Source organism: Nocardia niwae NBRC 108934 = DSM 45340, assembly GCF_001613465.1.
Classification (GTDB): Bacteria; Actinomycetota; Actinomycetes; order Mycobacteriales; family Mycobacteriaceae; genus Nocardia; species Nocardia niwae.
The window spans coordinates 1-56,049 of the sequence record NZ_BDCK01000027.1 but is presented as its reverse complement, the minus strand read 5'-3'; the positions used below and the strand labels follow the sequence as shown (position 1 = coordinate 56,049).

Sequence of the window (56,049 nt, the reverse complement as noted above, 5' to 3'; positions counted from 1 at the left end):
TCGAACCCCTGACCTTCTCGATGCGAACGAGACGCGCTACCAACTGCGCTATAGCCCCGTGCGGTTCCGGGGAACCGCGCTGTGACACTGTATCAGGCCAGCCCCTCAGACTCCGAATCGGTACCCTGAGCTGCGGAAACAGGCGGGTGCTATGCGCCGGCCGCGCGGCGAATGTCGCCACCGGCGCGGGTGCGCAGGGCACGGGCGGTGGCGGGGTCGAAGGGGTCGAGGTGGGCGAAGGCGGGGTCTTCGTCATCGGACTCGACCAGGGTGGAGCGGCGGCGCAGGGCGCGGGCGGTGTCGCGGTCCATGGTGCCGCGCGGGGCGCGGGTACGGCGGCCATGCGGCTCGGCTTCGCTCTGCTGGCCACGGTTGAGGCGGGCGGCGCGCCTGCGGCGGATCTCCTCCTCCATCCGCACCTGCTTGCGCAGGTACGCCAGGTAGGTCACCAGAACGGTGGCGGCGAGCCCGCAGGCCCACCACAGCAACGGGGTGAACACGAACGCGAGGGCGCCGGACAGGATGGCGCTGAGCATCAGGCCGAGCACCGCACGCTGACGGAAGGTGTAGCGGGCCGCGCGGGCGATGGCGTCGGCTTCGGGGTCGAAGCCGCCGCGGCCGCGGCGGTTCGGAACGAAATCCGGCTCGGCCGAGTGCATCTCGTCGTAGTCGTCGTAGTCGTCGTAGTCCACGACGGCGGGCACGGTGGAACGCGCAGGCGGGATTCTGGCCGCGATCGGCTCGGGGTGGTGTGCGCCCACGCCGTCATCATCGGTCTCCGCCTCGACCTTCGCAGCGACTTCGACAGCTTCGTCGGCGTCCGTTTCGTCCTCGTCCGGCGCGGCGGGCGAGTAGTCGTCGTCGACCTCGACGTCGTCCGTTTCGGCGTCAGCGATGTCGGATGCCGCGGCGTCGTCGGCCTCGGGCAGGTTCTCCTCGTCGGTCTCGGTGACGGGCTCGTCGGCCGGTGTCGTCATCCGGTCCTCCGCATCATCGCTGTGGGAATACTCTCTCGGTACGCGGCGTCCATCGTGTCGCCCACGGGGCCGCCAGTTCGGATCGGTTTCGTGCCCGGCGGCCGGGCCTTTCCTGAGACGCCGTTTGCCGCCGCCGCGATGCAGGACCCTGGTCGCCAGCGCGGCGTCGGTGGTCCGGCGGATTCTCGGGTGACGGTCGGCGAGGATAGGGAAAAGGACGAAGACCCAGAGCACGACCAGCCCGATCCACAGGATCGAATTCGGCATCGCGTCAGCACCTCCGTCCCGCCTGGATTTTGTCCGGCTCGGCCCGCGAGCGGTGCGTCACACGCCCCGCGCTCGGCCGGCCCCCGTCCGACGCAGCGGCGCGGACGCCGGTCCCCTCGCAGGCTCTGTGCCGATGACGCAAGACGCACCATCGACGTCCGTAGGCTAATTCCGGGTAGCACCAAGTTCCGGCAGGCGCGCCGTGCACATCCGCCACACCTGTCACATTTCCACCAATGTCACCGCGGCTCGGTGGCCGGTTCTACTGCAGGGTGGCGCGCCCCTCTCGCACCAGCCGGTCCACAACCGTCCCGGCCAGTTCCTCGACGGTCATGCCGACAAGCAAGTGATCCCGCCAGGCGCCGTCCACGTCGAGGTAGCGCCGCAGCAGCCCCTCCTCCCGGAAACCGACATTGCGCAGCACTGCCTGGCTGGCCAGATTCTCCGGCCGCACGGTCGCTTCGACCCGATGCAGACCGACCGGCCCGAAGCAGTGGTCCAGACCGAGCGCCAACGCCGCCGTCGCGACGCCTTGTCCGCTGAGATCCTTGGCCACCCAATAGCCGATCCAGGCCGAACGCAGGGCGCCGCGCACGATATTGCCGACGGTCAACTGCCCGCTGAACGCACCGTCGACCTCGATCACCAACGGGATCATCGCGCCGCGCCTGGCCTCCGCCTTGAGGCTCGACCACAGCGAGGGCCAGTTGGACGCGTGGTTTCGCGCCTCCCACGACCCGCGACCGGTCGGCTCCCACGGCTCGAGATGCGCTCTGTCCCGCAACCGGATACGGCTCCAGCTCGCCGCGTCACGCAACCGCACCGGTCGCAAGGTCACCTGACCGGCGGCCACCCGGACCGGGCCCAACCGCGCGGGCCATCCCGGATGCTGGGTTGCCCGGAAGACATTCATGGCTTCCACGTCTCAGCCACGCTGCGCGAGAAAGGCGACCCGGACTTCGTCGCCGGTGCGGATCTCGGTGTCGTCCGGGTCGATCACGATCAGGCTGTTCGCCTCGGCGAGCGTGGCGAGCAGGTGGGAGGACGAGTTGCCGTTACCGAGGGGCTGCACGAGGTATTCGCCGGTCGCTTCGTCCCGCATCAGCTGCGCGCGCAGGTAACCCTTGCGACCGTCCATGGAACTGATCGGCGTGATCGTCCGCGCGCTGATGATCCGGCGCATGGGGTGCCTGCGGCCCAACGCGATTCGGATCAAAGGCCGCACCATCACCTCGAACACCACCAGCGCGCTCACGGGGTTGGAGGGCAGCAGGAAAGTCGGCACCTCGTCGCGGCCGAGCCGGCCGAAGCCCTGCACGGAGCCGGGATGCATGGCCACCCGGGTGATTTCGAGCTCGCCGAGCCCTTCCAACGCCTCCTGGACCTGTTCGGAGGCCCATCCGCCGACCGCGCCTGCGATGACGACAACCTCGGAGCGCACCAGCTGTCCCTCCACCGCGTCGCGCAAGCGGCGCGGATCGGAACTGACGATGCCGACGCGGTTGACGTCCGCGCCGGCATCCCGCGCGGCCGCGGCCAGCGCGTAGGAGTTCACGTCGTAGACCTGGCCGGGGCCGGGTGTGCGATCGATATCGATCAGCTCACCGCCCAGCGAGAGCACCGATAGTCGCGGACGCGGATGCACCAGCACTTTGTCCTGACCGACGGCGGCGAGCAGACCCACCTGCGCCGCGCCGATGATGGTCCCCGCGCGCACCGCGACATCGCCCGGCTGAACGTCGTCCCCGACCCGCCGCACGTAGTCGCCGGAGCGCACCGGCTCGTACACCTTGATCCTGGCCCGCCCGCCGTCGGTGAAGTCCAAGGGGAGTACCGCGTCGGCGAGGGTCGGCATCGGCGCGCCGGTGTCCACCCGGACGGTCTGGCGCGGCTGTAAGCGGATCGGCTGACGCGAACCGGCGACCACCTCGCCGACCACCGGGAGGGTCAGGTCGACGAGATTTCCCTCTTCGTCCCGAATGTCGGCACCGGCCGAGGCCACGTCGACGCTGCGCACGGCGTAGCCATCGATGGCGGCCTGGTCGAAACCGGGCAACGGCCGCTCGGTGACGACGTCCTCGGCGCACAGCAGGCCCTGTGCCTCGGAGATCGCGACCCGGACCGGCCGGGGCGCGACCGCCGCGGCGGTCACCTTGATCTGCTGATCCTCAACCGAGCGCATCCAGCCCTTCCTGATCCTCTCCGCACTCATCCGACCGCGCCCGCACGGGCGCGCGATCCCGCCGCGGCGCAGGCGCATTCGCGCACGCACCGCGGTGAACCATCATTCGTACCCGACGGTCCACTCTCGGCGAAACCCCGGCCGGATCCGTCAGTCGCCGGTCGTCAGCTGCGGATCCCAGTCCGGACCGAGGCGGTGCTGCAGCCACTCCCGCAGGGCGGGACCGTATTCCTCCCGTTCCAGTGCGAAATCGACCGCAGCACGAAGATAACCGCCCGGGTTGCCCAAGTCGTGGCGCGACCCACGGTGCACCACGACATGAACCGGATGTCCCTCGGCGATCAGCAGTGCGATCGCGTCGGTGAGTTGCAGTTCGCCGCCCGCGCCGGGCTCGATGCGGCGCAGCGCGTCGAAGATCGCGCGATCCAGCAGGTACCGGCCCGCGGCCGCGAAGGTCGAAGGCGCGTCGGCGAGCGCGGGCTTCTCCACCATTCCCTTGACGCGCAGCACATTCGGGTTCACCGCGTCCGGCACCGGCGCGACGTCGAACACACCGTAGGCGCTGACCTCGTCCTTGGGGACGTCGATGGCGCACAGCACCGTTCCGCCGCGCTTGCGGCGCACCCGGCACATCACGTCGAGCACACCGCGGGGCAGCACGAGGTCGTCGGGCAGCAGGACGGCGATGACGTCCTCGTCGGCGTCGAGGGCCTGCTCGGCCTGTGCCACGGCATGCCCGAGCCCGAGCGGCTCCTCCTGCACCACCGAGGTGACATCGAGCAGCCCCGGCGCCTTGCGCACCTTCTCGAGCAGCTTGAACTTGCCGCGCTCGGCCAGCGTGCTCTCCAGCACCAGGTCCTCGACGAAGTGCGCGACCACGCCGTCCTTACCCGGAGACGTGACGATCACCAGCCGCTCGGCGCCGGATCCGGCCGCCTCGGCGGCGACCAGTTCGATGCCGGGGGTGTCCACCACCGGAAGAAGTTCTTTGGGCACGGTCTTGGTCGCGGGCAGGAACCGTGTCCCGAGCCCGGCCGCGGGGACCACGGCCGTGCGGAAGCACGAGTCCACCGCCGCGGCACCGGACTGTCCGGCCTTTGCTGTCATACGCATACCCTATCCATCCATCACGCCGCCGGGTCGGCGTCGCGCCGACCCGGTTCCGGGGTGAGCCTATGGTGATCACTGTGAAGATGCCCGGCGAGCGCGATAAACATGCATGGCGCATCGAACTGCTCGCCCGTCGGGCTGTGATGCCTGCCACGGAGCGCGAAATAGAAGCGTCCGCCCTGGCCACGGCGGTCGATGCGATGGGCGCTCGCGGGTGGGTCTGCGCGTATGTCCCGGTGGCCGGGGAGCCGGGATCAATGGCGATGCTGGACGCGCTGCGCGCCGGTGGCGCCCGGGTGCTGGTGCCGGTCACCGGGCCGCCGGGGCCGCTGAGCTGGGCCGAGTACACCGGTGCGGACGCCCTGCGCCGAGCCCGCTACGGGTTGCTGGAACCTGCCGGAGCCCCGCTGCCGCCGGAAGCCCTCGCCCGGGCCGATCTGATCCTGGTTCCTGCTCTCGCGGTGGACCTGCGCGGCGTGCGGCTGGGCCGCGGCGCCGGTTACTACGACCGCACATTGCCCGCCGCTCGGCCGGACGCCCGCCTGATCGCAGTGGTCCGGGACGACGAGCTGGTCGACCGGCTCCCCGAGGAACCGCACGACCTGCGCATGGGCTGGGCGCTCACGCCGCGCGGCGGACTGCGCCGGTTGGGCGACGTTTACCCTGGGGAATGAAACACCGATTGGCGGTGTTGGCACTGTCGGCTGTAGAGTGCCAGATCGACGAACACCGCGGAGGATCCTGTGCCTACTTACTCGTATGCGTGCACCCAGTGTGACAACCGCTTCGACATCGTTCAGTCCTTCACGGACGAGGCGCTGACCGTGTGCTCGGAGTGCTCCGGGAAGCTGCGCAAGCTGTTCAATTCGGTCGGCATCGTGTTCAAGGGCAGTGGCTTCTACCGCACCGACAGCCGCGGCGGTTCCACCACCGCCAGCGAGCCTGCCAAGTCCGAGAGCAGCAAGCCGGACAGCAGCTCGAGTTCGTCGTCGGATTCCGGCTCGTCGAGCGGCTCCACCGCCGCCGCGAGCACGGCCGTGGCCGGCTGATTCGACGGTTTTCCACAGCCGATCACCTATCCACAGCCCCCCGTGATCCGGGCCGGATGAGTGCACGTCCGGCCATAGGATCCGGCCATGACTCGCGCACTCTCCGACCTCGGCCGCGGCGGTTGGAATCCTTTGGGCCGGCAACGACCGCACTGGGCCGACGCCGTGCTCGCCCGGCGGCTGCTGGCCGTCGCTCTCGCCGCACTCGCGGCGTTCCTCTTCCTCCGTGGCGACCCGGACACCGAACGCACGACCGTCCTCGTGGCCGGTCGGGATCTGGCGCCGGGACGCCTGCTCGAGGCGGGTGATCTCCGCTCCGCACCCCGCGCAGCGGGCACGCTGCCCGCGGGCGCGGTCGCCGATCCCGCCGAACTCGTCGGCGCGACGCTGACCGGCGCCATGCGGCAGGGCGAGGTCTTCACCGATCTGCGCGTGGTCGGTCCCCGCCTGGCGGCCGCGGCGACCGGTGCGCGCGAGGCGCGCATCGTGCCCATCCGTCTCGCCGACACGGCGGTCGCCGATATCCTGCGCGCGGGCGATCGCGTCGACGTGATCGGCGCGGAGGACGCGAACGGAGCCGGTACCCGGCCTGCCCGCACCCTGGCCGCCGACGCCGCCGTCATCCTGGTGTCCCGTGCCGGGGAAGGGCGGCAACCCGCGGAACGCGTGGTCTTGGTCGCGATGGACGCCGAGTACGCCGCCGCCGTGGCCGGGGCTTCTCTGCGCACCGCGCTCACGGTCGTCTTCCACTGACCCGCCGATCAGGCTTCGCCGAATATCGGGCGACGGCTCATTAGCATCGGGGTCTACCGGCGCGCGGATACCGCCGAGCCTGACTGCTCAGCTCCACGGAAAAGAGGAGACACGGCCATGCTCAAAGAATTCAGAGATTTTCTGTTTCGCGGGAACGTGATCGACCTGGCGGTCGCCGTGGTCATCGGTACGGCGTTCGTCGCGATCGTCACCGCGTTCACCGACGGCATCATCAATCCGCTTCTCGCCGTCTTCGGCGGCCCCGGCGATATCGGCCTTGGTTTCCGCTTGGTCGCCGACAAGCCGGCGACGTTCGTCCAGGTCGGTCCCATCATCACGGCCGCGATCAATTTCCTGATCATCGCCGCTGTCCTGTTCTTCGTGGTCGTGCTGCCGGCCACACGGCTGAAGAAGCGTTTCCGCCCAGACAAAACCACACTCACCGATTCGGAGGTGCTGATCCAGATCCGGGACCTGCTCGCCGAGGGCCAGACCAGCGCGGGCGGGCGGCACGAATTCTGAGCCCATTCCGCACATGCGAAACGGGCCCGGCATCGACGGGCCCGTTCGCGTTGTGCGAGTGGTTGTCCGGCTCAGCCGAGGCTGAACGGCGATCCCCACAGCGTCACCCAGGTGATCACGTTATCGGTCTCGACCTCGACACTGATGAAAGCGCGCGCCTGGGCGTAACCCCCGCAGCCGTTCAGGCCGATGGTCTCGTCCGACCACGTCACCGAACCGCTCGTGCCCTTGAACGCGTTGCGGGTCTTATGCGTTTCATTACCGAAATCGTCGGCCTGCTCCAGATCCAGCACATAGAACGACTTCGCCTGCCCGGGACCGAGCGAAAGGTTGCCGCCGGAGTTGGCGCCCACACCACCGGTGACGTTCTGGCCGTCACTCCAGTCCACATTGCCGTCCACACCACCGGTAGCACCACCACCGGCGATGTTCACCTGGCAACCCACGGTGTAACCCGGGAAGATCTTCCCCCCGGCCGTGCCCGACAGTTCCACTTGCGCACTGCCGGACACCCACGCGTTGCGATGCAAGGGCGTCGCACCCATGGACGGACTGATCGTCGCCGACTCGCCGACCAGACGAATAGTCACAACAGTGCCGTCCGACAGCGTCTTGGTGAGCTCCCCGCCCGGCAGCGGAACGAACGTATCGGCATTCGCCGCACCGGTCGAGAACAAGCCCATGGCGATGGTCGCGGACGCGCACAGCCCGGCCGCGCGCGCCAGTTTCTTACGATCGAACATGATGGTAATTCCCCTAAAGAATCGAGTTCGCCTCGGCGAAAAGAGATTTGACAGATCCGGCCCGAGTCAGCCGATGCTGAACGGCATGCCGTAGAGGGTGGTCTTCGAGTAGTGATCGCCGATGATCTCGACGACCGTGTACGAACGCGCCTGCGCGTAACCCGCACACCCTTGGATCTGAATCTCGGCATCCTGATACTCCACCGAGTACACACCCGGCTTCAGAATGTCCTTGTAATCGATCTGAACGAACTTGACCTCGCCGGGGCCGAGGTTGACACCGATCGAACCACCCGCGCTCGCGCCGCTGAGGTTCACGCTGCCCGACACGCCCGCGGAAATGGCATCGTCGGCGATGCTGACTTGGCAGCCGACGATGTAACCGGTACTCAATTGCGACGCACCGTGCGTCGAGGAATTGTTGGTTCCAGGGTTTCCGGTCGGACCGTTGTTGGGGCCGATCTCACCTTCCGGCGTCACGGCGACATCGGCGATGGCGTTCCCCGATACCCACACGACACGGCCGGCACCGTTCGCTGCGAGGGACGGGGAGATCAGGGCGCGCTCACCGGTACGGGCGATGTTCACGCCGGGGCCTGCCTTGTGACCGTCCGGCAACGGCACGAAGACATCGGCATTGGCTGCACCGGTCGACAGCAGACCGGTGGCTACGGCCGCCACAGCGGCGGCGCCCGCGACGCGGACGCCCCGAGACAGACCGTTGATGCGGTACTTGCTCATGTTTTTCCTCATCAGGTTGCATCCGCCCGCCCCAGGGTGTCGAGGCGGGACGTGTCCCTCCAAAGCCGGCGGGGCGCGTGATGGAATGTGCTGTCCATCAAGTGATCCGCCGACCATCGCGTCATCGAGCGATCTCGGACGAAACAATGCTATTCGGTATCAACCAGACTTTTCCGGAAATTAGGGCAATTCGTCTCGGAAAGTAAGCGATCCGATTAAGATCGCATACCGCTTGTGCGGCAGTGGAATTCATGACGAAATGGACCCACCGCGATGCGAGGGGTCCATTTCATCCGCAGCTACGGGTTTTTCACCCGCAGTTCACTCAGCCGAGGCTGAAAGGCTGTCCCCACAACGTCACCCAGGTGATGACATTGTCGGTTTCGACTTCCACACTGATGAAAGCGCGCGCCTGGGCGTAGCCCGCGCAGCCGTTCAGGCCGATGGTCTCGTCCGACCACGTCACCGAACCGCTCGTGCCCTTGAACGCGTTGCGGGTCTTGTGCGATTCATTGCCGTAATCGTCGGCCTGCTCCAAATCCAGCACATAGAACGACTTCGCCTGGCCCGGTCCCAGAGACAAGTTGCCGCCGGAGTTGGCTCCCACACCACCGGTGACGTTCTGGCCGTCGCTCCAGTCCACATTGCCGTCCACGCCGCCCGTGGCACCGCCACCGGCGATGTTGACCTGGCAACCGACGGTGTAGCCCGGGAAGATCTTGCCGCCCGCCGCGCCGGAGAGTTCGACCTGCGCGCTACCGGAGACCCACGCGTTGCGGTGCAGCGGCGTCGCGCCCATCGACGGGCTGATGTTCGCCGACTCGCCGACCAGACGGATGGTCACGACGGTGCCGTCCGACAGCGTCTTGGTGAGCTCGCCGCCCGGCAGCGGAACGAACGTGTCGGCATTGGCCGCACCGGTCGAGAACAGGCCCATGGCGATGGTGGCAGCGGCGCCGAGGCCGGCCATCCGCGCCAGGTTCTTACGGTTGATCATGGTTGATATCCCTCGAGGGTTGAGTCCGCTTCAGCGGGAAGATGGTTCGTTGGATTCGACAGACGTCAGCCGATGCTGAACGGCATCCCGTAGAGGGTGGTCTTCGAGTAGTGATCGCCGATGATCTCGACGACCGTGTACGAACGCGCCTGCGCGTAACCCGCGCAGCCCTGGATCTGAATCTCGGCATCCTGGTACTCGACGGAGTACACACCCGGCTTGAGGATGTCCTTGTAATCGATCTGAACGAACTTCACTTCGCCGGGACCGAGGTTGACACCGATCGAACCGCCCGCGCTCGCGCCGCTGAGGTTCACGCTGCCCGACACACCCGCGGAGATCGCGTCGTCGGCGATGCTGATCTGGCAGCCGACGATGTAGCCGGTGCTCAGCTGCGACGCACCGTGCGTCGAGGAATTGTTGGTTCCGGGATTCCCGGACGGACCGTTGTTGGGGCCGATCTCACCTTCCGGCGTCACGGTGACATCGGCGACCGCGTTGCCCGATACCCAGACCACGCGACCGGCGCCGTTGGCAGCCAGCGACGGCGAGATCAGGGCCCGCTCTCCGTTCCGGGTGATCGTCACGCCGGCTCCCACCTTCTGGCCGTCCGGCAACGGCACGAAGGTATCGGCATTGGCGGCACCGGTCGAAAGCAGGCCCATGGCAACAGCCGCGGCAGCGCCGACGCCCGCGACGCGGGCACCGCGGCGCAGACCATTGGTGCGGTTCTCGCTCATACTTCCCCTCATCAGGTTCAAACAGTCAACCTCGACCATCGAGGCTGGACAGTGGTCCTCTCAGGCCCAGCTCAGTGTGTCGCCTATTTGTTGCCGACGTGTAACCGGCCGTTATTTCGGCGCAACGAACCAGCTGGCGACGGAACCGAGCCGAGTTCCGCCGTTTCGGTTTGGAGCGGGCCGGTGCCCGCGACTGCGGGCCCGATTGCGAGTGGCTCGATGGGGAGATTAAACGGTTTATAACGACGCCCGCAACGTAACGTTTCGTAAAGTTCAAGGTGAGCTATGTCACAGTTGCGAACATCTGAATATGGCGTGACGTGCATAAATACCGGATCGCTACAGCCGCCGAAAGGGGATCGGCCGAGCTGGCGGCACAGGAGCGCCAGGGATCGGGTACGAGACAGGGCCGTAGCGAAGGCGCCCGAATTACTTCCGCGCGGAATTGATCACGGGTGGATCTCGAACGCTGTGAGAATGATTACGTAGCTACTACGTAGATAACGGTCTAGCCGTGATGCGGGGGGACCTGCCCGCGCAACCAGTCGTCCGCGGACCGGGCGTCGTCGCGATCGTCGCGCTCGTCGGCGGTTGTGTCGGGCAGCGTGTCGCCGAAGATCTTCGCCAAGCGCGCGGCATCCCTCGCCCGGCGCTCGGCCGGGCGAGGGTTCTCAGCGGGGGTGGGCGGGGTGATTATTCGACCAATCCGGAGAGTTCACCGATCACTCGGCTGGCGAGCGGGCCGAGCGTCGCCATGCCGTCCCGGATGGCGGAACGGGTGCCGGGCAGGTTGACCACCAGGGTGCTGCCGGACACGCCTGCCACACCGCGGGACAGTCCCGCGTCCAGTGAGCCCGCCACCCGGCCGGAGGAACGAAGGGCCTCGCTGATGCCCGGCAACTCGCGGTCGAGCACCTGCGAGGTGGCTTCCGGCGTGACGTCGCGTGGGGACATACCCGTGCCGCCGACGGAGATCACCAGATCGACACCGCCGATCACCGCCGTGTTGAGCGCGTTGCGGATCTCCACCTCGTCGGCCTGGACCGACACGGACGCGTCCACGAGGAAACCCGCCTCGGTAAGCAGCTCGGTGACCAGCGGACCGAGCGAGTCAATACCTCCATGCGCCGTTCGATCGTCGACGACAACCACCAGAGCGCGCCCCGCCACAGGAGCATCGATTTCCATGCTGCTCACCGTAGCGCCTGCGTCCAGCAACTCTGCGGCCGCGCCGAGAACGTCGGCGTCGACATCGATCACCGGGCCGCGTCCGCCGGGCACCGCGCGCATCATCGGCCGCCGTCCGCGGGCGCGCCGGAGAGGGTCACCTCGACGGTCTTGAGGTTGTTGCCTTGATCATCGGTGTAGGTGACTTTCACCTTGTCTCCTGGTTGATGGGAACGGACCGCGGCGACGAGCGCGTTCCCGGAGTCGATCGGGCGGTCGTCGAGCTTCGTCACCACCGCTCCCGGCGGAACGCCCGCGCGCGCGGCGGGACCGTCGGGTGTGACGTCGCGGACCTTCGCGCCGGAAACCTGCTGCGCCGGGTCCTGCTGACGCGACACCGTGATCCCGACCTGCGCGTAGGTGGCCTTGCCGGTCTTGATCAGTTCGTCGGCCACCCGGCGCGCCTGGTCGACGGGAATCGCGAACCCGAGCCCGATCGACCCGGTCTGGCCGCCGGTGGTCTCGGTGGGCCCGAGCGTCGCGATGGCCGTGTTGATCCCGATGAGCTTGCCGCTGCCGTCGACCAGCGCGCCACCGGAGTTGCCCGGGTTGATCGCGGCATCGGTCTGGATCGCGTCGATCACCGGGCTGACCGCGGCACCGGCCTCGCTTCCGTCACCGCTGGTCACAACCGGACGATTCAGCGACGACACGATGCCCGTGGTGACCGTGCCCGCCAGTCCCAGCGGCGAGCCGATCGCGACCACCGGCTGGCCGACCTGCAGGTTCGCCGAGGTGCCCAGCTCGATGGGGGTCAAGCCGCTCTTTCCGGAGACCTTGATGACGGCCAGGTCGGAGACCGGATCGGCGCCGACCAGCGTCGCGGGCGCGCTGCTGCCGTCGGAGAACACGACCTCCATCTTGGCGCTCGGCCCGCCGCCCGCCGCGACGTGATTGTTGGTCAGGATCAGGCCGTCGGAGGACAGCACCACACCGGAGCCCTCGCCCTCGGCCTTGCTGCTGGCCACTTTGATCATCACCACGCTGGGCAGCACCTTCTGCGCGACCGCCTGGGTGGAGCCGGCGGGAGCGTTCACGGCGTTACTCACGTTCGGCTTCGGCGCGTCCAGGGCATTGGTCACCGGGGCTCGACCGTCACCGCCCTGTGCGACCAGCGCGCCGACCGCCCCGCCGACGCCACCGCTGACCAGCGCGAGCGCGACGGCGCCCGCGGCCAGGCCCGCGCGGAAGGGGCGCCGGGCCGGTGCGGGCGGGGCGCCGAAGGCCGGGCCGTGCGGTTGCGTGGCGTCGTTCGGGGGAGCGAAGGACGCCGGATATCCCGGGAACGGTGCGGCCGGAGGGTGCTGCGGCGGGAACTGCGCGGTGGGATGCTGGGCCCCCTGCGGGCCGTAACCCGGGGTGTGCGCCTCCCCTGGCCTGAACGCGCCCGCCTCCGGCGGACCCGGCTCTCGGCGATCCTTCGAATCCTCGGTCATGGACTCCTCGTTTCTGCTCCGTCTCGACCAGGGTGGCCATGGCGACTGAGAGCGGACTGAGACCGTGCTTTCAGTTTTCCGAGAGCTGCGCAGTCCGGTGCGCAATAGAACCACCGACAACTTGATGTCTCAAATTCTGCGGCAAACCACTCGGAGCATTGTGCGAAATACCCCACCGGCGATGAATATTCCGCACAGAACTCGACATTGTGTCGGAAATGGAGTTCCGTCGCCCGGTATTGCCTCAATCCGACACCGGCGCGCCCGGCTCGCCGGGCAACACGATGCGGACCACGGTACCGCCGCGCTGCGAGGTATCGATGGCGATGGTGCCGCCGTGTTTGGTCACCACCTGCTTGACGATCGCCAGCCCGAGACCCGAGCCCGGCATCGACCGCGACGACATCACCCGATAGAAACGCTCGAACACCAACTCGCGCTCCGCCGCCGGAATACCGGGACCGGCGTCGTCGATGGACAGCTCCAGCAGCCCCGGACCGCTCTCCCGCATGAGAATGCGGACCTGCGCGCCCGCCGGGCTCCACTTGGCCGCGTTGTCCAGCACGTTCAGCACCGCCCGAGCCAAGCCCGCCTCGTGCCCGTAGACGAACCACGGGCGCAGATCGGCGACGAATTCGATGCCGGCACGGCGGCGGCGAGCACGCTCGAGGGCACGCTCGACGACCTCCCCCAGATCCACCCGCTCATAGACGGTCTCCGGCGCGTCCTCCCTGGCCAGATCGACCAGATCGCCCACAAGCGTCGACAACTCTTCGATCTGTGCCATCACGTCGGCACGCAAGCCGGCCATGTCCTCGTCCGGTATGCGGGGAGCGCCGGGGCGGCTGGACGCGATGAGCAGCTCCATGTTGGTCCGCAGCGAGGTCAGCGGCGTGCGCAGTTCGTGCCCGGCGTCGGCGACGAGCCTGCGCTGCCGATCGCGCGACTCGGTCAGCGCGCGCAGCATCGTATTGAAACTCTCTGTGAGCCTTGCCAGTTCGTCGTCACCGGTGACCGGGATCGGGGTCAGGTCGTCGGTGCGGGCGATCCGCTCGGTGGCCGCCGTCAGCCGAGCGATGGGGCGCAGCCCCGTCCGGCCGACCGCCGTGCCCGCCGCGGCGGCCAGCACGACGCCGCAGCCGCCGACGACGAACAACAGCCAGGCGAGCCGGTCGAGCACCTCCCGGGTGCGGTCCAGCCGCTGCGAGATGACCAGCGTGGCACCCGAGTTGGTGTAGACCGCGAGCACGCGCTGATTGCCGTCGGTGCGCAGCGACGAACTGCGCTCGCCGCGCGCCACGGCCAGCTCCTGAGGGCCGACCGGCGGATCGGTGGATTGCGGCGGCAGCCAGCGCCGGAGGTCGGGATAGATCAGCGCGATGCCGGTGTCGTCGTAGAAGGCGGCGGCGACCATCAGATTGAGGTTGTTGAAGCCGTACGGGTTGCTGGCGATCACCGCCGTGGACCGGCTGCGCAGCTGGGCGTCCACGTCGTCGTACAGCGCGCGAGCCACCAGTGCGTAGGCCGCGATCGAGGTGACCGCCACCGCGATCGCCACGACGGAGGCGGCCAGCAGCGTCACGCGCCACCGCAGCGAGACCGACCGCGTCAGCGGCATGGGCGGCCGCATGTCCGCGGGCTCGGGCGGCCGCTGGCCGAGTGCGGCGACGACGGGGCGCCTGGGCGGGTTTCGTGCCATGACCGCGGGCCTACGGCGGCGTTTCACGCAGCACATAGCCCACGCCGCGCACCGTGTGGATCAGCCGCGGCTCACCCTCGGCCTCGGTTTTGCGGCGCAGATAACCGATGTAGACCTCGAGCGCGTTTCCCGAGGTCGGGAAATCGTAGCCCCAGACCTCCTCGAGAATGCGGCTGCGGGTCAGCACACGACGCGGATTCGCCATCAGCATTTCCAGCAGTGAGAACTCGGTGCGGGTGAGACTGATCTGCCGCGTGCCGCGGGACACCTCGCGGGTCATCGGATCCAGCGACAAATCGGCGAACTTCATTGCCTCCGATGCGTCACCCGGGCCCGCCGCCGTGCGCCGCAGCAGCGCGCGCAATCTGGCCAGCAGTTCCTCCAGCGCGAAAGGCTTCGGCAAATAGTCGTCCGCCCCCGCGTCGAGGCCCGCGACCCGCTCTGATACCGAATCTCGAGCGGTGAGAACCAAAATCGGCAAATCGTCCCCGGTGCTGCGGAGCCGACGGCAGACCTCGAGCCCGTCGAGCCGGGGCATCATCACGTCCAACACGAGCGCGTCGGGTCGCTGGACGGTTGCCTTCTCCAGCGCGTCCACACCGTCCACCGCGAGATCGACGGAGTAGCCGTTGAAGGTGAGCGACCGGCGCAGCGATTCCCGGACCGCCCGGTCGTCGTCGACCACCAGAATGCGCATGCCACCAGTTTGACCGCACCGACTGAGAGGTAACTGAGAGGGCGCTCTCGACACGCCGTGGCGCGGACCCGCAGCAACCCTCGGCGCGTCGCCGCGTCAACCCCGGGTGACCAGGGTCTTCCATGGCCGCACCGAGAAGTTGACGCGTCCCTTACACATTCCACCGCGAAACATGTTCTCTATAGCCATATTCGGTAAATTGCGCACAGGCTCCCCCGGATTGCCGATGACCCCTCTGCACGGTATGTTCCGTGCGGTAAAAAGAAGACCTCTAGTTGGTTCTTTGCGGGTTGAATCAATACCGAACAGCCACGCGCGCCCGAGGTCACTGGTGAAGCGGAGGCGACGGAAGCGGATGGAAGCTGCACCGCGGTCCTGGCAATTCAGCCTGTCGAACTGGTCGGTCACCCGCAAGGTTGGCGTGGTGCTGGTGCTTCCGGTGCTGCTGGCCACCGTCTTCGCCGTGCTCCGCATCAACAACGAACTGCGCACGATGGCGCAGTTGGACGCGGCGACCGAACAAGCCATCATCATCCGGCCGATCGTCAAGTTCGGTTCGGCCACCGAGCAACTGGGCGTCACCGCGACCGCCACCTGGGGCAACACCGCGGACCCGCAGACCGACGCCGCGCTCACGAAGTTCGACCAGGCGCTGGCCGAACTGGAAGCCGCCTTGCAGACCACCAAGGTCAGCGGCCGGGTCACCTCCGAACTCGCCTCGGCCATCGCCACCGGCACCACGATGCGCAACAGCCTGCGCAACGGCTCGCCTGCCATGGTCGGCGAGCAGTCCGACGAGATCATGGTCCGCATCGGCAACGCGCTCGCGCTGTCGCCCTCGGTGGACGACCTGGTCATCCAGCGTTATTTCCTGCAGCTGGCGTCGGTGCAGACCGCCCGCCGCGTGCTCACCCAGCAGCGCATGCTGATCGGCTCGCCCGACGCGGGCCGCAACCCGAGCGTGCGGCCCCGCGTGCTGGTCGCGGCGGGCGCCGAGATCACGATGATCTACCAGTACGCGCAGATCCTGCCGGACTACGCGGGCAACATGCGCCCGCTGCTGGACGCGGTGCAGACCCGTCTGGGCACGTTCAGCCAGAACGTCGCCGACCCGGCGTCCAACCCGGCCGTCCTCGACTCACTGCTGGTCAGCTCGGACACCTATGAGAAGACCACGGCGCAGCTGATCGACACCATCGACGGCGCCCTCGCCGCCCGCACCACCGAAGCGCAGGCGGGCGCGCTGCGCGAGACGACCATCGTCATCGGCATGCTGCTCGCCGGCCTTGCTCTGGCCCTGTCGGTCGCGCGCACCCTGGTCGTCCCGGTCCGCCGCCTGCGGCGAGACGCGCTCGAGGTCGCGCACATCAAGCTGCCCGACGAACTCGCCGTGGTGCGCGCGGGCGGAACCACACCGGAGATCACCCCGGTCGCGGTGCACACCACCGACGAGATCGGCCAGCTGGCCCGCGCCGTGGACGAGATCCACGAGCAAGCGCTCAACCTCGCCGCCGACCAGGCCCGCTTGCGCCTGCAGATCGGCAACATGTTCGAGACGCTGTCGCGCCGCAGCCAATCGCTGGTCGAGCAGCAGCTGGCGCTGATCGAGGACCTCGAACACGACGAGGACGACACCGACCGGCTGCAGAGCCTGTTCCGTCTCGACCACCTGGCCACCCGCATGCGCCGCAACGGCGACAACCTGCTGGTGCTCGCCGGTACCGCGCTGCGCCGCGGCCAGCTGCACCCGGTGCCGCTGTCGGACATGCTGTGGAGCGCGGTCTCCCAGGTCGAGGACTACCAGCGGGTCGAGATCGGCGCGGTGCCCGACGGCATCGTCGCGGGCGAGCCCGCCGTCGACATCGAGCACCTGCTCGCCGAGTTGATCGACAACGCGCTGCGTTACTCGCCGCCGACCACGCCGGTCACCGTGATGGTGTCGCGCGCCGTCGACGGCGGCTATCTGATCGAGATCACCGACCGCGGCCTCGGCATGTCCCTGGAAGACCTCCAGACCACCAACGACCGGCTGGCCTCCGGTGGTGAGGTCACCGTCGAGACCGCGCGCCGCATGGGCCTGTTCGTCGTCGGCCGTCTGGCCAAGCGCCACACCATCACGGTGAGCCTGCGCCGCACGTCCACGATGGCGCAGCAGCCGGGCATCACCGCCAGCGTGCACCTGCCCGGTGCGCTGGTCGCGCCGCCGATGGACGCCACCGACCCGGCGGGCAAGCCGCTCGACCTCACCGCCGAGCACCAGCTACCCTCGCTCGTCACGTCGCCCACCGGTGGGCAGCCGCGCAACCTGGTTCCGGTCCCGAGCCTGCCGCAGCGCGACACCGCGCGTTTCGGCGTGACGAGTTCCGGCCTGCCGCAGCGCCGCCCGGCCATCCGCGTCGCCGACGCCCCGGACCAGCCCTCGGTCTCCACGCCGGTCGGCCGGTCGGTCAGCCCAGCCGACCAGCCCGCCACCCAGCCGTGGCCGGTGCTCACGCCCCGCTCGGACGACCGCACCCCGACCGGACCGTTCGCCCCCGTGAAGCCCACCACCGGCGAGCAGCCCGTCGAGCGGGAACAGCCGCCCGCGCGCACCGATCTGTGGACCGAGGTCAAGGACGACGAGCCGACGACCGGTCCCACGACCATCGTGCCGAGCCAGGCGCCCGCGCCGCAGACCACCGCGCGATCCGGTCTTCCGATCCGGAAGCCGATCGCTCCCGCCGACCCACCGCAGGAGGCGGCGCCGGATCCCGCGACGGTGACCTCCTCCCGGCTGCAGCCGGTCGCCGGTTCCTCCCCCACCCCCATCTATCAGCGCATGGTCTCGGAATGGCTGGTCGAGCCCTCGACCTCGCAATCGCCGGAAAGTTCGTGGTCCTCGCCTGGTGACGCGGGCTGGCTGGCCGCCGAAGACGCCAGCCATCCGACCACCACCGCGCGCACCGTCGGCGGGCTGCCGATCCGCAGGCCGGGCGCCCAGCTGGTGCCCGGCGGCCTGGCACCGGCGGAAGACGCGGGCACGCGCGATCCGGAAGAAATCCGCAACAATCTGACCAGGCATCTCAGTGGGGTCCGCAGCGGGCGGGCCAATGCGCAGTACAACGACGGAGGGCTTGCATGACCAACGCGAACAACAGCACCACAGACGAGAATCTGAACTGGCTGGTCGCCCGCTTCACCCGCGATGTGCCCGGCGTGTCCCATGCGGTGCTGGTATCGGCGGACGGCCTGTTGCAGGCCACCAGTCCGCATCTGCCCAGCGACCGCGCCGAGCAGCTCTCCGCCGTAACCGCGGGACTCGCCAGCCTGTCCATGGGCGCGGCCTCGCTGTTCGACGGCGGCAAGGTGATGCAATCGGTCGTCGAGATGCAGCGCGGCTACCTGCTGGTGATGAGCGTCGGCAACGGCTCGCATCTGGCCGTGCTGGCGAACAAGTCGCACGACATCGGCCGCATCGGTTACGAGATGGCGCTGCTGGTCGATCGGGTGGGTTCGGTGGTCACCGCGACCGCGCGCACCGCTGTCTGAGTGTGAGATGTCCAACCCATACGGCCCCGGACCACGGCCGACGACGCGCGTCCGGCCCTATGCCCTGACCTCGGGGCGCACCGAACCGGCGATCGACCTGCCTTTGGAGGCGGTCATCGAAACCTTGTCGTACACTGCACATCTCGACTGGCCGACCGGCGACATCCGCACCGAGATACTGCGACTCGGCACGCATCGGCTGTCGGTCGCGGAGATCGCGGCACATCTGGACCGGCCGCTCGGCATGGTTCGAGTGGTGATCGGCGACCTGGTCGTCGACGGCACCATGCGCGTGCATTCGACTTTGACCGAAGAGGCGAGCTATGACGAGCGACGTTCGTTGATGGAGAGGACATTGCGTGGACTCCGCGCCCTATAGGAATCTGGGGCCCAGTGGACATCCCGGGCCAAATGGGAACGCCGGACCGGGAAACACCCCCGGGCCGGACGGCTTCGAGAATCGGGTCGCTTCGACGAAGATCGTCGTCGCCGGCGGCTTCGGCGCGGGTAAGACCACGTTCGTCGGCGCCGTGTCGGAGATCGTTCCGTTGCGCACCGAGGCGATGGTGACCCGCTACTCCGACGGTATCGACGATCTCGCCGAGACGCCGGAGAAAGAGACCACCACGGTCGCCATGGACTTCGGCCGGATCATCCTGCCGGGCAACCTGGTGCTCTATCTGTTCGGCACGCCGGGTCAGCGCCGGTTCTGGTTCATGTGGGACGACCTGATCCGCGGCGCGATCGGCGCGGTGGTGCTGATCGACACCCGGCGGCTGGAGGACAGCTTCGCGGCGGTCGACTTCTTCGAAGCGCGGAAGCTGCCGTTCCTGATCGCGGTCAATCGTTTCCCCGACGCGCCGCGCTTCCCCATCGCGGAGCTGCGCGAGGCGCTCTCGGTGCGCGAGGGCGTGCCGATCGTGGACATCGACGCGCGCAACGCGATCGAGGTGCGCCAGGCGCTGGCCGCGGTCACCGAGTACGCGATCGCCCAGCTGAAGGCGAGCGAGCTGGAAGGAACCGCCCGCCATGCGTGAGGTCGCGGTGCTGGCCGCAGGCAGTGCGTCCGTCGACCAGTTCGCCCTCGGCTATTGGCTGATCGCGCTGTCGCTCGGCATCTCTGTGCTCGGCGCGGTGGTCGGCCTGGCCTGCATCGTGCACGGCGCGCGCTCGGTCCAGTTCCGGCTCGTGTGGCTGGTCTCGGCGGCGATTTCGCTCGGCGGCGTCGGGGTGTGGCTGGCCACGTCGGTGGCCATGCTCGGTCTGAAGGTGCCCGGTAGCGCCATGCGCTACGACCCGGGCCGGCTGGTCGCGGCACTGGTGGTGTCCATCGTGGCCGTCTTGGCGGCGCTGCTGATCATCGGGCGCACCCCGCGGCTCGCGCTGCTGCTGCCCGGCGGCGCGGTGCTCGGTCTCGGCATCGGTGTCACGCATTACCTCGGTATCGGTTCACTCGAGATCCAGGGATCGGTCGGCGTGACGGTCTGGCTGGCCGCGGTCTCCGCCGTGATCGGGGTGATCACCGCGACCGCGACGCTGTGGCTGTTCCAGACGATGCGCTTCCCGCTGGCCCGCGCCGCGACGGTGCTGCTGTTCGGCGTCGGCGTGTCCGCCACCTACTACCTGGCGCTGGCCGCACTGCATTTCGACGTCAACCGGACGGCGAAGGTGCCCGGCGGCATGGAACTGTTCGACTTCGTGTTCCCGATGTTCGTCATCGGCCTGCTGGCGCTGACCGTGCCGATCTCCGCGGTGCTGATCGCGCCGGACCGCCGGGAGCTGGCCGCCCCGCCGAAGCCGCGGCGGCCGAAGCTGGAGCCCGCCCGCTGATCCGGAAACCGGGCTCCCTACCCGGCTTCCGGCGCTGATTCGCGGCCCGCCACCGGGCTGTTCAGCCGTTTCTCGCTGACCCATCCCCGTGGGCGGCCCGGATTCGGCGATGCCACGGATTCACCCGCCCGTCCCACTTACAGTGGAAGCCATGCGTTTCGGTCTCGACTACGCCGCGGGACGTCCAGGGGGCGCGGCTGTCCGGTCGGCGGGGTACGACTTCGTGGTGCGGTATCTGTCCGACGGTGGCCCGAGCCTGCCCGGCAAGCTGCTCACCCCGGCCGAGGCGAATGATCTTCGGACGCACGGGGTCTCGATCGTCTCGAATTGGGAGACCACGGCCGCGCGGATGCTCGACGGCTACGGCGCGGGCATCGTGGACGCGCGCGCGGCCCTGGCCCAGGTGCTGCGCTGCGGCGGCCGGGTGGACCGGCCGATCTACTTCTCCGCGGATTTCGATGCCACGCAGCAGGACCAGTTGCGGATCAACGCCTACCTGGACGGTGCCGCCACCGTGCTCGGCCGCGCGAACATCGGTATCTACGGCGGGTACTGGACGGTCAGCCGCGCGCTGGACGCCGGGTACGCGACGTGGGCTTGGCAGACCGACGCATGGTCCGGCGCGAACGTGGAGACCAGACGGGCCATTCATCAGACGCGACGCCAGGTGACCGTCGGCGGCGTGCGCTGTGACGTGAACGAGGCCGAGACGATCGATTTCGGCCAGTGGGACTTCGTCGAACGGGAGGATCCGGACGTGACGCCGGAACAAGAGGCAGTGCTGCGCGACATCCAGATCCAGTTGCGCGGTCCCGACTTGTCGGGCTGGCCGCAACTGGGCGCCGATGCCGACGGCCGGAATCGGACGCTGGTGGACGGACTGGCCGCGGCGCTGGCCCGAATCGCGGCGCTGGAGCGCGAATCCGTCGAGTTGCGAACGCAAGTCGGCGAATTGCGCACCGAGATCAGCGAACTGGAGGCGACGACGGCCGAGCTGACCGCACAGGTGCAGCACTGGAACGGGCGGCACTGGCCGTGGCCGCTCTCACTGATCGAGGGCCCCGCGGCGCTGGTCGGTGAACAACTGGCGCGGCTGGAGGCCCTGCTGCCAGCCCTTCCCGGTCTGCCGGGACACGACGGCGACGCGCGGCGGACACCGGGCGGCGACGACGGACCCGCGGCGTTGACCTCGAAGAACTGAGTCTCGCATCGGCGCGAGGGATCGGCGTCCGCGCCTCGGTTGGCGCAAGCGCCACGCGCAGAGCGGAACCGGAGAGACAGGGCCCGAAATTGGCGATGGACGGGTTCTCTTGGGAACCAAGAGAACCCGCCCTCGACGACGAGGGTACCGGTATCGGGCCGCGAGCGCATCATTTTCGGCGAACTTTTCGTCGGCCAAAAACCAACCGCCCATCCGGAATTCACAGCCTGGCTACTCGATCGCAATCGACCGTCGCGCAATAGTGCGACGTGATGCAGGCCACATAGGTAGCTGATGATTAGCTACGCTGTCCTATTTGACCCGAAAAATTTTCGCCGGAGAGCGCTGAAGTGCCCATTTCCGGACGATTTACCAGCATCCGCGTCGTTCGGCGCCCCAGCGGCACCACCCGAGCAATCACCGGCCGGCACCAGGGACCCGGGCGTCCGGCGTGGGATTCCGCGTGACTACTCCTTCGCCCTTGGCGCTCAGAGTTTCTCGATGTCGATCAAACCACGCCGCACGGCCGCGACCAACCGGCGCGGGACCTGACGCGCGACGCCCCCGACGGTCACCGGCACCAAGTCCACCGGCGCCGCCTTCCAGTTCGCCCGGCGGCTACGGGTATTGGACCGCGACATCTTTCGCTTCGGTACCGCCATCTCAGGATTCCTTCCGTGCGCGCTTGCCGTATTTGCGTTCGAACTTCTCCACCCGGCCCTGGGCGTCCAGCACCCGGTGCGCGCCGGTCCAGAACGGGTGGGAGTCAGCGGTGACGTCCACCGTCAACAACGGGTAGGTGTTGCCGTCGGTCCACTCCACCGTGCGGGCGCCGGTGGCCGTGGATCGGGTGAGGAACCGCTTGCCGGTGCTCGCGTCCTCGAAGACCACCGGGCGGTAGTCCGGATGGATACCTTTCTTCACTTCGCCTCTCCTCTCGGGCTTTTCGCTTCTTGCGCGGGTTGCCCCGCCTCCTCGTCGCTCGCGCACGGGTCGGCGTGCCATTCGCCGAACGGGTCCTCCCACTGGGCGACCCGCTCCGGCGCACGCTCGACCAGGCGCAACTCGTCGTCCTCGACCAGCGCCCAGTGCAGCGCTTCGCGGATCTCCGCCGGATCGGCGTCGTGCACCAGGATCGACAGCGAGATGTCCCGGTCACCGAACCGCTCGTCCCAGCGCAGGGCGGCCATCGCGCGCCGCTCCGGGTCCGCCGCGGCCAGCTCGGCTTCCGGCATCGCGGCCAGCCAGCGCCCCGCGCCGCCCACCCGCAGACCGCCCCCGGCGGATTCGAGCCACACCACCTCGTCGGGCTGGGTAGCCAGCCATACCCGCCCGCGCGCGGTCACGACGCCCTCCAGCAACACGTCGAGCGCCTCGTGCAGGCGGGCGGGATGGAAGGGCCGCGCCGCGGCGAATTCCACCAGCTCCACGCCGTAATCACCGGTCAGCGGCGGCCGGCCGCGCAGCAGCGGTGCGTGCGCGTCGAACACGCGGCCGCGTCGCGAATCGGCGGGCACGCGCGTGAGCAGCGTTTCCACCAGGGCGGGCGTGATCGAGCCCGGTTCCTCCACCCAGGCGACAGGCGCGCCGGGGACCAGCCGGGCCAGTACGGCTGCGAGCTTGCCGCGCTCGGCCGCCGCGTCGCCGAGTAGCGCGGTGTGCGCGGTAGCAGCCCCGAGGGCGATCACGACGTCGGCGAAATCGACCTGCCCGACGGCGACCTGCGCCACCGTGCGGTCGTCGTCGGCGGCGGCGAGTCCGCGTTCGGCGAGCGGCTCGTCCCCGGTCGCGTCGGCGAGCCAGGTTCCGGCATCCAGGCAGCTCAGCACCGCGTCCACCCGCACGTCGCGCCCGGCCGGGCCGTCGACGCGGCCGTGCACGCCGGCGACTACGACATGCTCGACGGCTTGGCACACCGCTTCGGCCTCGAACGCCGGGTCCAGCGCGAGCACGATGCGGTCCACCGAGTCGCGCCGGGAGAGGGTGCACAGCAGCGGAAGCAGGTCCGTCCGCAGGGTGCAGGAGACGCAGCCGTGCGCGAGCTCGAGCACGGCCGAAGTCTCCCGCGTCGCGGTGCGCACCGTGCGGTGCACGATGCCTTCCCGCAGTTGGGACAGGTCGTGGCGGACGACGACGGTGCCCGGAGCCATGCCCAGCACCGCGGCCGCGCGATCCACGCCTGCCGCGGCGAGTCCGGCGAAACCGGTGAGCACCACCACGGGCGTTCTGCGGTCGGACTCGGGTGGAACCAGGGTGGAATCTGCCGCAGCCACCGGCAACCCCTTTCGGTAACGATTTTCATTTGCTGTCACGCCACGGTACATTGCCGGACAAGCATTGTCGAAAACGATTGTCATCTACTGGAGGGAGTCCGGATGTCGGCCCATTGCCAGGTCACCGGGCGCAAGCCCGGATTCGGCAAGTCCGTGTCGCACTCACACAGGCGGACCGGCCGCCGCTGGAACCCGAACGTCCAGCGCAAGACCTACTACCTGCCCAGCGAAGGCCGGCGCGTCACGCTGACCGTCTCCGCGAAGGGCATCAAGACCATCGACCGGGACGGAATCGAGGCCGTGGTGGCCCGGATCCGGGCGCGCGGCGACAAGATCTGAGGAGCGACCCATGGCGTCGAAATCGACCGACATCCGCCCGATCGTCAAGCTGAAGTCCACGGCGGGCACCGGGTACACCTATGTGACACGCAAGAATCGCCGCAACGATCCGGACCGGCTCGTGCTGCGCAAGTACGATCCGGTGGTGCGCAAGCACGTCGACTTCCGCGAGGAGCGCTGAGATGGCCAAGAAGTCGAAGATCGCCCGCGATCAGCAGCGCAGGGCGATCGTGGCCCGCTACGCCGAACGCCGCGCCGAACTGAAGGAGCTCATCCGGAAGCCGGGCACACCGGAGTCCGAACGCGCGGCCGCCGAGGCCGAACTGCGGCGGCAGCCGCGCGACGCCAGTCCGGTACGATTGCGCAATCGGGACGCCGCCGACGGACGACCGCGCGGTCATCTCCGGAAGTTCGGACTCTCCCGTGTGCGTGTGCGCGAGATGGCCCACCGGGGCGAGTTGCCCGGTGTGCACAAATCGAGCTGGTAGACAACCACTGATCTCGTGAGAAGGAACTCGTCATATGGCAGTCAAGCGAGCACCGTCGAAGAAGGTTCGCGCCGAGCAGGCCCGCCGTCCGAAGAAGAACCCGCTCATCGCCGCCGGCATCGAGACGGTCGACTACAAAGACGTGAACCTGCTGCGTACGTTCATCTCCGATCGCGGCAAGATCCGCAGCCGCCGGGTTACCGGGCTCACCCCGCAGCAGCAGCGTCAGGTCGCTGTCGCGGTGAAGAACGCCCGTGAGATGGCACTGCTGCCGTTCACCAGCCGGTAGGCGCACTCCGCCCACGAACGAGCCAGAAAGACCCCCGATGCGCGAGCACCGGGGGTCTTCGTCGTTGCTACCGAATCCGGGTCACGGAATGGTCAGCACCTGGCCGGGGTTGATCGCGTCCGGGTTCGGGACACCGCTGGCGTCCGCGATCTCCTGGTAGCGGTTGCCGTCGCCGTAGAAGCGCTCGGCGATCGCCCACAGGGTGTCACCCGGCTCGACGGTGTAGGTGCGCGGCTCGGGGGCGGGCGGCGCAGGCGGCACCTCCTCGGCGGCGGGGGCCGCGACCTGCTCGTGCACCGGCTCCGGCTCCGGGGCGGGCAGCGGAGTATCGGTATGGGTGCCCGAGGCCCACAGCGCACCGCCGTCGCTGCCGTACAGCACGACATTGCGATCCGCCTGTACGACCAGCCGATCGGCCGCCTGGCCGTTGGTCTCGGTCGCCCACGCGGCGCTGTCACTCTTGTAGAGCACGAAATTGCCGTCGTCCTGCAGCACGGCTCGCTCCACACCCTGATCGTGCGTCTGGGTGGCCCACACTACATTCCCGCCCGGCTCGGACAGCACTAGATTGCCGTCGTCCTGCAGGGTGAGGGTGTAAGCCCCGCCCTGGAGGGACTGTCCCCGCCCGAGTTCTTCGCCTACGCGCAGCGTGTCGACCACGATACTTCCTTTCCGGAAAAAGCTGGTAGAGCATCCGACATGATCCGCGCCGCAACAGCTTCGGCGCGCATCCTCGCAGAACTTACTGCCCGAGAACGTTTTTCGGAGCTATTACGCGCAGGGTTCGCGGAACGTTCACTGTGGGGTTCGTCCCAGTGCACGACGCACCCGCCGTGGCGATAGGCGAACCGGCCCCGGGACTAGGGTGTCGGTATGGATCGGATCCAGGCCGGACGCGCCGCCACAGCTGTCGCCGTAGTGCTCGCCTGTCTCGCCTCCGCGGGCTGCGGAGGCTCGGACGACGAGGCGAAACCGCCGAGCACGACTGCGACGCCGAGCGCGGCGCCTCGCACGCCGGTCGAGGACCCGCGCGGGAACCAGGGCAACGAGTTCACCGCCGATCCAACCATCGTCGGCGCGCATCCGATCCCATTCCAATCGTGGACTCGGTTGGCAGACAACAAGATAGCGGTCAACTTCGAAACCGGATCGCCGGAGTGCTACGGCGTGGACGCCGCGGTCACCGAGACCGCGTCCACGGTCACCGTCGAACTGCGTTCGGGCAGCCGCGCCGAGGCGGTCGGCCGGATGTGCACCATGATCGCGGTATTCGGCACCCTGGAGGTGCCGCTGAAAGAACCGCTCGGCAACCGCACCGTGCTCAGCGCGGCCTAGGACGACCTACGGCACGGCCGGGGACTCCGCGCCGCACGGATCCGCCTCCACCTTCTCGCACGGGAGGTCAGGTAGCTACCGGCTTGCGCCGATGCTCTGTTCGAGCTGTGCGGACCACCCGCGTTGCCACACAACGTGGTTCACGTTCCCAGAACCGGCGCCAACGCCGAAACGGCTTGCCGTGCGCGCAATCAGCGGCCGCGTCGTCTCCGCTGAAACGAAACGCCGCGTCGGACCTTCGATCCGACGCGGCGTTCCAGGACTACGGATCTCAGTGGGCGAAGTGACGGGCCCCGGTGAGATAGAGGGTGACGCCCGCCTCGCGGGCGATGTCGATGGTCTCCTGGTCACGCACCGAACCGCCCGGCTGGACGATGGCGCGGACACCGGCCTGGATCAGGGTCTGCGGACCGTCCGGGAAGGGGAAGTAGGCGTCGGAGGCCGCCACCGAGCCCTTGGCGCGATCCCCTGCCCGCTGGACGGCGAGACCGACCGCGTCCACGCGGTTGACCTGCCCCATGCCGACACCGACCGACGCGCCTTCGTGCGCGAGCAGAATCGCGTTGGACTTCACGGCCCGGCACGCGCGCCAGGCGAACGCCAAGTCGGCGAGCGTCTCCGCGTCGGCCGGCTCACCCGCGGCCAGCGTCCAATCGGCCGGGTCGTCGCCCGGCGCGTCCAGCACGTCACGCTGTTGCAGCAGCGCGCCGCCGCTGATCGGGCGCAGTTCGGCGCCCGCGCGCCGCGGCGGCTCGGCGACCAGGATGCGCACGTTCTTCTTGCGCTGCAACACTTCCACCGCGCCGTCCGCGTAGGACGGCGCGACAATGACCTCGGTGAAGATCTCGGCGACCTGCTCGGCCAGCTCCACGGTGACCTCGCGGTTGGCGGCGATCACTCCGCCGAACGCGCTCACCGGGTCGCAGGCGTGCGCCTTGCGGTGCGCCTCGGCGATGTCGGCGCCCAGTGCGATCCCGCACGGATTGGCGTGCTTGATGATCGCTACGGCCGGGGCCTCGTGGTCGTAGGCGGCGCGCCAGGCGGCGTCGGCGTCGACGTAGTTGTTGTACGACATCTCCTTGCCGTGCAACTGCCGCGCCTGCGCCAGTCCCAGGCTGCCGTCGCCGTTGGTGTACAGGGCGGCGGACTGGTGCGGGTTCTCGCCGTAGCGCAGCACCGCCGACCGCTCCCAGGTGCCGCCGAGCCATTCGGGGAACCGGATCGCCGTGTCCTCGGCCGCGTCACCGGCGCCCAGTACGTTGGTCATCCAGCTCGCGACCGCCACGTCGTAACTCGCGGTGTGCTGGAACGCCTTGGCCGCCAAGGCCGTACGCTCGGCCAAGGTGAAACCGCCGGACTTCACCGCGGCCAGCACGTCGTCGTAGTCGCCGCTGTCCACGACCACCGCGACCGACGGATGGTTCTTCGCCGCGGCGCGCACCATGGACGGGCCGCCGATATCGATCTGCTCCACGCACTCGTCGGGGGTCGCCCCACTCGCCACGGTCTGCGTGAACGGGTAGAGATTGACCACCACCAGCTGGAACGCCTCGACGCCGAGCTCGACGAGCTGGTCGACGTGCTCCTGTTTGCGCGAGTCCGCCAGGATGCCCGCGTGCACCCGGGGATGCAGGGTCTTCACCCTGCCGTCGAGGGTCTCCGGAAACCCGGTCAGGTCCTCGACCTTGGTCACCGGGATGCCCGCGTCCGCGATCCGGCCCGCGGTGGACCCGGTCGAGACCAGCTCGATGCCCGCGGCGTGCAGACCGGTCGCGAGTTCCACGAGACCCGTCTTGTCGTAGACGCTCACCAGCGCCCTGCTGATCGGCTTGCGTTCACTCACCGGAGAACTCGCTCATCTGGGATAACTGCCTTTCGTCCGTCGGAGACAATGCCTCGCGTCGCGACGGCGGCGACGACCTCCGCCAGCAACCGTCGCTCGACAACCTTGATGCGCTCGTGCAGTGCGGCCTCGTCGTCACCCGGCAGCACCGCCACCGCCTCCTGTGCGAGGATCGGCCCGGTGTCCACGCCCTCGTCGACCAGGTGCACGGTGCAGCCGGTGACCCGCGCTCCGTAGGCGAGCGCGTCACGCACGCCGTGCGCGCCCGGGAAGGCGGGCAGCAGGGCGGGGTGGGTGTTGATGATGCGGCCGCCGAACCGGTCCAGGAAGGCGGGGCCGAGCAATTTCATGAAGCCCGCCGACACCACCAGATCCGGGTGGTGCCCGCCGACCGCTTCGGTGAGCTCGGCGTCCCAGGCGGCGCGGTCCGGGAAGTCCTTCAGCGACACCCGGAAATGCGGCACGCCCGCCGCGTCGGCGTGCGTGGTGGCCGCGCAGAGCCGGTCGACGCCGACCGCGACCACCTTCGCCGGGTAATCGGGCGCGGCCGTGGCGTCGAGCAGGGCGCGCAGCAGCGAGCCGGCACCCGACGCCAGCACGACGACGGTGGCCGGCGTAGTTGCGGGCTTCCACGAGGCGTGCGGGGACGTCAGCGCTCTACTCCCTGATCGTTCGGATGGCGGACGGATGCGGCACCGCCGGGTTAGAGCCTAACGACCGTCCATCCGGTCACTGTCCGGCAGGTCCGCCTCGACCACCTCGGCGTCCACGATGTCGCCCGCCGCGTGGTCGTGGTACCGGCCGCGGGTCTCGATCGCGGGCGGCTCATCGACGAGTTCGGCGTCCAGCGGGGCCTCCAGCTCCGGCCGGTCGTAGTCGTTCCGGTCGTCCTCGTAGCCCTCGTCGCCGTAGCCGTCGTCGTGGTAGCCGTCGTCGCCGTAGTAGTCGTCGTCCTCGTAGTAGTCCTGGTCGTCCTCGTAGTCGTCGTAGTCCGCCTCGTCCTCGTCGGAGTAGTCGTCGTACGGGTCGGTGTAGCCGACCGGCGGGACGCCGACCGGCACGAGGAACCAGCGCGCGAAAGCCAGCCCCGCGTAACCGGTGACAGCCAGCCAGGCGAACAGGACAAGAGTGAAGATCGGCAGGTCCAGGCCGACCCGGCCGATCTCGCCGAGTTCTCCGCCCGCGACTACTCCGGCCACCGTCAGCGCGAGCGCGGCGAGCGCGGCGGAGGTGAGCGTGGCCCACGGTGCGGTGATCCGATCGGTGGTGGTGCGCGCGAGGTCGAGCCCGCCGAGCACGCCGACCGCCGCGGGGATCAGCAGTAACACCGGCCACCATCCCGCCGCGGGGCCGGTCGGCACCGCGGCGAGCAACGGAAACGCCGGAATCGGGCCACCGACCACGGAGAACACCCCGAAGGACGCGGCGCCGATCTGCGTGCTGGTACCGACCAGCACGCCGACGGTCTGGATAACCAGGTTCGGCAGATATGCCAACGAGAGCAGGGTCAACCCGACGACGCCACCGAAATCGCCCGCCGACCGGTACATCTCGCCGAGCCGTGGAATGTGCGCTAGGAATGAGAGCACCGCCACGGCCGTCGCGCCGACCAGCAGGCGCAGTGTGGAGCGGCCGGCGCCGTAGAGGCCGGAGACCGCCCAATCGGGCAGGCGCAGCAGCGCGAACAACTGTTGCCGGAGGCGGACCGCGATGCCGATGGCGGCGGCGAGCAGATACAGCGCCGCGACCCACGCGAACGCGGCGAGGGTGTTCGGCGGTTGCAGCGCGATGACCCCGGAAGCGTCCTCCGTGACCGCGAGGCAGACGGAGGTGACCAGCAGCGGACCGCCCACCGCGGCGCCCACGATCCATCCGAGATCCGCCCGGGTGCAGTGCGGTTCGACGGCGCGTGCGCATTCCCGCGCGGCCAGCCAGACCAGCAGGGCGGTCGGCAACAGCGGCAGCAGCCCGAGTGAGGTCTTGCCGATCACCAGCGGCACCTGATGCGCGCCCAGCCAGGAGGCGGCGATCGCGCCGGACGCGCCGTCCAGATCGCTGCCTGCCGCCAAGAGCGTGGCGAGCACGAGGACGACGAGGGTGGTCAGCCCGAAGGCCGACGGGCGGCCAGCGACGGCGATGAGCACCCTGGACCGCTCCGGGGTGAGGGACAGAAACCCGGCTTCGTCCGCGTCGGGGTGCGGCTGCGACGCGCGCGACCCGCCGATCCGGCGGGTCGAGGAGTTTCTGGAGGAGCTCATGGCATTTCAGCGTGGCATCCTCCCCGGCGCGAACGGGTCAGGCGCGCCGCAGGCACGCTACCGCCGCCGGGGAGGACGCCGCTGAGTTCCTACTTGTTGTTGTTGTCGTCCGAGGGGCGGAACGCCTGGGTGGCGTCCGACGAGGGATCACCGCTCTGTTCGCCGCCGAACGGCTTGTTCTGCTGGCTCGGCTGCGCCTGCTGCTGACCGTAGCCCGGCGAACCGTAGGGCGACTGCTGGCCGGACTGCTGCTGGCCGCCGAAGTGCTGGGTCACGCTCTCGTCCGGACGCGGCTGCGCGCCGTAGGGCGAACCCGGCTGCTGGGCCGCGCCGTAGGCCGTGGTCGGCTGCTGGCTCTGACCGTAAGGCGACTGCGGCTGGCCGTAGGACTGCCCCTGCTGGGCTTGCTGAGCCTGGCCGTAGCCGGGCTGGCTCTGCCCGTAGGGCGACTGCTGCCCCGCCTGGGACGGGAACTGCGGCGGCGCGGCCTGGGCGCCGTAGCCGGCCTGCCCGTAGGGGCTGGCTCCGTAACCGGGCTGACCCTGACCGTAGGCCTGCTGCTGTCCCGGTCCGTACGACGGCTGCTGCTGCCCGTAGCCGCCCTGACCGAAGCCGCTCGGCGCGGTGGCCGGGCGCGGTGCGGGCGCCTTGAGGATGCCTGCCTCGAACAGCGTCGCGGCGATCGCCACGGCGGCCTGCACGAACGCCAGCACGAGCAGGACGTAGGCTCCCGCCTTCAGTTCACTGCCCTCGCCGAAGTTGAACGACTGGAACAGCAGCGCGATGAAACCAGCGGTCGAAGCCGCGGCGGCCGCGCCGATCCAGTTCTGCTTGGGCAGCAGCGACAGCCCGGCGAGCAGACCGCCGAGCAGCAGCAGGCCCAGCAGCGGCGTACCGGAGGCCACTTCGAAGAAGTTGGCCGTCTCCGGCGCGCTGACCCGGCGGCCGCCGATATCGACCGGCTTGCTACCGAGGAACGGCAGGAAGCCGAGCAGGAAGTTGATCACGCCGAGTGCCGCTACGCCGACCACCAGGAAGAACGGCAGACCCTTGGCATCGGAACCGGTAGCGCTCGAACCTGAAGTGGCACCACCCGTGGCCGGGCTCTGGCTGGATGGCGCTGAGGGCGAGGGTGTGTTGTACCCGGAGCCCCCGGTCGGGTAGGACATGTCGTCGTCTCCTAAATCGAGTCGTACATGGTCTTCACGGCTGGATTACTTCTGACGCTACTGCACTCCCTCGCCGAGGTCATCCCGCCGCGACGGCCGGGAGGAGCGGATTCGTTCACATCCCGGCAGGTCGCGGCGGGTGTCCGGCCCGGAGCCCCTAGCGAGACCACCTACCGCTCTGTAGAGACTGTTGCCCGCCATGGCACTTTTCACACCACGAGGATTCTCAATAGCGGGGAATTCCCGGGGACGAGTCGATGAACCATCCGACCGGTTGCCTCGTGTAGTGAGCGAAGGGGATGACGCAACCCCTGGCAGATCGCATAGTTCCGCGCGTGGCTGGTCCGGACGCTCGGCTGCTGCCCAAGCCTGAGCCCACCGCCACACATGACGAAGGCCGCCCCCCGAATTCGGAGGCGGCCTTCGTGCGCGGGGAAGATCAGGCGCTGATGCTGGCCTTCTCCAGGATCTCGCGAGCCAGCGCGGCGGTCTCGGACGGCGTCTTGCCGACCTTCACGCCCGCGGCCTCCAGCGCGTCCTTCTTCGCCTGGGCGGTGCCCGACGAGCCGGACACGATGGCGCCCGCGTGGCCCATCGTCTTGCCCTCGGGGGCGGTGAAGCCCGCCACGTAGCCGACGACCGGCTTGGTGACGTTGGCCTTGATGTAGGCCGCGGCCCGCTCCTCGGCGTCGCCGCCGATCTCGCCGATCATCACGATCAGCTTGGTCTCCGGGTCCTTCTCGAACGCCTCGATGGCGTCGATGTGGGTGGTGCCGATGACCGGGTCGCCGCCGATGCCGATGGAGGTCGAGAAGCCGAAGTCACGCAGTTCGTACATCATCTGGTAGGTCAGCGTGCCGGACTTGGAGACCAAGCCGATCGGGCCCTTGCCGGTGATGTTGGCCGGGGTGATGCCGACCAGCGACTCGCCCGGGGTGATGATGCCGGGGCAGTTCGGGCCGATGATCCGGGTCTTGCTGCCCTTCTCCACGTTGTAGGCCCAGGCGTAGGCGGTGTCCTGCACCGGGATGCCCTCGGTGATGACCACCAGCAGCGGGATCTCCGCGTCGATGGCCTCGATGATGGCGTCCTTGGCGAACTTCGGCGGCACGAACGCGATGGACACGTCGGCGCCGGTCTCCTTGATGGCCTCGGCGACGGTGCCGAACACCGGCAGCTCGACCGCGTTGCCGTCCTTGTCGGTGTGCGCGACGGTGGTGCCCGCCTTGCGCGCGTTCACACCGCCCACGATCTGGGTGCCCGCCTTCAGCATCAGCGCGGTGTGCTTGGTGCCCTCGCCGCCGGTGATGCCCTGGACGATGACCTTGGAGTCCTTGTTCAGGAAGATAGACATTCTTTTCGTCCTTACTCGGCCGTCGTTATCGGGCGGCTGCCAGTTCGGCGGCCTTGTCGGCGCCTTCGTCCATTGTCTGCGCCAGCGTCACCAGCGGGTGCGCGGCGTCGGCCAGAATCTTGCGGCCCTCCTCGACGCGGTTGCCGTCCAGGCGGACGACCAGCGGCTTGTTGGCCTCGTCGCCGAGGATCTCCAGCGCCTTCACGATGCCGTTGGCGACCGCGTCACACGCGGTGATGCCACCGAACACGTTCACGAACACACTCTTGACCTGGCTGTCGTTCAGGATGACGTCCAGACCGGCGGCCATCACCTCGGCCGAGGCGCCACCACCGATGTCCAGGAAGTTGGCCGGCTTCACGCCGCCGTGGCCCTCGCCCGCGTAGGCGACGACGTCCAGGGTCGACATGACCAGACCGGCGCCGTTGCCGATGATGCCGACCTCACCGTCGAGCTTGACGTAGTTGAGGTCGTTCTCCTTGGCCTTGAGCTCGAGCGGGTCGGTCGCGTCCTTGTCCGCGAACGCCTCGTGCTCCGGGTGGCGGAATCCGGCGTTCTCGTCGAGGGTGACCTTGCCGTCCAGCGCGAGGATCTCGTCCTGCGGGGTGCGCACCAGCGGGTTGACCTCCACCAGGGTGGCGTCCTCCGCGACGAACACCTCCCACAGCTTCTGGATGGTCACGGCCGCGGCGTCCAGCACGTCGGCGGGCAGGTGGCCCTGCTCGGCGATCGAACGCGCGAACGCCAGGTCGACGCCCTTGACCGCGTCGACGGGGACCTTCGCCAGCCGCTCCGGCTTGGTCGCGGCGACCTCTTCGATCTCCATGCCGCCCTCGACCGAGCACATGGCCAGGTAGGTCCGGTTGGCCCGGTCCAGCAGGAAGGAGATGTAGTACTCCTCCGCGATGTCCTTGGCCTCGGCGACAAGGATCTTCTTGGTGATGTGGCCCTTGATGTCCAGGCCGATGATGTTCTGCGCGTGCGTCAGCGCGTCGTCCGGGGTCGCGGCGTACTTCACGCCACCGGCCTTACCGCGGCCACCGGCCTTCACCTGGGCCTTGATCATCACCGGCTTGCCGATTTCCTCCGCGATGGCGCGGGCGTCCTCGGCCGTGTCCGTGACGCGGCCCTCGGACGAAGGCACTCCGTGCTTAACGAAGAGCTCCTTCGCCTGATATTCGAAGAGATCCATGTACTCACCGTCTCGTCTGCGTTGCGATGACAACGTCTTTGTTGGCGGCCCGACGTCGGAAGCGGGTCGGGTCGGACTCTAACCAGTCACATGGAGGGCCAATCGGCCACGTTCATCCTAAGTGGCGCAGGTCACCCGGCTGCGCCCGGACCGGCAAAACCGCTGGCCAACGCTACTGGCGAGTAGGTTGCTGACACCGCGCCAGGTAGAGCGGGCGAAGCCGGAGCGCGCCGGTATCTACTACAAATCGTCGTTGGAAAACCTCTCGAGGGTGCCCATACAACAGTGAGATATTCCGCGGGCTAAGCGTGATGAATCTCACATGTTTGTTACGGAGCTGGCGCACCGCTTGTCGCCGCTCAATCATTTCGTTACCGTCAGTGCGGTCGATGTCACAACACGGTCACGACTAGGAGGACGGCAAGCTTTGACGCAGCACAGCGCTCCGCAGACGGAGAGCCGCTCCGCATTCGACCGATCGACGCCGCTGGTCAGGCGGCTTCCGAGTTCCACCAGCTTCACGATGTGGCACCGCCGATGAACCACAGCTCCACCTTCGCTTCCCCTGATCGCTTGCGCACGGGACATCGTTACCGTCCCGACGACGAGCCCTTCGCCCCCGCGGGCCGGCAGGACGAGCACTCGTTCGACCAGCACCACGCCGGGTACGAGGCGCCGCAGGCGCAGTACGACTACTTCCACGCCGCCGGCGCCCAGTACGGCTACGACACCGAGCCGCCCGTCCACGAGCAACCGGCCTACCAGAACGCGGTATCCGACGACTCCTGGGCCGCGAACAACGCGTGGGTGCAACAGGATTGGACCGCCCAGCAGCAGACCTGGTCCGATGGCGGCGCTTGGAACTCCGGCGACGCTTGGAACTCCGGCGACGCTTGGAACTCCGGCGACGCTTGGAACTCCGGCGACGCTTGGAACTCCGGCGACGCTTGGAACTCCGGCGACGCGTGGGCCGAAGCGGAGAACCGGGCGCCCGACGAGCAATCCTGGGTGTCCGACACCGGTTGCTGGGCCCCCGAGGAGTCCTGGGCGACCGAGGCCGACGAGCCCGAGGCCGACGAGGAGCCCGGCACGCCCGCCCTCCCGACCGTCATCCCCGGACGCCGCGCCACGAACAAGCGCGGTGGCGCGCACCGGGTGGCGGCGCCCCCCGCCGCGCTGAAGGGGCGCGCCGCGGTCGCGGCCGTGGCCGCGGGCGCGGTCGTCGCGGCCGGGCAGGCCGCGTTCGCCTCGCCCGAACAGCCGTCGCAGGCGGTCGACTACGAAGCCGCGGGTCAGATCCACGAGATCGCCGCGCAGTCGATGAACGTGGCCGATCCGACAGCCGCGCCGGACTCCCCCCAGGTGCTGAACGTCTCCTCGCCGGCCCATCTCGATCAGTTCAACGACATCCTGCAGAAGGGCCAGAAGTACGCCGAGGACCTCGCTTCCCAGGAGGCCTCGAAGCTCCGCCCGCTCTTCACCAAGTTCGCCGCGGGCACCTTCACCTCGGGCTTCGGCGCCCGCTGGGGCGTGCAGCATCTCGGCATCGACATCGCGGGCCCGATCGGCACCCCGATCTACGCCGTCGCGGACGGCACCGTGATCGAGGCGGGCCCCGCGTCGGGCTTCGGTATGTGGGTCCGCCTGCTACACGACGACGGCACCGTCACCATCTACGGCCACATCGACACCGCCACGGTGTCCCAGGGCCAGCGCGTGCTCGCCGGAGACCAGATCGCCACGATCGGCAACCGGGGATTCTCCACCGGTCCGCACTGCCACTTCGAGGTCTGGCTGAACGGCACCGACAAGGTCGACCCGCTGCCCTGGCTGGCCACCCGCGGCATCAGCTTGGGCCCGCAGCGCGACTGAACGGCGCGCCGTGGTCACACGCTAGCGGTGGCTCCGGCGCACGAAGCGCGGATGCCGTACCGTCACGCCGTTTCGCGTAGATCCCACGTGTCGTGCACAGCCGCCGCCGATCCGGCGTCGCCGGTTTCAGCACGGGGTTCGCCGCCACCACGTTCGCGGAGTACGAATACCGGGCCCTGCACGCGGCGATGCCAGCGGGGCACCGCCCGCTCCGGCCGCAAGTGACTCGCCCGGCCCGCACCGTGGTCCATCCCCGGCGTGGGCCGCATCCTCGACGTGCTGACCGATGAATTCTCGTGTGCTCGTTGTCCATTGCTCGGCCGGGCATTCTCGTCCCCGCACCGCACATGCGGTACATGACGATGCACACGGTTCCGCCGGGCCCGTCAGCGGGTTAGCGTCGGGCTCATGGCACGACGTACAACGACGTACACGCAATTCATCGCGTTGCCTGCCGAGCGGCTCTGGAGTGTGCTCGGCGATCCGGCGCGATGGCCTGAGTGGAACCCGGGTATCGCCGCCGTGCGCTTGGACAGTCCGGTCGCGGTGGGCAGTACGGGTACCTACGTGCCGCACCACCGCGCATCGCACGGGCGCACGACGCTGCCGTTCATCGTCGCCGCCGTTCGGCCGGAACGAGAGCTGCGCGTGGAACAGCCCGAGCCGCTCGGACGGATGCGGCTGACCTGGACGCTGACGCCCCGCGACGGCGGCACCGAAATCACCCAGCGGCTCACCTTCCTCGGGGCGTCGGCCGGTGTGGCCCGGCTGCTCGCCACGAGGTTCCTGGAATCCGATGTGCGGGTGCGCTTCGCGCGCTTGGCCCGTTCGGCCGGACTGGAACCCGCGGCGGACGCGCTCACGGTCGTCATCCCGGGCGGCACCGGTGGACTCGGCAGGCACGTCGCCGCCGACCTGACCTGTCGTGGTCATCGTGTCGTCATCCTCACTCGTCGTCGCGATACCGGACTACCGTTCGACCAAGTGGAATGGGATGGCCGATCGGTCGGCGAATGGGCTGCGGCACTGCGCAATCCGACACGCACGGCAATCGTCAACCTCGCCGGAAAGCTGGTCGACTGCCGTCCGACGCCGGAGAACATCGCCGAATTACGCGACAGCCGAGTCGATTCCACCCGCGCGCTGGTCGCCGCCGCCGCGACCCTGGACACGCCGATCGACTACTGGGTGCAGGCGAGCACCACCGCGATCTGGTCGGACGCGGGCGAAACCCGGTGCACGGAAAACACTCCCCTGCCGGTCGGTCTGCCGCAGATGACCGGCGTGGCCGAACCGTGGGAGCGCGCCTTCGACCCCGTCCGGGCCGCGCACTGGACCATCCTGCGCACCTCGATCGTGCTCGACCCGCAAGCACCCGCCTTGCGACGCCTCACCCAGCTCACCCGAGCGGGGTTGGGCGGTCGAGTCGGCTCCGGCGAACAGTGGTTCAGCTGGATCCACATCGACGACTGGCTCGCGATCGTCCGCGCAGCCCTCGGCCTCGATCCCGCACTCGAGCTGCCGAACGGAATCCTGGTGGCCGCCACCGATACACCTGTCCGCAATCGCGAGCTGATGCGCGTCCTGCGCAAGCGCCTGCACCGGCCGCCTGCACCGCCGACCCCGGAGTTTCTGCTCGCGCTCGGCGCGATCCTGCTCCGCTCCGATCCGGCCCTCGGCCTCACCGGCCGCCACGCCACCTCGCAGGTGCTGGCGAAGGCGGGCTTCACCTTCCGCTACCCCACCCTCGACGAGGCGTTGACGGACCTGCTGCCGCAGTGACACCGCGGCCGGACGGACCGGTCAAGCGGGCGAGCCGGGAGTGGCCGAGACAGCGGGGGTCGGACCGCACTACTCACCGTGCGCAACGTAGCAGCGCCGGATCGCTCGCGTGCAACGTGCCATCGGGCTGAACAGCACAGTGCTACGAGGATTCGGCTGTCGGCCATTTTTCCGTGCCGGTGAATATTTCCGGGGCGACCTTCCGCACCTTCCGCATAACCTTCGATGCACGATCGGAGGATACGCTGGACAGAATGGGCAGTGCGGGCCGCCAAATTTTCGCCGCGTCTTCATGCCGTCCCAGAAGCCACCGAATCAGTCCGGTTTCCACTGCGGAGAGCGCATGAATCCTGGTGTGGGTCGCGGGATGCCACATCGAATGCGACAGGAAGAGGTAGCGCTCGGCTTCGGCGTAATCACCCAAGGCAGCGAACGCTTTCGACGTCTGCCTGGCTACGCTCGCTTTGTTCGGGCACCAGAGAGCCGCCCAGCGGGGTAACTCGGTGGTGATTTCCGTGTCTATCCACGGCTCCGCCTCCCGCAGAGTATTCCGCGCTGCTCGATGTTGCCCCGTTTCGGCATAGCAGCGCGCCAGGCCGACCAGGAACAAGGACATGGTGTCCGGACCTACTTTGTCGCGCGCCGCTGCCACTCCACGTTCGGCAAGCTCGTCCGCGTGCTGTGGCTGTCGTACGTCGGTGGCGTGTAACCCGAGCATGCGAAAGCAGAACCCGTCCTGTCCCGGAACACCGGACTCCTGCGCCAGACGCAATGCCGAGAGGAAATACCGCTGCGCGATACCGTCCTCCCCCGCGTCGTGCGCTTTGAAACCCGCCAAATAGGCCAGTTCGGCGGCGGCGCTGAACGCGGCGGAGCGGACTGTCGAATCGGTGAATCGCGACCGCAGCAGTGACGCGACATCCGTACTCAGGAACTCGGCGACAGCGGTTCGGCCGATGCCGCCGCCTTTGACCTCGTCCAAGCCGAGAAACGCGTCTGTGATTCTCTGGACGGCACGGACTTCCGGCATACCGATATGCGCCGATTCATCGACCCGGACCAACCGTGCCATATCCGACTGCGATACCAGCGCCGTCGCGGAGAGCGCCGCGCTGTAGACCGACGTGCGCAGGAACGAGCGCCGGTCGACATCCGCTCGGCCCAACATACTGACCAGTGTGACAGGGTCGCATGTCATTTCGCCGCATGCACGCAGGTATGCCGCAACCACATCGACCGAGGCGATGCGCGTTCCCGTCTCCACATGACCCAGGTAGCTGCGCGAGAACGGTATTCGCGCCGCTAGCTCGGCCAGTGAGAGCCCCGCCGCCTGCCTGGCGGCTCGCAGACGTTCCCCGATGTCAGGAGGAAACCCCCCGTCCGTCCCCATGCGGGAATCTTAGGCGGCCCAGTAGACGCGCTGTAGCCGTTTTCCCAGTCCGAAGCGAGGTTTTCCGCGCGACGTTTGCAGCCGCACCCACCCGGCGGGCGCGTCCCTCCCGCCCGGAGCGGACGCACCGCCGGACGTGAGCGGCCTGCGGTGACCACCACCCCGCCGGGTGGCGTGCACCCAGGGGAAAGCGACGACAGCAGGGGTGAAACGCGATGGGATTCAACTGGTGGCGAGACGGCGAGCAAGACGACATGTCCGCACAAGCGATCATCGACCGGGTGACCGCCGAGTGGCGTGCCGCACGCGAACGGATGGGCACCGAGCAGCCCGACGCCGCGCTGTGGCCGACCGGCTGGCCGCACGAAGCTCCGGAAACTCCATTGAGCGTTACCGAAGCACACCTGACCATGCAGCGGCACCGGACATGCCGAGCCGATCAATGCCCACGTAAGGCGGCGGCCCGGCAGACACTCATCGACGCCGGGCGCATGAAGCCGGACACTTCGCGCGAGCCACGCTGAACGGCTGAGAGCGGCACCGGCAGGTGCCCGCCGCCGTGTAGCGGTGGTGGTCGCGTCTAGGGTGCCGCGGCGATCGCGAGTCCGATCAGCGCGACGACCTTGGCGATCTCCAGGCCGATGTACCAGTAGTGCGCATGCGAGCGCGGCAGTTGCTCGCCTGCCAGCACGCGATCGGACCGGCGGGTCAGCGGTGGGCGCACCACCGCCATCTGAACGGCGAGCACCACCGCGGCGACACCCAACCACATCCAGGTCGCTGTACCGGGGCCGACGATCAGTGCCGCGAGCACCAGCAGCGCGGCGAGCACCGCCTCGGCGATGTTCAGCGCGCGGAACACCAAGCGGCCGATGCCGAGACCCAATGCCAGCGTGACGCCGGGGGCACGGAACTTCAGCGGCGCTTCCAGGAACGAGATTGCCAGCACCATGCCGAGCCAGAGCATGGGCAGAAACCACAGGAGATGCTGTGCGATCGTATCCACGTCGCGGACCCTACCGGCGCGAGGCGGACGCGGGCAGGGTCCAAAGGCCCGCGCGGGTCAGAGTTTGACCAGGGTCCGGCTGTACTGCGGGATCAATCGGATCTTGCCCGCCGTGCCGAAATCGATGGTCACCGTGGCCAGCGGCCCGAAGCCCTCCGCGGCGATCACGCGGCCCAGACCGTACTTGTCGTCGCTGACCCGATCACCTACCGCGAGTACCAAGTTCGTGTTGTTGCGGTTCGCACCGCCGGGAGCAGGTCTGCGCGGTCCGCGATCACGCAAGCCTGGACGCGGCTCCGACCACCCGTCGCCGCGCGTCCAGTCCCGCTCCAACCCGTCGTCATCCCCGCCGCGCCGCCGGATGCCCCGCGTCGCGGGCGACCCGGCGGGCTCGAGCCGCCGCCAATCGATGAGATGGCCCGGAATTTCCTGCAAGAACCGCGATTCCGGGTTCGACACCGGCTGCCCCCAGCCGGAACGCACCACCGCGCGCGTCAGATACAGGCGGCGCCGGGCCCGGGTGATGCCCACGTAGGCGAGGCGTCGTTCCTCGGCCAGCTCGGTGGGATCGCCGAGCGCCCGCATGTGCGGGAACTGCCCGTCCTCCCAGCCCGTCACGAATACCACGGGAAATTCCAGGCCCTTGGCGGTGTGCAGCGTCATCATCGTCACCACGCCGGAGCCCTCGTCCGGAATCTGATCGGTATCCGCCACCAGCGACACCCGCTCCAGGAACGCGGCGAGCGAACCGGGATCCGGCTCGCCTTCGCCCACCTCGGGCAACAGCCCTTCCTGCCGGGCAGCTTCCGCGTTGTTGTGCGCCTCCGAGCTGAATTCCCGCGCGACGCTGACCAACTCGTTGAGGTTGTCCAGCCGGGCGCCGTCCTGCGGGTCGTCGGACGCTTCCAGTCCGGCGCGATAACCGGTTCGCTCGAGCACCGCCTCCACGACATTGCCCACGTCGGGGAAGTCGGAGTCGGCTCGTTCGCCCGCGGCCCGGATGTCGTCGAGCAGATCGAGGAAACCCGCGATGGCCCGCTGCGCGCGCGTGTTCAGCAGCGCCACCTTGCCCTCGCCTGCGTCGCGCAGCGCGGCGGCGAATCCGATCCCGCGCTGCTCGGCATGGACGGCCACGCAGGCCTCGGCGCGGTCGCCGATGCCGCGGCGTGGGGTGTTCAGGATGCGGCGCATGCTCACCGCGTCCTCCGGGTTCTCCAGCACCCGCAGGTAGGCGACGATGTCGCGCACCTCTTTGCGCTCGTAGAAGCGGACGCCGCCGACCACCTTGTAGGGCAGGCCCATCCGGATGAAGATCTCTTCCAGCGCACGAGAATTGTTGTTGGTGCGGTAGAACACCGCGACGTCGCCGTAGTTGGCCTCGCCCTGGTCGACCAGCCGGTCGATCTCGCGGGCGACGAACGACGCCTCGTCGTGCTCGTTGTCGGCGACGTAGCCGGTGATCAGATCGCCCTCGCCGGAATCGGTCCACAGCTTCTTGTCGCGCCGGTTCTCATTGCGCGAGATCACCGCGTTGGCGGCGGAGAGGATGTGCTGGGTGGAGCGATAGTTCTGCTCCAGCAGAATGGTCTCGGCGTCGGGGAAGTCGCGCTCGAACTCCTCGATATTGCGGATGGTCGCGCCGCGGAAGGCGTAGATGGACTGGTCGGCGTCGCCGACCACGCACAGTTCGCTCGGCGGCACCCGGTCCTCGGCGCCGTCTTCCACGTGGTGACCGACCAGCTCGCGGACCAGGACGTACTGCGCGTGGTTGGTGTCCTGGTACTCGTCCACCAGCACGTGCCGGAACCGGCGGCGGTAGTACTCGGCGACCTGCGGGTGGTGCTGCAGCAGCGCCACCGTCTCGCCGATGAGATCGTCGAAGTCGAGCGCGTTCGCCGAGCGCAGCCTGCGCTGATACTCGGTGTAGACCTTGGCCACCAGGCCGGGCAGCTCCGTGTCGTCCGATTCCGCGTCCGCGGTGGCCCGGGCCGGGTCGATGAGTTCGTTCTTCAGATTCGAGATCGCGGTCGCGAGCAAGCGTGCCGAGTACTTCTTGGTGTCGATGTCCAGGTCGCGGCTGATCATGGTGAGCAGACGCCGCGAATCGTCCGCGTCGTAGATCGAGAAGTTCGAATTCAGCCCGGGCAGCAGCGCGGCCTGCGTGCGCAGGATGCGCACGCAACTGGAGTGGAACGTCGACACCCACATGTTGTTCGCACGCGGGCCGACCAGTCCGGTCACTCGCTCCCGCATCTCCGCGGCGGCCTTGTTGGTGAATGTGATGGCCAGCACCTGACCCGGGGTGACGCCCCGGGCGGCCAGCAGATAGGCGATGCGGCGGGTGAGCACGGCCGTCTTGCCCGAGCCCGCGCCCGCCACGATGAGCAGCGGGGACCCGGTATGCACGACCGCCGCGCGCTGCTGCGGATTCAGGTTGTCGAGCAGGCGTTCGGCCTCCTCGGCGCGGCGCTGCTCCCGCTCGGCGCGCTGCCGCTCGCGCTCGGCATCCGTCGACGGCGCCTCGGGAATGGCGGCAGGCTGCGACCCCTCCGCTGCGTTACCGCCGGCGAACTGCGGTTTCGATGTCGGATCCGGGTGCACGACCCGACCGGCCTGCGTCTTGGGAGCCACCGTGATGTCCATCGCCCATCCACGCTACCGGCGGCCACCGACAGAGATGAAGCCCCGGGTGAGATCGGTATCGGTTCGGCTCCGGAGCACTGAACGCCGGGTGAACTCCCCCTGGTGGGAAGCATCGGCGAAACGACCAGCGTTTCTCGCGCGATTCCCAAACGTATACGTTTTGCATACCCCCCAGCCCGTGGCACACTGGCGACATGCTCAGCGCTTTCGCAAGACGTCCGATTCGGCTGCCAGCCGGACGCCGGGATCGCGGAGCCTGTACCTGAGCACGCCGTCCTGGGGGGACAATACAAGGCCCCACCAGGTCTGTTTCACGGTGAAAGAACTGATCGGTAACGAGCCGCGAGCACGTGCCGATCGATGTTCTGACACGAGGAGATGAATGATGAGCACCCCTGCCACGACGACCGGATCCGAATCCGCGCTGCCGCAGACCGAGGCCGAGATCGACAAGCTCCGCAAGGAGATCGACCGTCTCGACGCGGAGATCCTGGCCGCGATCAAGCGCCGGACGGAGATTTCCCGGATCATCGGCCGGACGCGCATGGCGTCGGGCGGGCCGCGCCTCGTGCACAGTCGCGAGATGAAGGTGCTGGAGCGTTTCAGCGAACTCGGCCAGGAAGGCCACACCCTCGCCATGCTGCTGCTTCGCCTCGGCCGCGGCCGGCTCGGCCACTGAGCTGAGAGCCACGCGGCGCGCTCGCGAGACCGTCGCTTCCGAATAGGCCGCCCCGGGTGTCATACACCCCGGGGCGGTCGCTTCATGTCCGCCCCGGGCCGCCTACCGCCCGGGGCGGAAGGTTTTCAGGCCGTGGTGCCCCACCGCGCTATCCGGGGTTTGCGGCCGGTCCATCACCCGCGATGGAATCGCTCAGGACACGCAGGTCGGCCCTCAGCTCGGCTTCCAGCGGTTCGGCATGCGAGCGCATAACGGGATGCACATGGCGAAGATGCTCGAGGTCTTGACTCGTCCGTTCGATCGCGGCCGCTCGTTCCGCGGGGCTGCCCTCCGCCGCGATCGTGCGATTGGACAGCACACGCCAATCCAGTCCGGATTGGTCCAGCGCCTGTCGCAATGCCGCGCTGGGTGGCTGGTGCAACCCGATGAAATCTATGTCCGCGGTGGTGAGATCGAACATCTGGGCTTCGATGAAATGGTTGGCGCGAAAATCTGCTCCGAGATAATCGCGGCCGACAGGAGCGAGATCGTGCACTCCGACGCCATAGGAATATTCCGACGCATTGTCCAGGGGGGAGGGTATCGCCCGTTCCCTTTCCACCAGCGAGTCACCGAATGTGACGGTCGTTCGTGACCGCACCTCCGGCTTCAGGTAGATCTGATTGTCGCCGTAGTTCAGCTCCGACAACGCATCGATCATGCCGTCTTGTGACGGGCGCACTCCATCCACGGCGATGTAGCCGTAGACGGGTGGGTTGTCGTGGACATGCGGGCCGAACCACTCTTCTTCGGCATGGGCGCGAACGCCGACGGGGTTGCGTGCACCCCTGATTCGCCCTTCCCGGAGGATGGCCAGGAGTTCGTTGTCGCGGACACGGATAGCGATCGGTTTTCCGCTGAGCGCTTCCTTCAGTTCGCGGCGCATCTGCGCACGTAACTCGGCGCTGTCCCGGCCGAGAGAAGCCGCTGTTTCCTCGATTCTCCGGTCGATCATGGCGTATTGCTCCAGCCGGGACAGTCGACGGTTGGCTATGAAGTCATACAATTCCTCGTTGGTCGGTCCATTCTCGCCGAAACGTCGAGTCAATTCGGCGTCGAGTCGCTGTCCGGCCCGATCCAGCGACGCTCGGTCCGGCGGCGGGGGGCACAAATCCCGCCTGGTGTCGGCATCGCCGCCGGCCGAGGACCATCGACGCCGGATCGTGAGCGCATTGTCAGCGTCGCCGTGCGTATGCACCTCGCTGACTTCACGGGAAACGCGGGCTGCGCCTGTTTTCATACCGGCCAGGCCCTCGGATTCCCTGCCGGTCAGCCGTTTCAGATCGTCCACGACCCGCAAAAAGGCTTTGATGATGCCATTGCTCAAGCGGGCATCACCGGCACCCGCACCTTCTCATCATCAGCCCTTCGCCCTCATCGAAACCCAGGTCGAGGCTAGTATCGATGATTGGCGAAGTCGCCCCCCGAAAGCAGGGGGGCAGTCGCCACCGACAGGTCGAGTTCGACCCTCAGATGCGCGACCGTTCGCCTTCGGTGATGCGGAACCCGCGGCACTCGCTCACGTGAGCGCGATGTACTTGGTGGACAGGTACTCCTCGATCCCCTCGGTGCCGCCCTCCCGGCCGAAGCCGGACTCCTTGACGCCGCCGAACGGGGCGGCGGGGTCGGAGATGACGCCGCGGTTGACACCCACCATGCCGGATTCCAGGCCCTCGGCGATCCGCAGCGCGCGGTCGAGGTCGCGAGTGTAGACGTAGCTGACCAGACCGAATTCGGTGTCGTTCGCGGCGGCGAGCCCCTGCTCCTCGGTGTCGAAGCCGACGATCGGGGCGACCGGGCCGAACACCTCCTCGCGCAGAATCCTGGCCTGCGGCGGGACGTCGCTCAGGACCGTCGCCGGGTAGAACCAGCCGGGGCCGTCGGGCGCCTTGCCGCCGATCCGCACGCGCGCGCCCTTCGCGACCGCGTCGTCCACCAGGTCACCGACCGTACGCAGTTGCTCCTCGTTGATGAGCGGGCCGAGCGTCGTATCCGGATCGGCACCCGGCCCGAGCCGCACGCTGCTCTCCATCGCCTCGACCAGCTTGGTGGTGAACTCCTCGAGCACGCTGTTGTGCACATGGAAGCGGTTGGCGGCGGTGCACGCCTCTCCGCCGTTGCGCAGTTTGGCCAGCATCGCGCCCTGCACGGCGGCGTCGACGTCGGCGTCGGCGAACACCACGAACGGCGCGTTGCCGCCGAGTTCCATCGAGGTGCGCAGCAGCCGGTTCGCGGATTTCTCCACCAGCTTCTTGCCCACCTCGGTGGAACCGGTGAAGGTGAGCTTGCGCAGCCGGGAGTCGTCGAGCAGCGGTTGGGTCACCGCGCCGGAGTGGCTGGAGGTGAGTACCGACAGGACGCCGTCGGGCAAGCCCGCCTCGCTGCACAGCTGCGCCAGCAGCAGCATGGTCAGCGGCGTCGCCGAGGCCGGCTTGACGATCATCGTGCAGCCCGCGGCCAGCGCGGGACCGATCTTGCGCGTGCCCATGGCGAGCGGGAAGTTCCACGGCGTGATCGCCAAGCAGGGCCCGACCGGCTGCTTGTGCACCATGATCCGGCCGGTGCCCGACGGCGCGTGCAGGTAGCGCCCGTGTACCCGGGCGGCCTCCTCGCTGAACCAGCGGAAGAATTCGGCGCCGTAGCGCACCTCGTTGCGGCTCTCCGGCAGCGCCTTGCCCATTTCCAGGGTCATCAGCAGCGCGAATTCCTCCGCCCGGGCGGTGATCCGCTCGAATACCGCGCGCAGGATCTCTCCGCGTTCCCGGGCGGGCGTGGCCGCCCACGCGTCCTGCGCCGCGACGGCCGCGTCGAGCGCGCGCAGCGCGTCTTCCGGCGTCGCGTCGGCGACATGCGTCAGCACCTCGCCCGTCGCGGGATTGTGCACCGGGAAGGTACCCGCCCCGGTGGCGTCGACCGGACGCCCGCCGATCCACAACTGCGTCGGCACGGATTCGAGAAGTTCACGTTCGGACACCATGACGCCAGCCTATGCCTCCCGGCGGAAGCGCACGGGGAACGCGCGCCGCCGTGACGCGGCGCTGGTACGGCGTGTCGCCCACGCGGCGAGACCGGTGTGGCACAGAGGGTTTTCACCTCGGCATCGGCGCAGGTCCGGCCGACGCTCCGCGCACGCGCCCGTGCGCGCGGCGGTGCCTGCTTGTACTCTCGGCGAACGTGAGCAGCGACATCACCGCGACGGCGGCATGGCGGAAACTGCACGATCACCACGGCACCGTCGCGGGACGACACCTCAGGGAGTTCTTCGCCGACGATCCGGCCCGGGGCGGGGAGCTGACCGTCCAGGTTGCGGACCTGCACATCGACTACAGCAAGCACCGCGTGAACCGGGAAACGCTGCATCTGCTGGTGGAATTGGCGCGTGAGGCACGCGTGCCCGAGCGGCGCGACGCGATGTTCCGTGGCGAGCACATCAACACCTCCGAGAACCGCGCGGTCGGCCATGTGGCGCTGCGGCTGCCCGAAGGCTCGACCATGATCATCGACGGCGTCGACGCGGGCGCCGAGGTGCACCGGGTGCTGCGGCGAATGGGCGAGTTCACCGACGCGCTGCGCTCCGGTGCATGGCGGGGGGCGACCGGCGAGCGCATCACGACGGTGGTGAACATCGGCATCGGCGGGTCGGACCTGGGTCCGGTCATGGTGCACCAGGCGCTGCGGCACTACGAGGACGCGGGCATCGGCGCGCGGTTCGTCTCCAACGTCGATCCCGCCGACCTGGTCGCGAAGCTGGACGGGCTGGATCCGGCCACCACGTTGTTCATCGTCGCGTCCAAGACCTTCTCCACCCTGGAGACGCTCACCAACGCGACCGCGGCCCGGCGCTGGCTGGTCGCCGCGCTCGGCGAGGACGCCGTGGCCAAGCACTTCGTCGCGGTGTCCACCAACGCCGAGCGGGTCGCGAAATTCGGGATCGACACCGAGAACATGTTCGGCTTCTGGGATTGGGTCGGCGGCCGGTACTCGGTGGCCTCGGCGATCGGCCTGTCGGTGATGGCGACCATCGGCAAGGAACGCTTTTCCGAGTTCCTCGCCGGTATGCACGCGGTGGATCGGCATTTCGCCGAGGCGCCGCTGGAGGCGAACGCACCGGTGCTGCTCGGCCTGCTCGGCGTCTGGTATTCGAACTTCTTCGGCGCGGAATCCCACGCGGTGCTGCCGTATTCGAACGATCTGGCCCGGTTCCCCGCCTACCTGCAGCAGTTGACCATGGAATCCAATGGGAAGTCGGTCCGGGCCGACGGCACTCCGGTCACCACCGCCACCGGCGAGATCTTCTGGGGCGAACCGGGCACCAACGGCCAGCACGCCTTCTACCAATTGCTGCACCAGGGCACCCGGCTCGTCCCGGCCGACTTCATCGGATTCGCGCAGCCCACCGACGATCTGGCGACCAGCGACGGCACCGGCAGCATGCACGACATCCTGATGAGCAACCTGTTCGCGCAGACCAAGGTGCTCGCGTTCGGCAAGACCGCCGAGGAGATCGCCGCGGAGGGCACCGATCCGGCGATCGTGCCGCACAAGGTGATGCCCGGCAACCGTCCGTCCACCACCATCCTCGCGCCGCGGCTCACCCCATCCGTCGTCGGTCAGCTCATCGCGCTCTACGAGCACCAAGTCTTCGTGGAGGGCACGATCTGGGGCATCGATAGTTTCGACCAGTGGGGGGTCGAACTGGGCAAACAGCAGGCGCTCGCGTTGGCCCCGCTGCTCACGGCCACGGAAGAGCCGCAGGCGCAGGACGATTCGTCGACCGACTCGCTGATTCGCTGGTACCGCGCGCACCGCTGAGTTCGTTCCGCGTCCGCGCCGTCATTCGCCGCCGGCCGGACGGCCGCGCTGCGCTTCGCTCAACCGCTGAATGATGTGCGAGGTCGAGATCGCGATCAGGATGCCGATCACGCCGAGATCGAAGGCGACCTGCACCATGGTGGCCACTTTGGCGGCGGCGCCGACCGCGTGCACGTCGCCGTAACCGACCGTGCCCAGCGTGACAATCGTGTAGTAGAGCGCGTCGGTCCTGGTGTGCAGGCCCTCGAACTGGCCGGGTGAGCGCAGTTCCAGCACGTAGTAGTAGAGGGCGAAGAATGTCACGACGACGCAGACCACGAGCAGCACGTCGTTGATACGCCCTACGGTCGCGCGGGGATCCAAGATGTACCGCCGGATACGCCACCGGGCCAGCCAGATGAGCCCGGCGACGCCGATGACGAACGCGAGCAGCGCCGGTACGCCGGACAGTCGGCCCACCGGCACCGCGTCCAGCGGCAGGAAGTAATAGAAGAGCAGAGCGCACGTCACGGCCAGCAAATTGTGCAGGGCCCGCGATAGTCTGCCGACTGCGCGATTCTCCTTCATTCCCCCATCATCAGCCCAGGTAGATCACTGAGCCGTGGCACGCGCCGAAGATGCGAGGTCATCCTTCGGATGCGGCGGACGCAGAGCTACGCGAGTGACCTACATCACATCAAGTCACGGCGGTAGCTCCCCCGGTGTCTTGTGCTCGACCCCTCGAAGCGAAGGAGACACCATGACCGGCACTACCGATGTGGTCGTGGTCGGCGGCGGTTACGCAGGCGTCTTGGCAGCAAATCGCCTGACGCAACGGGACGACGTAACGGTCACCCTGATCAACCCGCGCCCGCGGTTCGTCGAGCGGGTTCGCCTGCACCAACTGGTGGGCGGGTCGCACGAGGCGATGGTCGACTATCGGGAAATCTTGGGCGCCCGCGTCCGGCTGGTGGTCGACACCGCGACCCGGATCGATGCGGCCGGGCGCCGGGTGCGGTTGGCGTCCGGCGGCACGATCGGCTACGACTATCTGATCTACGCGGTGGGCAGTGGCAGTGCGGACCCGAGCGTGCCCGGAGCGGCCGAGTTCGCCTACCCGGTCGCCACCCTGGAGGAGGCGCAGCGGCTGCGGCCCGAGCTCGACGCCACGCCCGCGACCGCCCCGCTGACGGTCGTCGGAGCCGGTGCTACGGGCATCGAGACGGCCGCCGAGCTGGCGGAGCAAGGCCGCCGGGCGACAGTGCATCGGCCTCGGCCGGCGCGCCGCCACGGTGCAGATCGCCTCCCGGGACGACATCGCGACCAGGTTCTACCTCGACGGTCGCCTCGCGGCGAAGATCAAGGAACTCGCCTGCCGGAACGTCCTCGGAGAATTGGCGGACGAAGCACGTGATCCGGGTTCGTTCACTTGGGGATTCAACAACGACAAGCGCGGGCAGCTGCTCCGGGCCCGACGCCGCGACGCACTCGCCGCCACCTGAACGGCCTTGCGATGTGTGCCGACGTCGGCTCGGCGCCCGCCGGGCGGTGTCCTGCGCTCGACCGCACCGACTCGGTGCGGCGGATCGAATGGCTCGCGACGAAAGGGACCTTGCCGGTGGATGCGACGTGTGCAAGCGGACGGCAGCTGCGCCCGGCCGCGCGGGAGAGGTAGAACGATGACCGGCCATGCCACCGACCCGGCGACCGAGGCTTTCGTCGCCCACCGCAACCTGCTGTTCACCGTCGCCTACGAAATGCTGGGGTCCGCGGCCGACGCCGAGGACGTCCTGCAGGAGACCTGGCTGCGGTGGGTCGAGGTCGACTCCGAACAGGTGCGCGACGAGCGCGCGTATCTGGTCCGGATCGCGACCCGGCAGTCGCTCAACCGGCTGCGCACGATGCGGCGGCGCAAGGAGGCGTACGTCGGCCCCTGGTTGCCCGAGCCGCTGCTCACCACGCCGGACGTGGCCGAGGACGTGGAACTCGCCGAAAGCATGTCGATGGCGCTGATGCTCGTGCTCGAGACGCTGTCGCCGACCGAGCGCGCCGTCTTCGTGCTGCGCGAGGCGTTCGGCATCGGCTACGAGGAGATCGCGGCCGCCGTCGACAAGACCCCGGCGGCCGTGCGCCAGATCGCGCATCGCGCCCGCAAGCACGTGGACGCCCGTCGCCCGCGGTCGGTGGTCTCCGTGAGCGAGACCCGGGCGGTTCTGGAGTCGTTCCAGCGGGCGCTGGAGACCAGGGACCTGCAGGGCCTGCTGGACGTGCTCGCTCCCGATGTCGTCATCGTCAGCGACGGCGGAGGCGTCAAGCAGGCGGCGCTGCGGCCGATCGTCGGCGCGGACAAGGTGGTTCGCTTCGTGTCGGGCGGTCTGGGCAAGACCACCGCTGCCCTCACCGTCGGCCCGGGCGTGGTCAACGGCAACCCTGCACTCCTGTTCCACCTCGACGGCGAACTCGACGGTGTGATGGCGGCCCGTGTCGAGAACGGCCGCATCGCCGGCCTCTACTACGTCCGCAACCCGGAGAAGCTGACCCGCGTCGGATCCGAAACCGCCCTCACTCTGCGCTGAATCGCGGTGAAGCGGCTACCGCATAGCCTCCCGCGCGCCCCCGCAACACCAGATCGGCGCGATCACTGGTGGCGGCGACGAGATCCGCGTTGCGCAAGTCGCTGCCGTGCACTTTGTCGCGCGCCGCCGCGCGCGTGCGCCCGCCGCGAAGGTGCCTGCGCAGCAGGCGATCCTCGATCACCTCGCGCGCGGCGTCCAGGTACCAGCACTCGTCCAAAAGCGCGCGGACCGCCGACCACCGCCGCGTTCCGAAGTCGTCGAGCAGCAGATAGTTGCCCTCGGTGAGGACGATGGACTGACGGTCGAACACCACCCCGCCGGGCACCGGGGCATCGATGGACCGGTCGAACGTGGGCCACGGCACCGGCTCGCCCACCGGCGTGGTCCGCAGGCGGCGCAGCCCCGAAATGTAGCCCTCGACGTCGAAGGTGTCCGGCTCCCCCTTGCGCGCAAGGCTTTCCGTCGCTCGCAGGACGTCGTTGTCCAGGTGATATCCGTCCATGGGCGCGATCTCGGCGATCACGCCGCCCGCCTCGGCGTTGATCGCGTCGCGCAACGCGACCGACAACCTGGATTTGCCCGCGCCCGGTGGCCCCGCGATGCCCAGCAGATACCGCCCTCGCTCGGCCCGGTCCCGCACTCGCCGGACCAGCCAGCTCAACGGTCTGTCGACGAACTCCCCTGCCACCGCTGCCACACTACCGGTGCTGCCCCGCCGCCACCGATGCCCGCGAAGGTATCCACACTCGTCCACAGGGTGGCAACTCCCGCGCGTCCGGAGACGGCTTCGTGCTACGCGACAGCGCGGCCACGGAGGTCCCGCTGGGCGGCTGGTTCGAGACGACCGCTGGCTGTCCGCACCCGGCGCGCATCGAACAGGAACACCCGGGACGAGCTTCATGGGGGCCGGGCGAGAAGCGGTGCCCGAAACCACGGCGGCCGGTCATCGCCGCGGCGCTGTTATGGACCAGTCCGAAGGCGCTGACGCACATGAGCGGTCAGTTCGGCCGCCTGGTCGCGCAGCGCTTCGGCGAACACGGCGCGCGCTTCGGCGGTGCCGTGGTCGCCGCGATGGGCGATGACCGTTCGCCGGACCGCGGAGGGGTGATCCACTCGCAGCAGCGCGATGGTCGGCGGCAGGACCGGGACGGCGATACCGGGCACCACCGTGCTGCCCTGTCCCGCCGCGACGAGGCCGAGTTTGGCGAACCAGTCGCGTGCGACGAACGCGATGTCCGGCTCACGCCCTGGGTCGCGCCACGCACCGAGGAGGGTGGCGGAGGCGTCCTGGCTGCCCGCGATCCATCGTTCCGCCCGCAGCTGCTCCGGCGTCGCGCTGGTGGCGCCGGCGAGCGGATGCGTTGCGGCGACCGCGACGAGCAACGGATCGTCCACCAGCGGCTCGAGCTGGACACCGGCGGGCGGGGTGTCGGGCGCGGTGACCACCGCGAGGTCGAGGCGTCCGCGTGCGACGGCGGTGAGCAGTCTGGGACTGAGGCCCTCCCGCAGCGAGATCCGCACCTGCCGGTCGCGGGTGCCGGTGGCGGTGATCGCTCGGGGCACCAGGGCGGCCATGGCGGTCGAGAACGCGCCGACGCGCAGGCGGCCCGCCGGACGGGCCGTGAGCTGATGGATGTCGTGCCTGGCCTGATCCAGTTCGCCGAGGATCACCTCCGCGTGTCGCAGCACGACGCGTCCCGCCTCGGTGGGCTGCACTCCGCGCGCGTGCCGCTCGAACAGAGCGCGACCCGCCGCCCGCTCCATGAGCGCGATCTGCCTGGACACCGCGGACTGGGTGTAGCCGAGGTGCTCCGCGGCGGTCGAGAACGATCCGCGGGCGGCGGCCTCCCGCACCACGCGCAGACCGGCCACGGTGAACTCTTCCATGTGTATTGCTCATACCAGATATGTGAGACAGTCGCTTGTCGCATGGGTCCGGCCACCCTAACGTCGTCGTCATGACCGCCATCGAGAACAAGAAGCTGCTCATGGAGATCTTCGAGCAGATGTCACTCGGCAACACCCGTGCGTTCAGCGACGCCATGGCCGACGATTTCCGCTGGATCTTCCCCGGCGACTGGTCCTGGAGCGGCACTTGGGAGCCGAAATCCGTGGTGCTGGACCACCTGCTGCGGCCACTGATGACGCAATTCACCGAGTACCGCAGCGCCGCGGAGAGGATCGTCGCCGAGGACGATCACGTCGTCGTGCGGGCCCGCGCCCAGGCCGTGACCACGCGCGGGGAGAGCTACGACCAGACCTACTGCTTCGTCTTCCGGGTCGCCGACGGGAAGTTGCGCGAGGTGGTCGAGTACTGCAACACCGCGTTGGTCGAACGCGTACTCACCCGGCCCGCCTGACCACGGAGCGCGAGCGGGCGAGCACCGGCAGTACCCGCCCACCCGGCCCCCGGTACCGGACCGCCGGAAGTCTCGGCTTCGGTGCGCCGAACCGGGACTCAGACGAACGCGCGCTCGATGATCGCGCCGGTGTCGACGCCGGTGGGCAGCGTGCCGAACGCGATGCCCCAGTCGTCGCCGAGCCGCGTGGCGCAGAAGGCGTCGGCGACGGCGGGATGGCCGTGGCGAACCAGCTGCGCGCCTTGCAGCACGAGCGCCATCAGCTCGACGACCCGCCGCGCGCGGTACTCGATGTCGTTCAGATCGGACAGTTCCTTGCCGACCCTGGCGATCGCGTCGTCCAGCCGCGGGTTCTCACCCTTCGCCAGCGACACTTCGTTGAAGTACGCCTCGACCGTCTCCGGCTGGCGCCCCATCGCCCGCAACGCGTCCAGCGCGGCGACGTTGCCCGAGCCCTCCCAGATCGACATCAGCGGCGCCTCCCGGTACAGCCGTGGCATGCCGGATTCCTCCGCGTATCCGTTGCCGCCCAGGCATTCCAGCGCCTCGGCCGCGTGGGCGGGGGCCCGCTTGCACACCCAGTACTTGGTGACGGCCAAGGCGATGCGCCGCAGCGCCGCCTCGGCCGGATCCTGGCCGGCCCGGTCGGTGGCCCCGGCCAGCCGCATCATGACGGTGGTCGCGGCGTCGGACTCGATCACCAGGTCGGCCAGCACATTGCGCATGGCGGGCTGGTCGATCAGCTTCGCGCCGAACACTTTCCGGTGCCGCGCGTGGTGCACCGCGTAGACGGCGCCCGCCCTGATACCGGTGGCGGAGCCGATCACGCAGTCCAGCCTGGTCATGTTGACCATCTCGATGATGGTCTTGACGCCCGCGCCCTCCGCGCCGACCAGCCAGCCCGTGGCGTTCTCGTACTCGATCTCCGACGAGGCGTTGGACTTGTTGCCCAGCTTGTCCTTGAGCCGCTGGATGCGGATCGGGTTACGGGTGCCGTCGGGCAGCACCCGGGGCAGCAGGAAGCAGGACAGGCCACTGGGCGCCTGCGCCAAGGTGAGGAACATGTCCGACATCGGCGCGGAGGTGAACCATTTGTGCCCGACGATCCGGTACGAGCCGTCCGGCTGCGGTGTCGCGGTGGTGGTGTTGGCGCGCACGTCCGAGCCGCCCTGCTTCTCGGTCATCGACATGCCCGCGATGAGCCCTGCCTTCGTGGACGGCTCCCGCAGCCCGTAGTCGTAGACGCGGGAGCCGAGCAGCGGTTCGTACTTCGCCGCCAGGTCGCGGTTGTGCCGCAACGCGGGGACCACGGCGTAGGTCATCGAGATCGGGCACATATGGCCCGCGTCGGCGACGCCCCAGGTGTAGAACTTCGCCGCGCGCGCCACGTGCGCGCCGGGGCGGTCGTCCAGCCAGGGCGCGCCGTGCAATCCGTGCTCGACGGCGACGCGCATCAGCTCATGCCAGTGCGGGTGGAACTCGACTTCGTCGACACGATGGCCGTAACGGTCGTGGGTGCGCAGCACCGGCGGGTATTCGTTGGCCAGCCGGCCCCACTCCTGCGCCTGCGCGCCGCCCGCGAGCGCGCCCAGCTCCCGCACTTCGGCTTCGGCCCAGCCCGCGCCCTCGCGGTGCAGGCCGTCGAGCAGCGCCGGATTGCGTGAGACGTCGAAGGGCACGATGTCGGGCACCTGGTTGAACACTTCATGCGTCTGCATCTGACACTCCTGATTCCAGCCGGGCGCCATTCGCGCCATGGTCGCCGCGCACGCCCAGCGCGCGGATCGCGAAAGCGATGAGTTCGGGGACGACGGATTCGCCGTGCGGCGCGTCGGCGAGCGGGCCGACCAGCACCTCGCCGATCGCGCCGACCAGCGCGGCCGCACTGATCCTCGGGTCCTGCGCCGGGAGTTCGCCCCGCGCGATGCCTTCGGCCACCGCCGATTCGAAGGTCTCGGCGAACGCCCGCCGGAAGCGCAGGCGCTCGCTGTCCACCGCCGCGTCGACCGGTTCGGCGAGCAGCACGTAGGCCAGATTCGGGTTCTTCAGCGCGCGGCCCGCGAAGGTCTCCACCGCCGCGGTGACCCGTTCGACGGCCGTGCCGCGCGCGCCCGCCGCCGCCACGGCCGCGACCTCGCGGGCGACCACCTTGCGGAACACCGCGCGCACCAAGGCGGACTTGCCGTCGAAGTTCTTGTAGACGGTGCCGGTGGCGACGCCCGCCTCGGCGGCGACGGCCGCCATGGACAGCGCCGCATACCCGCCGCGGGACAGCACCTTGGTGGCGGCCTGCACGATCAGCCCCGCCTGAGCGTCGAGGCGGGCCTGTACTGCGGGGGTTCTGCGGTAGGCCACCCAAGAAGTGAAGCATGAATTCATTTCTTCACACAAGGGTGCTTTTACGGCGTATGGTCGAGCGCGTGACCGTACTGATCGAACGCAACGGCCCCGTGACCACCGTGATCCTGCACCGGCCCGAAGCGCGCAACGCGGTGGACGGACCCACCGCGGCGGCGCTCGCCGACGCCTTCCGTGAGTTCGACGCCGACCCCGAGGCCGCGGTCGCGGTGCTGTGGGGCGACGGCGGCACGTTCTGCGCGGGCGCCGATCTGAAGGCACTCGGCACCGAGCGCTCCAACCGGGCCGCCGAAGACGGTGACGGACCGATGGGA

General features: G+C 68.7%; 55 protein-coding genes, 1 tRNA gene and 1 pseudogene (1 of these 57 only partly in view). 24 read left to right on the top strand and 33 right to left on the bottom strand.

Features of this window, described 5'->3' with window-relative positions; all coding sequences use genetic code 11:
* The 5 genes from NNI01S_RS19115 to NNI01S_RS19095 all read right to left on the bottom strand — a co-directional run.
* Positions 1-58 (bottom strand) — tRNA-Ala (locus NNI01S_RS19115) (it extends 15 nt beyond the left edge of the window).
* Between the two features lie 91 nt (positions 59-149).
* Complete coding sequence (gene sepX, locus NNI01S_RS19110) at positions 150-1,244, bottom strand: divisome protein SepX/GlpR (protein ID WP_063021476.1); 1,095 nt, start codon at positions 1,242-1,244, stop codon at positions 150-152.
* Positions 1,245-1,506: 262 nt separating this feature from the next.
* On the bottom strand, positions 1,507-2,157 hold the full coding sequence (locus NNI01S_RS19105; protein ID WP_063021475.1) for a GNAT family N-acetyltransferase: 651 nt from the start codon (positions 2,155-2,157) through the stop codon (positions 1,507-1,509).
* A 12-nt stretch (positions 2,158-2,169) separates the two neighbouring features.
* Entirely contained in the window at positions 2,170-3,426 is a 1,257-nt protein-coding gene (gene glp, locus NNI01S_RS19100; protein WP_063021604.1) for a molybdotransferase-like divisome protein Glp, read from the bottom strand.
* 150 nt (positions 3,427-3,576) lie between these two features.
* A complete protein-coding gene (locus NNI01S_RS19095) occupies positions 3,577-4,533 on the bottom strand; it encodes a UTP--glucose-1-phosphate uridylyltransferase (RefSeq protein ID WP_063021474.1) in 957 nt (318 codons plus the stop codon).
* Between the two features lie 68 nt (positions 4,534-4,601).
* Between NNI01S_RS19095 and NNI01S_RS19090 the strand changes: the two genes are divergently transcribed.
* From NNI01S_RS19090 to mscL, 4 genes are all read left to right on the top strand, one after another.
* Positions 4,602-5,210, top strand: coding sequence for a 5-formyltetrahydrofolate cyclo-ligase (locus tag NNI01S_RS19090; protein WP_084489005.1), 609 nt, complete (start codon positions 4,602-4,604; stop codon positions 5,208-5,210).
* Positions 5,211-5,279: 69 nt separating this feature from the next.
* Positions 5,280-5,585, top strand: a complete 306-nt coding sequence (locus NNI01S_RS19085; protein ID WP_063021473.1) for an FmdB family zinc ribbon protein — start codon at positions 5,280-5,282, stop codon at positions 5,583-5,585.
* Between the two features lie 87 nt (positions 5,586-5,672).
* On the top strand, positions 5,673-6,338 hold the full coding sequence (locus NNI01S_RS19080) for an SAF domain-containing protein (RefSeq protein WP_063021472.1): 666 nt from the start codon (positions 5,673-5,675) through the stop codon (positions 6,336-6,338).
* A 117-nt stretch (positions 6,339-6,455) separates the two neighbouring features.
* Complete coding sequence (gene mscL / locus NNI01S_RS19075) at positions 6,456-6,860, top strand: large conductance mechanosensitive channel protein MscL (RefSeq protein ID WP_063021471.1); 405 nt, start codon at positions 6,456-6,458, stop codon at positions 6,858-6,860.
* Between the two features lie 71 nt (positions 6,861-6,931).
* Here the strand turns inward: mscL and NNI01S_RS19070 are convergent, their stop codons facing one another.
* The 8 genes from NNI01S_RS19070 to NNI01S_RS19030 form a co-directional block, all read right to left on the bottom strand.
* Positions 6,932-7,603, bottom strand: a complete 672-nt coding sequence (locus NNI01S_RS19070; protein WP_063021470.1) for an MspA family porin — start codon at positions 7,601-7,603, stop codon at positions 6,932-6,934.
* 66 nt (positions 7,604-7,669) lie between these two features.
* Positions 7,670-8,344: an MspA family porin gene (locus tag NNI01S_RS19065; RefSeq protein ID WP_063021602.1), complete on the bottom strand. Its 675-nt coding sequence runs from the start codon at positions 8,342-8,344 to the stop codon at positions 7,670-7,672.
* A 325-nt stretch (positions 8,345-8,669) separates the two neighbouring features.
* Complete coding sequence (locus NNI01S_RS19060; protein WP_063021469.1) at positions 8,670-9,341, bottom strand: MspA family porin; 672 nt, start codon at positions 9,339-9,341, stop codon at positions 8,670-8,672.
* Positions 9,342-9,406: 65 nt separating this feature from the next.
* The gene (locus NNI01S_RS19055; protein WP_063021468.1) at positions 9,407-10,081 is read right to left on the bottom strand and encodes an MspA family porin; all 675 of its coding nucleotides are present in this window, start codon (positions 10,079-10,081) and stop codon (positions 9,407-9,409) included.
* 693 nt (positions 10,082-10,774) lie between these two features.
* On the bottom strand, positions 10,775-11,269 hold the full coding sequence (locus NNI01S_RS19045) for a MogA/MoaB family molybdenum cofactor biosynthesis protein (protein WP_181719529.1): 495 nt from the start codon (positions 11,267-11,269) through the stop codon (positions 10,775-10,777).
* 101 nt (positions 11,270-11,370) lie between these two features.
* Positions 11,371-12,744: a S1C family serine protease gene (locus tag NNI01S_RS19040; protein ID WP_084489003.1), complete on the bottom strand. Its 1,374-nt coding sequence runs from the start codon at positions 12,742-12,744 to the stop codon at positions 11,371-11,373.
* A 244-nt stretch (positions 12,745-12,988) separates the two neighbouring features.
* Complete coding sequence (locus NNI01S_RS19035) at positions 12,989-14,443, bottom strand: HAMP domain-containing sensor histidine kinase (RefSeq protein ID WP_063021465.1); 1,455 nt, start codon at positions 14,441-14,443, stop codon at positions 12,989-12,991.
* A 10-nt stretch (positions 14,444-14,453) separates the two neighbouring features.
* The gene (locus tag NNI01S_RS19030; RefSeq protein ID WP_063021464.1) at positions 14,454-15,140 is read right to left on the bottom strand and encodes a response regulator transcription factor; all 687 of its coding nucleotides are present in this window, start codon (positions 15,138-15,140) and stop codon (positions 14,454-14,456) included.
* A gap of 355 nt (positions 15,141-15,495) precedes the next feature.
* On the opposite strand from NNI01S_RS19030, the gene NNI01S_RS19025 reads away from it, so the two are divergent.
* The 6 genes from NNI01S_RS19025 (at position 15,496) to NNI01S_RS19000 (ending at position 21,699) form a co-directional block, all read left to right on the top strand.
* Positions 15,496-18,261: a sensor histidine kinase gene (locus NNI01S_RS19025; RefSeq protein ID WP_063021463.1), complete on the top strand. Its 2,766-nt coding sequence runs from the start codon at positions 15,496-15,498 to the stop codon at positions 18,259-18,261.
* Positions 18,258-18,668 (top strand): roadblock/LC7 domain-containing protein, encoded by a 411-nt coding sequence (locus NNI01S_RS19020; protein ID WP_063021462.1) that lies wholly within the window; start codon positions 18,258-18,260, stop codon positions 18,666-18,668. The genes NNI01S_RS19025 and NNI01S_RS19020 overlap by 4 nt, the downstream gene beginning before the upstream one ends.
* 7 nt (positions 18,669-18,675) lie before the next feature.
* Positions 18,676-19,047 carry a DUF742 domain-containing protein gene (locus NNI01S_RS19015; protein ID WP_040782732.1) on the top strand — a complete coding sequence of 124 codons (372 nt, stop codon included), beginning with the start codon at positions 18,676-18,678 and terminating at the stop codon, positions 19,045-19,047.
* 100 nt (positions 19,048-19,147) lie between these two features.
* A complete protein-coding gene (locus NNI01S_RS19010; protein WP_039801302.1) occupies positions 19,148-19,705 on the top strand; it encodes a GTP-binding protein in 558 nt (185 codons plus the stop codon).
* On the top strand, positions 19,698-20,498 hold the full coding sequence (locus NNI01S_RS19005) for an MHYT domain-containing protein (protein ID WP_063021461.1): 801 nt from the start codon (positions 19,698-19,700) through the stop codon (positions 20,496-20,498). The genes NNI01S_RS19010 and NNI01S_RS19005 overlap by 8 nt, the downstream gene beginning before the upstream one ends.
* 151 nt (positions 20,499-20,649) lie before the next feature.
* Complete coding sequence (locus NNI01S_RS19000; protein ID WP_169812998.1) at positions 20,650-21,699, top strand: DUF1906 domain-containing protein; 1,050 nt, start codon at positions 20,650-20,652, stop codon at positions 21,697-21,699.
* A 488-nt stretch (positions 21,700-22,187) separates the two neighbouring features.
* On the opposite strand, the gene rpmF is transcribed toward NNI01S_RS19000, so the two are convergent.
* The 3 genes from rpmF to mrf are packed head-to-tail and all read right to left on the bottom strand — an operon-like array spanning position 22,188 to position 23,972.
* Complete coding sequence (gene rpmF, locus NNI01S_RS18995) at positions 22,188-22,361, bottom strand: 50S ribosomal protein L32 (RefSeq protein ID WP_063021459.1); 174 nt, start codon at positions 22,359-22,361, stop codon at positions 22,188-22,190.
* 1 nt (position 22,362) lies between these two features.
* On the bottom strand, positions 22,363-22,623 hold the full coding sequence (locus NNI01S_RS18990) for a type B 50S ribosomal protein L31 (protein ID WP_063021458.1): 261 nt from the start codon (positions 22,621-22,623) through the stop codon (positions 22,363-22,365).
* Entirely contained in the window at positions 22,620-23,972 is a 1,353-nt protein-coding gene (gene mrf, locus NNI01S_RS18985; RefSeq protein ID WP_245676273.1) for a ribosome hibernation factor-recruiting GTPase MRF, read from the bottom strand. Before mrf ends, NNI01S_RS18990 begins: the two co-directional genes overlap by 4 nt.
* 102 nt (positions 23,973-24,074) lie before the next feature.
* Here mrf and rpmB point away from each other — a divergent pair, with 102 nt between their 5' ends.
* From rpmB to rpsR, 4 genes are read left to right on the top strand one after another with little or no spacing between them, the layout of a single operon-like run.
* Positions 24,075-24,311, top strand: coding sequence for a 50S ribosomal protein L28 (gene rpmB / locus NNI01S_RS18980; RefSeq protein WP_063021457.1), 237 nt, complete (start codon positions 24,075-24,077; stop codon positions 24,309-24,311).
* Between the two features lie 10 nt (positions 24,312-24,321).
* Positions 24,322-24,492, top strand: a complete 171-nt coding sequence (rpmG, locus tag NNI01S_RS18975) for a 50S ribosomal protein L33 (protein WP_019049259.1) — start codon at positions 24,322-24,324, stop codon at positions 24,490-24,492.
* Between the two features lies 1 nt (position 24,493).
* Positions 24,494-24,799 carry a 30S ribosomal protein S14 gene (gene rpsN / locus NNI01S_RS18970; RefSeq protein ID WP_063021456.1) on the top strand — a complete coding sequence of 102 codons (306 nt, stop codon included), beginning with the start codon at positions 24,494-24,496 and terminating at the stop codon, positions 24,797-24,799.
* Between the two features lie 34 nt (positions 24,800-24,833).
* Positions 24,834-25,088 carry a 30S ribosomal protein S18 gene (gene rpsR, locus NNI01S_RS18965; protein WP_011211513.1) on the top strand — a complete coding sequence of 85 codons (255 nt, stop codon included), beginning with the start codon at positions 24,834-24,836 and terminating at the stop codon, positions 25,086-25,088.
* A gap of 81 nt (positions 25,089-25,169) precedes the next feature.
* On the opposite strand, the gene NNI01S_RS18960 is transcribed toward rpsR, so the two are convergent.
* Complete coding sequence (locus NNI01S_RS18960) at positions 25,170-25,748, bottom strand: LysM peptidoglycan-binding domain-containing protein (RefSeq protein WP_063021455.1); 579 nt, start codon at positions 25,746-25,748, stop codon at positions 25,170-25,172.
* A gap of 213 nt (positions 25,749-25,961) precedes the next feature.
* On the opposite strand from NNI01S_RS18960, the gene NNI01S_RS18955 reads away from it, so the two are divergent.
* Positions 25,962-26,423 carry a hypothetical protein gene (locus NNI01S_RS18955; protein ID WP_063021454.1) on the top strand — a complete coding sequence of 154 codons (462 nt, stop codon included), beginning with the start codon at positions 25,962-25,964 and terminating at the stop codon, positions 26,421-26,423.
* 271 nt (positions 26,424-26,694) lie between these two features.
* Here NNI01S_RS18955 and purH read toward each other — a convergent pair whose 3' ends face one another.
* The 6 genes from purH to sucC form a co-directional block, all read right to left on the bottom strand.
* Positions 26,695-28,266 carry a bifunctional phosphoribosylaminoimidazolecarboxamide formyltransferase/IMP cyclohydrolase gene (gene purH, locus NNI01S_RS18950; protein WP_063021453.1) on the bottom strand — a complete coding sequence of 524 codons (1,572 nt, stop codon included), beginning with the start codon at positions 28,264-28,266 and terminating at the stop codon, positions 26,695-26,697.
* Positions 28,263-28,919: a phosphoribosylglycinamide formyltransferase gene (purN, locus tag NNI01S_RS18945; RefSeq protein ID WP_063021452.1), complete on the bottom strand. Its 657-nt coding sequence runs from the start codon at positions 28,917-28,919 to the stop codon at positions 28,263-28,265. The genes purH and purN overlap by 4 nt, the downstream gene beginning before the upstream one ends.
* Before the next feature lie 57 nt (positions 28,920-28,976).
* Positions 28,977-30,524, bottom strand: a complete 1,548-nt coding sequence (locus NNI01S_RS18940; protein ID WP_063021451.1) for a cell division protein PerM — start codon at positions 30,522-30,524, stop codon at positions 28,977-28,979.
* 89 nt (positions 30,525-30,613) lie between these two features.
* Entirely contained in the window at positions 30,614-31,693 is a 1,080-nt protein-coding gene (locus NNI01S_RS18935; protein WP_063021450.1) for a DUF5336 domain-containing protein, read from the bottom strand.
* Between the two features lie 439 nt (positions 31,694-32,132).
* The gene (sucD, locus tag NNI01S_RS18930; protein ID WP_063021449.1) at positions 32,133-33,047 is read right to left on the bottom strand and encodes a succinate--CoA ligase subunit alpha; all 915 of its coding nucleotides are present in this window, start codon (positions 33,045-33,047) and stop codon (positions 32,133-32,135) included.
* Between the two features lie 25 nt (positions 33,048-33,072).
* Entirely contained in the window at positions 33,073-34,239 is a 1,167-nt protein-coding gene (gene sucC / locus NNI01S_RS18925) for an ADP-forming succinate--CoA ligase subunit beta (protein ID WP_063021448.1), read from the bottom strand.
* Between the two features lie 537 nt (positions 34,240-34,776).
* On the opposite strand from sucC, the gene NNI01S_RS33675 reads away from it, so the two are divergent.
* Together NNI01S_RS33675 and NNI01S_RS18910 are read left to right on the top strand one after the other, a co-directional pair.
* A complete protein-coding gene (locus tag NNI01S_RS33675) occupies positions 34,777-36,111 on the top strand; it encodes a M23 family metallopeptidase (protein ID WP_084488997.1) in 1,335 nt (444 codons plus the stop codon).
* 408 nt (positions 36,112-36,519) lie between these two features.
* Positions 36,520-37,893, top strand: coding sequence for a DUF1731 domain-containing protein (locus NNI01S_RS18910; protein ID WP_084488995.1), 1,374 nt, complete (start codon positions 36,520-36,522; stop codon positions 37,891-37,893).
* A gap of 142 nt (positions 37,894-38,035) precedes the next feature.
* On the opposite strand, the gene NNI01S_RS18905 is transcribed toward NNI01S_RS18910, so the two are convergent.
* On the bottom strand, positions 38,036-39,283 hold the full coding sequence (locus NNI01S_RS18905) for a helix-turn-helix domain-containing protein (RefSeq protein ID WP_084488993.1): 1,248 nt from the start codon (positions 39,281-39,283) through the stop codon (positions 38,036-38,038).
* 215 nt (positions 39,284-39,498) lie between these two features.
* Here NNI01S_RS18905 and NNI01S_RS18900 point away from each other — a divergent pair, with 215 nt between their 5' ends.
* Entirely contained in the window at positions 39,499-39,807 is a 309-nt protein-coding gene (locus NNI01S_RS18900; RefSeq protein WP_063021445.1) for a hypothetical protein, read from the top strand.
* Positions 39,808-39,863: 56 nt separating this feature from the next.
* Here NNI01S_RS18900 and NNI01S_RS18895 read toward each other — a convergent pair whose 3' ends face one another.
* Both NNI01S_RS18895 and pcrA read right to left on the bottom strand, forming a co-directional pair.
* Positions 39,864-40,289: a hypothetical protein gene (locus tag NNI01S_RS18895; RefSeq protein WP_157114858.1), complete on the bottom strand. Its 426-nt coding sequence runs from the start codon at positions 40,287-40,289 to the stop codon at positions 39,864-39,866.
* A 57-nt stretch (positions 40,290-40,346) separates the two neighbouring features.
* Positions 40,347-42,932 carry a DNA helicase PcrA gene (gene pcrA / locus NNI01S_RS18890; RefSeq protein ID WP_063021444.1) on the bottom strand — a complete coding sequence of 862 codons (2,586 nt, stop codon included), beginning with the start codon at positions 42,930-42,932 and terminating at the stop codon, positions 40,347-40,349.
* Positions 42,933-43,317: 385 nt separating this feature from the next.
* Between pcrA and NNI01S_RS18885 the strand changes: the two genes are divergently transcribed.
* Positions 43,318-43,611 carry a chorismate mutase gene (locus tag NNI01S_RS18885; protein WP_062977356.1) on the top strand — a complete coding sequence of 98 codons (294 nt, stop codon included), beginning with the start codon at positions 43,318-43,320 and terminating at the stop codon, positions 43,609-43,611.
* Positions 43,612-43,759: 148 nt separating this feature from the next.
* On the opposite strand, the gene NNI01S_RS18880 is transcribed toward NNI01S_RS18885, so the two are convergent.
* Complete coding sequence (locus NNI01S_RS18880) at positions 43,760-44,977, bottom strand: hypothetical protein (RefSeq protein WP_063021443.1); 1,218 nt, start codon at positions 44,975-44,977, stop codon at positions 43,760-43,762.
* A gap of 192 nt (positions 44,978-45,169) precedes the next feature.
* Positions 45,170-46,627, bottom strand: coding sequence for an NAD-dependent succinate-semialdehyde dehydrogenase (locus NNI01S_RS18875; protein WP_063021442.1), 1,458 nt, complete (start codon positions 46,625-46,627; stop codon positions 45,170-45,172).
* 197 nt (positions 46,628-46,824) lie between these two features.
* On the opposite strand from NNI01S_RS18875, the gene pgi reads away from it, so the two are divergent.
* Entirely contained in the window at positions 46,825-48,462 is a 1,638-nt protein-coding gene (pgi, locus tag NNI01S_RS18870; RefSeq protein ID WP_063021441.1) for a glucose-6-phosphate isomerase, read from the top strand.
* A 21-nt stretch (positions 48,463-48,483) separates the two neighbouring features.
* On the opposite strand, the gene NNI01S_RS18865 is transcribed toward pgi, so the two are convergent.
* Positions 48,484-49,029: a potassium channel family protein gene (locus NNI01S_RS18865; RefSeq protein ID WP_063021440.1), complete on the bottom strand. Its 546-nt coding sequence runs from the start codon at positions 49,027-49,029 to the stop codon at positions 48,484-48,486.
* A gap of 172 nt (positions 49,030-49,201) precedes the next feature.
* On the opposite strand from NNI01S_RS18865, the pseudogene NNI01S_RS18860 reads away from it, so the two are divergent.
* Both NNI01S_RS18860 and NNI01S_RS18855 read left to right on the top strand, forming a co-directional pair.
* Positions 49,202-49,705 (top strand): annotated as a pseudogene (locus NNI01S_RS18860) (FAD-dependent oxidoreductase); the annotation flags it as partial.
* Positions 49,706-50,120: 415 nt separating this feature from the next.
* Entirely contained in the window at positions 50,121-51,017 is an 897-nt protein-coding gene (locus tag NNI01S_RS18855) for an RNA polymerase sigma-70 factor (RefSeq protein WP_063021439.1), read from the top strand.
* On the opposite strand, the gene NNI01S_RS18850 is transcribed toward NNI01S_RS18855, so the two are convergent.
* Both NNI01S_RS18850 and NNI01S_RS18845 read right to left on the bottom strand, forming a co-directional pair.
* Complete coding sequence (locus tag NNI01S_RS18850) at positions 51,004-51,705, bottom strand: nucleoside/nucleotide kinase family protein (RefSeq protein ID WP_063021438.1); 702 nt, start codon at positions 51,703-51,705, stop codon at positions 51,004-51,006. The genes NNI01S_RS18855 and NNI01S_RS18850 overlap by 14 nt on opposite strands.
* Positions 51,706-51,977: 272 nt before the next feature.
* Positions 51,978-52,904 carry a LysR family transcriptional regulator gene (locus tag NNI01S_RS18845; protein ID WP_063021437.1) on the bottom strand — a complete coding sequence of 309 codons (927 nt, stop codon included), beginning with the start codon at positions 52,902-52,904 and terminating at the stop codon, positions 51,978-51,980.
* 71 nt (positions 52,905-52,975) lie between these two features.
* Here NNI01S_RS18845 and NNI01S_RS18840 point away from each other — a divergent pair, with 71 nt between their 5' ends.
* Positions 52,976-53,377 carry a nuclear transport factor 2 family protein gene (locus tag NNI01S_RS18840; protein WP_063021436.1) on the top strand — a complete coding sequence of 134 codons (402 nt, stop codon included), beginning with the start codon at positions 52,976-52,978 and terminating at the stop codon, positions 53,375-53,377.
* Between the two features lie 98 nt (positions 53,378-53,475).
* Here the strand turns inward: NNI01S_RS18840 and NNI01S_RS18835 are convergent, their stop codons facing one another.
* Together NNI01S_RS18835 and NNI01S_RS18830 are read right to left on the bottom strand one after the other, a co-directional pair.
* The gene (locus NNI01S_RS18835) at positions 53,476-55,095 is read right to left on the bottom strand and encodes an acyl-CoA dehydrogenase family protein (RefSeq protein ID WP_063021435.1); all 1,620 of its coding nucleotides are present in this window, start codon (positions 55,093-55,095) and stop codon (positions 53,476-53,478) included.
* Complete coding sequence (locus tag NNI01S_RS18830) at positions 55,082-55,732, bottom strand: TetR/AcrR family transcriptional regulator (protein ID WP_063021434.1); 651 nt, start codon at positions 55,730-55,732, stop codon at positions 55,082-55,084. Before NNI01S_RS18830 ends, NNI01S_RS18835 begins: the two co-directional genes overlap by 14 nt.
* Positions 55,733-55,785: 53 nt before the next feature.
* Here NNI01S_RS18830 and NNI01S_RS18825 point away from each other — a divergent pair.
* On the top strand, positions 55,786-56,049 hold a 264-nt coding region (locus NNI01S_RS18825; RefSeq protein ID WP_218019222.1), incomplete at its 3' end, for an enoyl-CoA hydratase-related protein.

Coding starts and splice junctions, on each gene's coding strand:
- sepX (WP_063021476.1), bottom strand. CDS start 1,244: ATGCCGAATTCGATCCTGTGGATCGGGCTGGTCGTGCTCTGGGTCTTC.
- NNI01S_RS19105 (WP_063021475.1), bottom strand. CDS start 2,157: ATGAATGTCTTCCGGGCAACCCAGCATCCGGGATGGCCCGCGCGGTTG.
- glp (WP_063021604.1), bottom strand. CDS start 3,426: ATGCGCTCGGTTGAGGATCAGCAGATCAAGGTGACCGCCGCGGCGGTC.
- NNI01S_RS19095 (WP_063021474.1), bottom strand. CDS start 4,533: ATGACAGCAAAGGCCGGACAGTCCGGTGCCGCGGCGGTGGACTCGTGC.
- NNI01S_RS19090 (WP_084489005.1), top strand. CDS start 4,602: ATGGTGATCACTGTGAAGATGCCCGGCGAGCGCGATAAACATGCATGG.
- NNI01S_RS19080 (WP_063021472.1), top strand. CDS start 5,673: ATGACTCGCGCACTCTCCGACCTCGGCCGCGGCGGTTGGAATCCTTTG.
- mscL (WP_063021471.1), top strand. CDS start 6,456: ATGCTCAAAGAATTCAGAGATTTTCTGTTTCGCGGGAACGTGATCGAC.
- NNI01S_RS19070 (WP_063021470.1), bottom strand. CDS start 7,603: ATGTTCGATCGTAAGAAACTGGCGCGCGCGGCCGGGCTGTGCGCGTCC.
- NNI01S_RS19065 (WP_063021602.1), bottom strand. CDS start 8,344: ATGAGCAAGTACCGCATCAACGGTCTGTCTCGGGGCGTCCGCGTCGCG.
- NNI01S_RS19060 (WP_063021469.1), bottom strand. CDS start 9,341: ATGATCAACCGTAAGAACCTGGCGCGGATGGCCGGCCTCGGCGCCGCT.
- NNI01S_RS19055 (WP_063021468.1), bottom strand. CDS start 10,081: ATGAGCGAGAACCGCACCAATGGTCTGCGCCGCGGTGCCCGCGTCGCG.
- NNI01S_RS19045 (WP_181719529.1), bottom strand. CDS start 11,269: ATGGAAATCGATGCTCCTGTGGCGGGGCGCGCTCTGGTGGTTGTCGTC.
- NNI01S_RS19040 (WP_084489003.1), bottom strand. CDS start 12,744: ATGACCGAGGATTCGAAGGATCGCCGAGAGCCGGGTCCGCCGGAGGCG.
- NNI01S_RS19035 (WP_063021465.1), bottom strand. CDS start 14,443: ATGGCACGAAACCCGCCCAGGCGCCCCGTCGTCGCCGCACTCGGCCAG.
- NNI01S_RS19030 (WP_063021464.1), bottom strand. CDS start 15,140: ATGCGCATTCTGGTGGTCGACGACGACCGGGCGGTCCGGGAATCGCTG.
- NNI01S_RS19025 (WP_063021463.1), top strand. CDS start 15,496: ATGGAAGCTGCACCGCGGTCCTGGCAATTCAGCCTGTCGAACTGGTCG.
- NNI01S_RS19020 (WP_063021462.1), top strand. CDS start 18,258: ATGACCAACGCGAACAACAGCACCACAGACGAGAATCTGAACTGGCTG.
- NNI01S_RS19015 (WP_040782732.1), top strand. CDS start 18,676: ATGTCCAACCCATACGGCCCCGGACCACGGCCGACGACGCGCGTCCGG.
- NNI01S_RS19005 (WP_063021461.1), top strand. CDS start 19,698: ATGCGTGAGGTCGCGGTGCTGGCCGCAGGCAGTGCGTCCGTCGACCAG.
- NNI01S_RS19000 (WP_169812998.1), top strand. CDS start 20,650: ATGCGTTTCGGTCTCGACTACGCCGCGGGACGTCCAGGGGGCGCGGCT.
- rpmF (WP_063021459.1), bottom strand. CDS start 22,361: ATGGCGGTACCGAAGCGAAAGATGTCGCGGTCCAATACCCGTAGCCGC.
- rpmB (WP_063021457.1), top strand. CDS start 24,075: ATGTCGGCCCATTGCCAGGTCACCGGGCGCAAGCCCGGATTCGGCAAG.
- rpmG (WP_019049259.1), top strand. CDS start 24,322: ATGGCGTCGAAATCGACCGACATCCGCCCGATCGTCAAGCTGAAGTCC.
- rpsN (WP_063021456.1), top strand. CDS start 24,494: ATGGCCAAGAAGTCGAAGATCGCCCGCGATCAGCAGCGCAGGGCGATC.
- rpsR (WP_011211513.1), top strand. CDS start 24,834: ATGGCAGTCAAGCGAGCACCGTCGAAGAAGGTTCGCGCCGAGCAGGCC.
- NNI01S_RS18955 (WP_063021454.1), top strand. CDS start 25,962: ATGGATCGGATCCAGGCCGGACGCGCCGCCACAGCTGTCGCCGTAGTG.
- NNI01S_RS18940 (WP_063021451.1), bottom strand. CDS start 30,524: ATGAGCTCCTCCAGAAACTCCTCGACCCGCCGGATCGGCGGGTCGCGC.
- NNI01S_RS18935 (WP_063021450.1), bottom strand. CDS start 31,693: ATGTCCTACCCGACCGGGGGCTCCGGGTACAACACACCCTCGCCCTCA.
- sucD (WP_063021449.1), bottom strand. CDS start 33,047: ATGTCTATCTTCCTGAACAAGGACTCCAAGGTCATCGTCCAGGGCATC.
- sucC (WP_063021448.1), bottom strand. CDS start 34,239: ATGGATCTCTTCGAATATCAGGCGAAGGAGCTCTTCGTTAAGCACGGA.
- NNI01S_RS33675 (WP_084488997.1), top strand. CDS start 34,777: ATGAACCACAGCTCCACCTTCGCTTCCCCTGATCGCTTGCGCACGGGA.
- NNI01S_RS18910 (WP_084488995.1), top strand. CDS start 36,520: ATGGCACGACGTACAACGACGTACACGCAATTCATCGCGTTGCCTGCC.
- NNI01S_RS18905 (WP_084488993.1), bottom strand. CDS start 39,283: ATGGGGACGGACGGGGGGTTTCCTCCTGACATCGGGGAACGTCTGCGA.
- NNI01S_RS18900 (WP_063021445.1), top strand. CDS start 39,499: ATGGGATTCAACTGGTGGCGAGACGGCGAGCAAGACGACATGTCCGCA.
- pcrA (WP_063021444.1), bottom strand. CDS start 42,932: ATGGACATCACGGTGGCTCCCAAGACGCAGGCCGGTCGGGTCGTGCAC.
- NNI01S_RS18885 (WP_062977356.1), top strand. CDS start 43,318: ATGAGCACCCCTGCCACGACGACCGGATCCGAATCCGCGCTGCCGCAG.
- NNI01S_RS18875 (WP_063021442.1), bottom strand. CDS start 46,627: ATGGTGTCCGAACGTGAACTTCTCGAATCCGTGCCGACGCAGTTGTGG.
- NNI01S_RS18865 (WP_063021440.1), bottom strand. CDS start 49,029: ATGAAGGAGAATCGCGCAGTCGGCAGACTATCGCGGGCCCTGCACAAT.
- NNI01S_RS18855 (WP_063021439.1), top strand. CDS start 50,121: ATGACCGGCCATGCCACCGACCCGGCGACCGAGGCTTTCGTCGCCCAC.
- NNI01S_RS18845 (WP_063021437.1), bottom strand. CDS start 52,904: ATGGAAGAGTTCACCGTGGCCGGTCTGCGCGTGGTGCGGGAGGCCGCC.
- NNI01S_RS18840 (WP_063021436.1), top strand. CDS start 52,976: ATGACCGCCATCGAGAACAAGAAGCTGCTCATGGAGATCTTCGAGCAG.
- NNI01S_RS18835 (WP_063021435.1), bottom strand. CDS start 55,095: ATGCAGACGCATGAAGTGTTCAACCAGGTGCCCGACATCGTGCCCTTC.